Annotated in this window: 43 protein-coding genes, 8 tRNA genes and 1 other RNA gene (1 of these 52 only partly in view); 28 read left to right on the top strand and 24 right to left on the bottom strand. The window is 70.7% G+C overall.

Annotated features, from left to right (window positions below; translation table 11 throughout):
* The 3 genes from ACIQCZ_RS19100 to ACIQCZ_RS19090 all read right to left on the bottom strand — a co-directional run.
* Window positions 1–1,826 (bottom strand): DEAD/DEAH box helicase (locus ACIQCZ_RS19100; RefSeq protein WP_402283578.1); only part of this gene is annotated, 1,826 nt, incomplete at its 3' end.
* A 239-nt stretch (window positions 1,827–2,065) separates the two neighbouring features.
* Window positions 2,066–2,647 carry a hypothetical protein gene (locus tag ACIQCZ_RS19095; protein ID WP_402283511.1) on the bottom strand — a complete coding sequence of 194 codons (582 nt, stop codon included), beginning with the start codon at window positions 2,645–2,647 and terminating at the stop codon, window positions 2,066–2,068.
* Window positions 2,648–2,802: 155 nt separating this feature from the next.
* On the bottom strand, window positions 2,803–3,153 hold the full coding sequence (locus ACIQCZ_RS19090) for a metallopeptidase family protein (protein WP_030929660.1): 351 nt from the start codon (window positions 3,151–3,153) through the stop codon (window positions 2,803–2,805).
* Between the two features lie 211 nt (window positions 3,154–3,364).
* Between ACIQCZ_RS19090 and ACIQCZ_RS19085 the strand changes: the two genes are divergently transcribed.
* From ACIQCZ_RS19085 to ACIQCZ_RS19075, 3 genes are all read left to right on the top strand, one after another.
* Window positions 3,365–3,437 (top strand) — tRNA-Glu (locus ACIQCZ_RS19085).
* Window positions 3,438–3,475: 38 nt separating this feature from the next.
* Window positions 3,476–3,550 (top strand) — tRNA-Asp (locus tag ACIQCZ_RS19080).
* A gap of 22 nt (window positions 3,551–3,572) precedes the next feature.
* Window positions 3,573–3,649, top strand: a tRNA-Phe gene (locus tag ACIQCZ_RS19075).
* A gap of 38 nt (window positions 3,650–3,687) precedes the next feature.
* On the opposite strand, the gene ACIQCZ_RS19070 is transcribed toward ACIQCZ_RS19075, so the two are convergent.
* From ACIQCZ_RS19070 to ACIQCZ_RS19060, 3 genes are read right to left on the bottom strand one after another with little or no spacing between them, the layout of a single operon-like run.
* The gene (locus ACIQCZ_RS19070) at window positions 3,688–4,536 is read right to left on the bottom strand and encodes a cytochrome c biogenesis CcdA family protein (protein WP_402283510.1); all 849 of its coding nucleotides are present in this window, start codon (window positions 4,534–4,536) and stop codon (window positions 3,688–3,690) included.
* Window positions 4,533–5,330, bottom strand: a complete 798-nt coding sequence (locus tag ACIQCZ_RS19065) for a DsbA family protein (protein WP_402283509.1) — start codon at window positions 5,328–5,330, stop codon at window positions 4,533–4,535. The genes ACIQCZ_RS19070 and ACIQCZ_RS19065 overlap by 4 nt, the downstream gene beginning before the upstream one ends.
* A 59-nt stretch (window positions 5,331–5,389) precedes the next feature.
* The gene (locus tag ACIQCZ_RS19060) at window positions 5,390–5,854 is read right to left on the bottom strand and encodes a hypothetical protein (RefSeq protein ID WP_402283508.1); all 465 of its coding nucleotides are present in this window, start codon (window positions 5,852–5,854) and stop codon (window positions 5,390–5,392) included.
* 163 nt (window positions 5,855–6,017) lie between these two features.
* On the opposite strand from ACIQCZ_RS19060, the gene hrpA reads away from it, so the two are divergent.
* Both hrpA and ACIQCZ_RS19050 read left to right on the top strand, forming a co-directional pair.
* A complete protein-coding gene (gene hrpA, locus ACIQCZ_RS19055; protein WP_402283507.1) occupies window positions 6,018–9,950 on the top strand; it encodes an ATP-dependent RNA helicase HrpA in 3,933 nt (1,310 codons plus the stop codon).
* A gap of 115 nt (window positions 9,951–10,065) precedes the next feature.
* Window positions 10,066–10,140: transfer RNA gene (locus ACIQCZ_RS19050), tRNA-Asp, on the top strand.
* 916 nt (window positions 10,141–11,056) lie between these two features.
* On the opposite strand, the gene bldC is transcribed toward ACIQCZ_RS19050, so the two are convergent.
* Both bldC and ACIQCZ_RS19040 read right to left on the bottom strand, forming a co-directional pair.
* The gene (gene bldC / locus ACIQCZ_RS19045; protein ID WP_003949541.1) at window positions 11,057–11,263 is read right to left on the bottom strand and encodes a developmental transcriptional regulator BldC; all 207 of its coding nucleotides are present in this window, start codon (window positions 11,261–11,263) and stop codon (window positions 11,057–11,059) included.
* Window positions 11,264–11,787: 524 nt separating this feature from the next.
* Window positions 11,788–12,633, bottom strand: coding sequence for a hypothetical protein (locus ACIQCZ_RS19040; RefSeq protein ID WP_402283506.1), 846 nt, complete (start codon window positions 12,631–12,633; stop codon window positions 11,788–11,790).
* A 177-nt stretch (window positions 12,634–12,810) separates the two neighbouring features.
* Between ACIQCZ_RS19040 and ACIQCZ_RS19035 the strand changes: the two genes are divergently transcribed.
* Together ACIQCZ_RS19035 and ACIQCZ_RS19030 are read left to right on the top strand one after the other, a co-directional pair.
* On the top strand, window positions 12,811–13,911 hold the full coding sequence (locus ACIQCZ_RS19035; protein WP_402283505.1) for a Leu/Phe/Val dehydrogenase: 1,101 nt from the start codon (window positions 12,811–12,813) through the stop codon (window positions 13,909–13,911).
* A gap of 311 nt (window positions 13,912–14,222) precedes the next feature.
* A complete protein-coding gene (locus ACIQCZ_RS19030; protein ID WP_351076855.1) occupies window positions 14,223–14,480 on the top strand; it encodes a DUF3073 domain-containing protein in 258 nt (85 codons plus the stop codon).
* A 218-nt stretch (window positions 14,481–14,698) separates the two neighbouring features.
* Here the strand turns inward: ACIQCZ_RS19030 and purM are convergent, their stop codons facing one another.
* The 8 genes from purM to purS all read right to left on the bottom strand — a co-directional run bounded on the left by purM (window position 14,699) and on the right by purS (window position 23,726).
* Window positions 14,699–15,772 carry a phosphoribosylformylglycinamidine cyclo-ligase gene (purM, locus tag ACIQCZ_RS19025; RefSeq protein ID WP_402283504.1) on the bottom strand — a complete coding sequence of 358 codons (1,074 nt, stop codon included), beginning with the start codon at window positions 15,770–15,772 and terminating at the stop codon, window positions 14,699–14,701.
* A 60-nt stretch (window positions 15,773–15,832) separates the two neighbouring features.
* A complete protein-coding gene (gene purF / locus ACIQCZ_RS19020; protein WP_114245671.1) occupies window positions 15,833–17,359 on the bottom strand; it encodes an amidophosphoribosyltransferase in 1,527 nt (508 codons plus the stop codon).
* Window positions 17,360–18,109: 750 nt separating this feature from the next.
* Entirely contained in the window at window positions 18,110–18,511 is a 402-nt protein-coding gene (locus tag ACIQCZ_RS19015) for an META domain-containing protein (RefSeq protein ID WP_402283576.1), read from the bottom strand.
* 37 nt (window positions 18,512–18,548) lie between these two features.
* Window positions 18,549–19,349 (bottom strand): sterol carrier family protein, encoded by an 801-nt coding sequence (locus ACIQCZ_RS19010; RefSeq protein ID WP_402283503.1) that lies wholly within the window; start codon window positions 19,347–19,349, stop codon window positions 18,549–18,551.
* A 58-nt stretch (window positions 19,350–19,407) separates the two neighbouring features.
* Window positions 19,408–20,046: a TetR/AcrR family transcriptional regulator gene (locus ACIQCZ_RS19005; protein WP_402283501.1), complete on the bottom strand. Its 639-nt coding sequence runs from the start codon at window positions 20,044–20,046 to the stop codon at window positions 19,408–19,410.
* Window positions 20,047–20,542: 496 nt separating this feature from the next.
* Window positions 20,543–22,792 (bottom strand): phosphoribosylformylglycinamidine synthase subunit PurL, encoded by a 2,250-nt coding sequence (gene purL, locus ACIQCZ_RS19000; protein ID WP_351076845.1) that lies wholly within the window; start codon window positions 22,790–22,792, stop codon window positions 20,543–20,545.
* Window positions 22,789–23,469, bottom strand: a complete 681-nt coding sequence (purQ, locus tag ACIQCZ_RS18995; RefSeq protein ID WP_376218388.1) for a phosphoribosylformylglycinamidine synthase subunit PurQ — start codon at window positions 23,467–23,469, stop codon at window positions 22,789–22,791. The genes purL and purQ overlap by 4 nt, the downstream gene beginning before the upstream one ends.
* The gene (purS, locus tag ACIQCZ_RS18990) at window positions 23,466–23,726 is read right to left on the bottom strand and encodes a phosphoribosylformylglycinamidine synthase subunit PurS (protein WP_351076841.1); all 261 of its coding nucleotides are present in this window, start codon (window positions 23,724–23,726) and stop codon (window positions 23,466–23,468) included. The genes purQ and purS overlap by 4 nt, the downstream gene beginning before the upstream one ends.
* 382 nt (window positions 23,727–24,108) lie before the next feature.
* Here purS and ACIQCZ_RS18985 point away from each other — a divergent pair, with 382 nt between their 5' ends.
* The 8 genes from ACIQCZ_RS18985 to ACIQCZ_RS18950 all read left to right on the top strand — a co-directional run bounded on the left by ACIQCZ_RS18985 (window position 24,109) and on the right by ACIQCZ_RS18950 (window position 28,755).
* Window positions 24,109–24,444: an Lsr2 family protein gene (locus ACIQCZ_RS18985; RefSeq protein WP_402283499.1), complete on the top strand. Its 336-nt coding sequence runs from the start codon at window positions 24,109–24,111 to the stop codon at window positions 24,442–24,444.
* Window positions 24,445–24,606: 162 nt separating this feature from the next.
* Window positions 24,607–24,678, top strand: a tRNA-Gly gene (locus ACIQCZ_RS18980).
* A gap of 98 nt (window positions 24,679–24,776) precedes the next feature.
* Window positions 24,777–24,849 (top strand) — tRNA-Gly (locus tag ACIQCZ_RS18975).
* A 155-nt stretch (window positions 24,850–25,004) separates the two neighbouring features.
* Window positions 25,005–26,015 carry an ABC transporter ATP-binding protein gene (locus ACIQCZ_RS18970; protein ID WP_402283497.1) on the top strand — a complete coding sequence of 337 codons (1,011 nt, stop codon included), beginning with the start codon at window positions 25,005–25,007 and terminating at the stop codon, window positions 26,013–26,015.
* Window positions 26,012–26,782 (top strand): ABC transporter permease, encoded by a 771-nt coding sequence (locus ACIQCZ_RS18965; protein ID WP_402283496.1) that lies wholly within the window; start codon window positions 26,012–26,014, stop codon window positions 26,780–26,782. Before ACIQCZ_RS18970 ends, ACIQCZ_RS18965 begins: the two co-directional genes overlap by 4 nt.
* Before the next feature lie 13 nt (window positions 26,783–26,795).
* Window positions 26,796–28,052, top strand: coding sequence for a sensor histidine kinase (locus tag ACIQCZ_RS18960; RefSeq protein WP_402283495.1), 1,257 nt, complete (start codon window positions 26,796–26,798; stop codon window positions 28,050–28,052).
* Window positions 28,049–28,660 carry a response regulator gene (locus ACIQCZ_RS18955; RefSeq protein ID WP_402283494.1) on the top strand — a complete coding sequence of 204 codons (612 nt, stop codon included), beginning with the start codon at window positions 28,049–28,051 and terminating at the stop codon, window positions 28,658–28,660. The genes ACIQCZ_RS18960 and ACIQCZ_RS18955 overlap by 4 nt, the downstream gene beginning before the upstream one ends.
* 22 nt (window positions 28,661–28,682) lie before the next feature.
* Window positions 28,683–28,755 (top strand) — tRNA-Gly (locus ACIQCZ_RS18950).
* 86 nt (window positions 28,756–28,841) lie between these two features.
* Here the strand turns inward: ACIQCZ_RS18950 and ACIQCZ_RS18945 are convergent.
* The 6 genes from ACIQCZ_RS18945 to ffs all read right to left on the bottom strand — a co-directional run bounded on the left by ACIQCZ_RS18945 (window position 28,842) and on the right by ffs (window position 37,641).
* Entirely contained in the window at window positions 28,842–29,756 is a 915-nt protein-coding gene (locus ACIQCZ_RS18945; RefSeq protein ID WP_376283819.1) for a phosphoribosylaminoimidazolesuccinocarboxamide synthase, read from the bottom strand.
* A gap of 100 nt (window positions 29,757–29,856) precedes the next feature.
* Window positions 29,857–31,317: a N,N-dimethylformamidase beta subunit family domain-containing protein gene (locus ACIQCZ_RS18940; RefSeq protein ID WP_402283492.1), complete on the bottom strand. Its 1,461-nt coding sequence runs from the start codon at window positions 31,315–31,317 to the stop codon at window positions 29,857–29,859.
* Window positions 31,318–31,705: 388 nt separating this feature from the next.
* The gene (locus ACIQCZ_RS18935) at window positions 31,706–33,472 is read right to left on the bottom strand and encodes a hypothetical protein (protein WP_402283490.1); all 1,767 of its coding nucleotides are present in this window, start codon (window positions 33,470–33,472) and stop codon (window positions 31,706–31,708) included.
* A 273-nt stretch (window positions 33,473–33,745) separates the two neighbouring features.
* On the bottom strand, window positions 33,746–34,996 hold the full coding sequence (gene purD / locus ACIQCZ_RS18930) for a phosphoribosylamine--glycine ligase (protein ID WP_402283488.1): 1,251 nt from the start codon (window positions 34,994–34,996) through the stop codon (window positions 33,746–33,748).
* Window positions 34,997–35,254: 258 nt separating this feature from the next.
* On the bottom strand, window positions 35,255–37,468 hold the full coding sequence (locus tag ACIQCZ_RS18925) for a DNA polymerase III subunit gamma and tau (protein ID WP_402283486.1): 2,214 nt from the start codon (window positions 37,466–37,468) through the stop codon (window positions 35,255–35,257).
* A gap of 76 nt (window positions 37,469–37,544) precedes the next feature.
* An RNA gene (gene ffs / locus ACIQCZ_RS18920) (signal recognition particle sRNA small type) lies at window positions 37,545–37,641 on the bottom strand.
* A gap of 131 nt (window positions 37,642–37,772) precedes the next feature.
* Here ffs and ACIQCZ_RS18915 point away from each other — a divergent pair.
* From ACIQCZ_RS18915 to ACIQCZ_RS18900, 4 genes are all read left to right on the top strand, one after another.
* Window positions 37,773–37,860: transfer RNA gene (locus tag ACIQCZ_RS18915), tRNA-Ser, on the top strand.
* A gap of 388 nt (window positions 37,861–38,248) precedes the next feature.
* Window positions 38,249–40,087: a DUF262 domain-containing protein gene (locus ACIQCZ_RS18910; RefSeq protein WP_402283485.1), complete on the top strand. Its 1,839-nt coding sequence runs from the start codon at window positions 38,249–38,251 to the stop codon at window positions 40,085–40,087.
* Between the two features lie 850 nt (window positions 40,088–40,937).
* Window positions 40,938–41,153 carry a type II toxin-antitoxin system VapB family antitoxin gene (locus ACIQCZ_RS18905; protein ID WP_402283484.1) on the top strand — a complete coding sequence of 72 codons (216 nt, stop codon included), beginning with the start codon at window positions 40,938–40,940 and terminating at the stop codon, window positions 41,151–41,153.
* Entirely contained in the window at window positions 41,150–41,572 is a 423-nt protein-coding gene (locus ACIQCZ_RS18900) for a PIN domain nuclease (RefSeq protein ID WP_402283483.1), read from the top strand. Before ACIQCZ_RS18905 ends, ACIQCZ_RS18900 begins: the two co-directional genes overlap by 4 nt.
* A gap of 191 nt (window positions 41,573–41,763) precedes the next feature.
* On the opposite strand, the gene ACIQCZ_RS18895 is transcribed toward ACIQCZ_RS18900, so the two are convergent.
* Together ACIQCZ_RS18895 and uppS are read right to left on the bottom strand one after the other, a co-directional pair.
* Complete coding sequence (locus ACIQCZ_RS18895) at window positions 41,764–43,173, bottom strand: oxygenase MpaB family protein (RefSeq protein ID WP_402283574.1); 1,410 nt, start codon at window positions 43,171–43,173, stop codon at window positions 41,764–41,766.
* A gap of 98 nt (window positions 43,174–43,271) precedes the next feature.
* A complete protein-coding gene (gene uppS / locus ACIQCZ_RS18890; RefSeq protein ID WP_402283482.1) occupies window positions 43,272–44,075 on the bottom strand; it encodes a polyprenyl diphosphate synthase in 804 nt (267 codons plus the stop codon).
* A gap of 384 nt (window positions 44,076–44,459) precedes the next feature.
* Here uppS and ACIQCZ_RS18885 point away from each other — a divergent pair, with 384 nt between their 5' ends.
* The 9 genes from ACIQCZ_RS18885 to ACIQCZ_RS18845 form a co-directional block, all read left to right on the top strand.
* A complete protein-coding gene (locus ACIQCZ_RS18885) occupies window positions 44,460–45,476 on the top strand; it encodes a D-alanyl-D-alanine carboxypeptidase family protein (RefSeq protein WP_402283481.1) in 1,017 nt (338 codons plus the stop codon).
* A complete protein-coding gene (locus ACIQCZ_RS18880) occupies window positions 45,473–46,459 on the top strand; it encodes an endonuclease/exonuclease/phosphatase family protein (protein WP_402283480.1) in 987 nt (328 codons plus the stop codon). The genes ACIQCZ_RS18885 and ACIQCZ_RS18880 overlap by 4 nt, the downstream gene beginning before the upstream one ends.
* Before the next feature lie 80 nt (window positions 46,460–46,539).
* On the top strand, window positions 46,540–47,340 hold the full coding sequence (gene cseB, locus ACIQCZ_RS18875) for a two-component system response regulator CseB (RefSeq protein ID WP_402283573.1): 801 nt from the start codon (window positions 46,540–46,542) through the stop codon (window positions 47,338–47,340).
* A gap of 1 nt (window position 47,341) precedes the next feature.
* Window positions 47,342–48,670: an ATP-binding protein gene (locus ACIQCZ_RS18870; RefSeq protein ID WP_402283479.1), complete on the top strand. Its 1,329-nt coding sequence runs from the start codon at window positions 47,342–47,344 to the stop codon at window positions 48,668–48,670.
* A gap of 236 nt (window positions 48,671–48,906) precedes the next feature.
* A complete protein-coding gene (locus tag ACIQCZ_RS18865; RefSeq protein ID WP_402283478.1) occupies window positions 48,907–50,046 on the top strand; it encodes a hypothetical protein in 1,140 nt (379 codons plus the stop codon).
* A gap of 175 nt (window positions 50,047–50,221) precedes the next feature.
* On the top strand, window positions 50,222–52,159 hold the full coding sequence (locus tag ACIQCZ_RS18860; RefSeq protein ID WP_402283477.1) for a YncE family protein: 1,938 nt from the start codon (window positions 50,222–50,224) through the stop codon (window positions 52,157–52,159).
* A 496-nt stretch (window positions 52,160–52,655) separates the two neighbouring features.
* Complete coding sequence (locus ACIQCZ_RS18855) at window positions 52,656–53,624, top strand: type II CAAX prenyl endopeptidase Rce1 family protein (RefSeq protein ID WP_402283476.1); 969 nt, start codon at window positions 52,656–52,658, stop codon at window positions 53,622–53,624.
* Window positions 53,625–53,836: 212 nt separating this feature from the next.
* Window positions 53,837–55,540 carry a PucR family transcriptional regulator gene (locus tag ACIQCZ_RS18850; RefSeq protein WP_402283475.1) on the top strand — a complete coding sequence of 568 codons (1,704 nt, stop codon included), beginning with the start codon at window positions 53,837–53,839 and terminating at the stop codon, window positions 55,538–55,540.
* A 279-nt stretch (window positions 55,541–55,819) separates the two neighbouring features.
* Window positions 55,820–57,122 carry the 5' portion of a diaminopimelate decarboxylase gene (locus ACIQCZ_RS18845; RefSeq protein ID WP_402283473.1) on the top strand. The gene runs 44 nt beyond the window's last position, so only the first 1,303 of its 1,347 coding nucleotides appear in the window; the start codon lies at window positions 55,820–55,822; its stop codon lies beyond the right edge, outside the window.

Genomic DNA, 57,122 nt, shown 5'->3' with positions numbered 1-57,122 from the left:
CTGAACGACGGACGGTCGTTGTCACGGCGGAAACCACCGGACGAACGGTCGTCACGACGCTGGAAACCACCACGGTCACCACCGCGGTCGTCACGGCGGTCGCGGCTGAACGACGGACGGTCGTTGTCACGGCGGAAACCACCGGACGAACGGTCGTCACGACGCTGGAAACCACCACGGTCACCACCGCGGTCGTCACGACGGTCGTCACGACGGTCGTGACCGCCGCGGTAGCCGCCGCGGTCGCCGCCACGGCTGTCCCGGCGCTCGAAGTTTCCGCGGTCGTCGCGACGGTCGTCACGGGCGGCGGGCTGCTCCGGCACGGAGACAGCGGCCTCGATCGCGGCCTCCGCCTCGGCGGCGGCCTCGGCCACCGCGGCCTCGGGGTCGTCGCCCCGCTCACGCGCGGCACGGGCGACGAGGCGGTCGGCCTCCTCGCGCAGCTCACCGGCGCGGCGCTGGACGCGCTCCAGCTGCTTGGTCAGGTCGGCGACCTCGCGCTCGGCCTGCTTGGCGGCGTTGTTCGCGGAGTCGGCCTGGACCTCGGTCAGTGAACGGGCGCCGGTGATCTCGGCGACCTCCGGGTCGAACGCGCCCGCGCCGCCCACGATGTGCCGCGAGGCGTCGACGCCCGCGTCCTCCATCAGGCGGAAGATCTGACGGCGCTGGTGCGGCAGCGCCAGCGAGACGACGACACCGGACTTTCCGGCACGGGCGGTACGGCCCGAGCGGTGCAGGTAGTCCTTGTGGTCGCCGGCCGGGTCCACGTTCAGCACCAGGTCGATGCCGTCGACGTGGATACCGCGGGCGGCGACGTCGGTCGCGACGAGCGCGTTGACGTAACCGTCCTTGAAGTCCGCGAGCACCCGGGTACGGGCGCCCTGCGTCATGCCGCCGTGCAGCGCGTCCGCCTTGACGCCCGCCTCGACGAGCTGCTCGGCGATGCGGTCGGCGCCCAGCTGGGTGCGGACGAAGATGATGGTGCGGCCCTTGCGGGCGGCGATGGCGGAGGTGACCGGCGCCTTGTCCTTCGGCTTCACGACGAGAACGTGGTGCGTCATGGTCGTGACGTTGCCCTGGGCGCTGTCGACCTCGTGGCTCACCGGGTTGTTCAGGTAGCGCTTGACCAGCGTGCCGATCTCGTTCTCCATCGTGGCGGAGAAGAGCATGCGCTGGCCGCCGACCGGAACCTGGTCGAGCAGCTCGGTGACCTCGGGCAGGAAGCCCAGGTCGGACATCTGGTCGGCCTCGTCGAGGACCGCGACCTGGACGTTCTCCAGGGAGCAGGCGCCCCGGTTGATGATGTCGCGCAGTCGGCCCGGGGTGGCGACGAGGATGTCGACACCGCGCTCCAGCGCGTAGATCTGGTTGCCCATCGACGTACCGCCGCAGACGACCTTCATCTTCAGGCCGAGCACGTCGCCGTACGGCTGCAGCGCGTCCGCGACCTGCATCGCGAGCTCACGGGTCGGGGTGAGGATGACCGCGCGGGGCTTCTTCTTCTCGGTGTGCCCGCCGGCCAGCGAGGCCAGGGTCGGCAGACCGAAGGAGAGGGTCTTGCCGGAGCCGGTACGGCCGCGGCCCAGGATGTCCTTGCCGGCCAGGGCGTCCGGGATGGTCGCCGCCTGGATCGGGAAGGGCTCGGTCACACCGTTCTGCGCGAGCTTGCGGACGATGCCCTCGGGCAGGCCCAGGTCGGCGAAGGTGACGGTCGGCTCGGCGTCCGCGTCGGCCAGGGGGGCGTCGGCCTCGACGGAGTCGGCGGCCTCGGCGACGACGGCCTGCGCGGCCTCGATGAGCTCGTCGTTCTCGACGCTCTCGGGCATGACGGTGTGGTCAGAACTGGAAATTGACATGCGAAATGCGAAACCTTCCGGAGTCTCGGCACGCGCCCGTAACTCCGTGATTCGCAATTTCGACCGCCTCAATGCGGTCCAGCCACGGCAAGGGAGAGTACGCGCCACACGGCGCGCTTCTGTTTCGGCGCCGGGCAATGGGATCAAACGATCTACCACCATACGCACTCCCCCCCACATCGCGCAAACCGCCTTCCCCCGGCCCCCTGCTACACCGGGCTGACCTGCGGCGACACATCGGGCGTCCGCAGCGGCCACGGCTCCTCCGACGCACTCATCGCGTCGGTGCGGAGCTGAGCCGCCGAAGAGGCCGACGGCTGCGGCGACGGCTCCGAGGGCTCCGGTTCGGGCTCCGGGGAGGAGGGCGGCTCGGGCGTGGCCGGCGGCGACGGCGGCGGGGACTCGGGCTGCTGCGACGCTCCCGGTCCCGGCCGGGAGACCGAGGGCGACGGCAGCCCGCCCGCCGGCGGTCCCGGATCACCGCGGTCGTCCGGCTCCGCGCCGGGTCGGACGCCGCCGGGCGAACCCGAGGGGCCGGCGGAGCCGCGCGGTTCCGGCGATTCGGCCGCCTCCCGTTCGGAGTGCGCCTCGGCACGGCCGCCACCGGTACGGGCGCGACCCGTGCCCGCCACGGTGCCGCCGTCCGGCGCGGCCACGCTCCCCTTCGGCTCGGACGTCGGCGACGGCGCCGGTTTCCCGTCGTCGTCGCCGACGCTCATGCAGCCTGTGGACGCGGCGACCGTCACGGCGACGACGGCCGCCCATCGGACGGGAGCGGAGAACTGGCGCACGGGAGGCACCTCCGGGGTACGAAGAGCGAGCGGACGGTACGGGGAGCGGGGGGCGCCCTGCCCAACTCCCGCCGCCCCGCCGGGGACACGCCCCGCGTCCGGCCCGCACACCTCCCGCACGCCTTCCGCACCCCACCCGTACGGCGCTCGCACGCTCATCCGTAGCCGAGCGCGTGCAGCCTCTCGTCATCGATGCCGAAGTGATGGGCGATCTCATGGACGACCGTGATCTCGGTCTCGGCGACGACGTCCTCGCGCGACTCGCACATCCGCAGTGTCGGCCCGCGGTAGATGGTGATCCGGTCCGGCAGCACCCCCGCGTACCACTCGCCGCGGTCGGTCAGCGGTGTGCCCTCGTACAGCCCGAGCAGTTCCGGATCACCCGGATCCGGCTCGTCCTCGACGAATACCGCGACGTTGTCCATCAGCCGTGTCAGCTCCGGCGGAATCCGGTCCAGCGCCTCGGCGACCAGTTCTTCGAACTCTTCGCGCGTCATCTCCAGCACGCCGCCATTGTCCCGTACGGCCGCTCGACACGCCCCGGGCCGGACCACGGCACGGATGTACGGGGCCGCGGGTGGGCCCGGCGGGGGCCCGTCCGGCCGCCTTCCCGCCCCTTCCCGCTGCCTCGCCGTAAACCGTTTTGGCGATAGCTGCCGCCATCCCATATGCTTCTCACGTCCCCGACGCGCTGGAAAGCGCGCAGGTGGGCCCTTAGCCCTCATCGTCTAGTGGCCCAGGACGCCGCCCTTTCAAGGCGGTAGCACGGGTTCGAATCCCGTTGGGGGCACGGTTTAACGTGTGCGAGACTTGTCTCGCACATCGCTTGGTCCTGTGGAGCAGTTTGGAGTGCTCGCCACCCTGTCAAGGTGGAGGCCGCGGGTTCAAATCCCGTCAGGACCGCTGCAGCCTTTATGAGCTGCGTGGCTGGGTAGCTCAGTTGGTACGAGCGATCGCCTGAAAAGCGATAGGTCGCCGGTTCGATCCCGGCCCCAGCCACCACCCGAAGGCCCCGTCCGGTGGACGGGGCCTTCGTCGTGTCAGGCCTCTTCCCGGTCCGCCGAGTTCACACCCCGGCCACGCCACGCCCGTACGGCCAGAATCAGCAGCACCACCGCGACCACGGCCACCAGCGCCATGGCGTCCGGCACGTGCTCACCGATGCGCTGGGCCCACTGCTCGACGGCGAACGAATCGTCGACGTCCAGCAGCCCGGGGAGCGCGGTCGTCCCGTCGTACACGAGGAACAGCACGCCGAGGCCGATGAAGAACAGCCCCGACAGCAGCGTCGTGGTGTGCAGCTCGAAGCGGCCGATCCGGAAGGTGCGACCGCGCAGCCAGACCCGGCGGCCCAGGTCGAAGCGTTCCCAGAGCAGGGCGAGCAGAAAGAGCGGTACCGCCATGCCCAGGGCGTAGACGGCGAGCAGCAGTCCGCCGTAGACCGGGCTGCCGCTGACCGCCGCCACGGTGAGGACGCTGCCCAGGATCGGCCCCGCGCAGAAACCGGCCAGTCCGTATACGGCGCCCAGCGCGTAGACCGACAGGGCGGTGGTCGGACGGATCCGACCGCTGAGGGCGGCGATCCGGCGCGAGGCGAAGCCCAGACCCACGATCTGTGCGATGCCGAGCACGATGATCAGCCACCCGGCGCCGAGCACGAGCGCGTCGCGGTGGCTGTAGAAGAGCCGTCCGGCGTACGAGCCCGCGGCGCCGAGCGGCACCAGGGTGGTGGCGAGACCCGCGTAGAAGATTCCGGTACGGGCCAGCAGCCGCGAGGTGGAGTCGATGGAGTAGGCGAAGAAGGCGGGCAGCAGCAGCGCACTGCACGGGCTGACCAGGGCGAGCAGCCCGCCGAGGAAGGCCGCGAAGTAGCCGATGTCGGCCGTCATTTCGCGCCGCCCTCGGCGCCCCGGCCGTTCTTTCCGCTCTTGGCGTTCTCGGTGTCGTGGGCCTTCTCGGCCGCCGCGTCGATGACCTGGGTGAAGGTCTCCATCGACTGGGCGCCGGCGATCGGGCGGCCGTTGATCAGGAACGACGGGGTGGAGGTCGCGCCGATGCCGTACCCCTGTTCCTGGTCCTTGCCCACCGCTTCGGCGGCGGCGGAGCTGTCCGCGTCGCGCGCGAACCGGTCCAGGTCCGCGACCCCGGCCTGCTGGGCGAGCGCCCTCAGCCGGTCCTTTCCGAACCCCTTCTCCTTGACCCCCTCGGCGTACGCGGCGCGGTGGAACTGCCAGAAGCGGCCCTGCTGCCCGGCGGCCCAGGCGGCGCGGGCGGCTGCCTCGGACTCGGCGCCGAAGATCGGGAAGTTGCGCCACTCGATGCGCAGGGTGCCGTTCTCGACGTACTTCTTCACCAGGGCGGGTTCGGTGTCGCGGGCGAATTTGCCGCAGTAACCGCACTTGAAGTCGGCGTACTCGATGAGGACGACGGGCGCGTCCACCCGTCCCTGCGCGAGCTTGTCACCGGCGTCGCGCCGGGCGAGCTTCGCCAGCTCCGGATAGACGCCGGCGTCCGGTTCCGAGGTGACATCGGCGACCGAGGAGGAAGAGGAGGAACCGGAGTGGTCGGGGGCGGTGGCCCGGTAGGAGACGAAGCCGAGCGCCGCGGCGGCGAGGACGACTCCGGCACCGTAGATCAGCGGCTTCTTGGACGCCGGCGTACGTGAGGACTTGGGCTTGGGCATGCGGGACTCCGTGCTGGTGATACGAGAGGGAAGAGGGACGGCCGGGGGGAAACGGCCTTCTACACCCTCAGCACGGAGAGCTCGACGGGAGTGGGCGCGGCGGGAGCGGGGCCGCGCAGCCTTATCCGAACGGGCGGGCCGACCGGCCCCTCCCCGGTGGCGGCGGGCAGGCCCCACTCGGCGAGTCCGGGCGCCTGGTCGTGCGCCGCACGGGCGCGGCCGGGCAGGGCGGGCTCGCCGTCCTCGCGCTTCCTGCTCTTGCCGCACCCCGGCACCTGGTGCCCGTCCACGGCCGACACGACGGCCGTACCGGCGAACGCGGCGTCCGCGCCGGGGTCCGCCGCAGCGGCGTGCGGGCCGGGACGCGCCGCGGAGGCCGCCTTTGCGGTGTCGGCCCCGGCAGCCGCGACCACCGGGGCGAAGGCGCGTCCGCCGTCGCCCGGCGCGGCCTTCCCCGGCCCGCAGAACAGCCCCAGCGCGACCGCGAGCACCGCCAGCAGGCAGCACCACTGCGTACGGGACACGGCGACCGGCCTTTCCGGACTGGGGCATCGGGCAACGGGTGGTCAGCTGCCCGAAATGGTACGTGCTGTGATCCCGCGCCTCCGCGCAGTGCCGAGGTGGTGACCGGGACCGCACGAAATACGTTCGCCGTTCTTCGGGCCCGGGTGAGATCCTGGGACCCGTATGTCTACTTCCTTCGCTGATCTCCAGAACCGGTTCGAACAGCTCTCGCTCCGCGATGCGCACCGGCTCGGCCGCCGTCTCGAAGGGGCGCGCCGCATCCGCAAGCCCGAGGCCCGGCAGTCCGTGCTGGACGAGATCGCCGCCGAGGCCGGAAAGGCAGCCGAGCGGCTCGCGCTGCGTGCCGGGCGGCTGCCCGCCGTCTCCTACCCGGAACAGCTCCCGGTCAGTCAGAAGAAGGACGAGATCCTGGAGGCGATACGCGACCACCAGGTCGTGATCGTCGCCGGGGAGACCGGCTCCGGCAAGACCACGCAGATCCCGAAGATCTGCATGGAGCTGGGGCGCGGTGTCCGGGGCATGATCGGGCACACCCAGCCGCGCCGGATCGCGGCCCGTACGGTCGCCGAGCGCGTCGCCGACGAGCTGAAGACCCCGCTGGGCGAGGCGGTCGGCTGGAAGGTCCGCTTCACCGACCAGGTGAACCCCGACGCGACGTTCGTCAAGCTGATGACGGACGGCATCCTGCTCGCCGAGATCCAGACGGACCGCGAGCTGCGCGCGTACGACACGATCATCATCGACGAGGCCCACGAGCGGTCGCTGAACATCGACTTCCTGCTCGGCTACCTGGCCAGGCTGCTGCCCAGGCGCCCGGATCTCAAGGTCGTCATCACGTCGGCGACGATCGACCCCGAGCGGTTCGCACGCCACTTCGGCGAGGCGCCGATCGTCGAGGTCAGCGGACGTACGTACCCGGTGGAGGTGCGGTACCGCCCCCTCCTGGAGGAGGAGGGCGACGACGCCGACCGGGACCAGATCACCGCGATCTGCGACGCCGTCGACGAGCTCCAGTCGGAGGGGCCGGGCGATGTCCTGGTCTTCCTCTCCGGCGAGCGCGAGATCCGTGACACCGCGGACGCGCTGAACAAGAAGAACCTCCGCCACACCGAGGTGCTCCCGCTCTACGCCCGTCTCTCGCACGCCGAGCAGCACCGTGTCTTCCAGCGCCATACGGGGCGCAGGATCGTGCTGGCGACCAACGTCGCCGAGACCTCGCTGACCGTCCCCGGCATCAAGTACGTGATCGACCCGGGCAACGCCCGGATCTCCCGCTACAGCCACCGCACCAAGGTCCAGCGGCTGCCGATCGAGCGGATCTCACAGGCCAGCGCCAACCAGCGCAAGGGCCGCTGCGGCCGTACCTCGGACGGCATCTGCATCCGGCTGTACTCCGAGGACGACTTCCTGACCCGTCCGGAGTTCACCGACCCCGAGATCCTGCGCACGAATCTCGCCTCCGTCATCCTGCAGATGACCGCGGCCGGCCTCGGCGACATCGAGAAGTTCCCCTTCATCGACCCGCCGGACCACCGCAACATCCGCGACGGCATCCAGCTCCTCCAGGAGCTCGGCGCGCTGGATCCGGACGAGAAGGATCCGAAGAAGAGGCTCACCCAGCTCGGCCGGAAGCTCTCCCAGCTGCCCGTCGACCCGCGGCTGGCCCGGATGGTCATCGAGGCCGAGCGCAACGGCTGTGTCCGCGAGGTCATGGTGATCGCCGCGGCACTCTCCATCCAGGACCCGCGCGAGCGGCCCTCGGACAAGCAGACCCAGGCCGATCAGCAGCACGCCCGCTTCAAGGACGAGGCCTCCGACTTCCTGGCGTTCCTGAATCTGTGGCGGTACATCCGTGAGCAGCAGAAGGAGCGCGGCTCGTCCAGCTTCCGCCGGATGTGCAAGCAGGAGTACCTGAATTTCCTGCGCATCCGCGAATGGCAGGACATCTACGCGCAGCTGCGCACGGTCGCCAAGCAGATGGGTATGAAGGTCGAGGAGCCCTCGGCGGACACGGCCGCGCCGGAGCAGTCGGTGCACACCTCGTTGCTGTCCGGGCTGCTCTCGCACATCGGTCTGAAGGACACCGAGAAGAACGAGTACCTGGGTGCCCGCAGCGCCAAGTTCGCGATCTTCCCCGGGTCGGCGCTCTTCAAGAAGCAGCCGCGGTTCGTGATGTCGGCGGAGCTGGTCGAGACGTCCCGGCTGTGGGCGCGGGTCAACGCCAAGGTCGAGCCGGAGTGGATCGAGCCGCTGGCCCAGCATCTGCTGAAGCGCACCTACAGCGAGCCGCACTGGGAGAAGGACCAGGCCGCGGTGATGGCCTATGAGCGGGTCACGCTGTACGGGGTACCGATCGTCGCCCAGCGCAAGATCAATTTCGGCCGTATCGACGCGGAGACGTCCCGGGACCTGTTCATCCGCAACGCCCTGGTCGAAGGCGACTGGCGGACGCACCACCAGTTCTTCCACGACAACCGCAAACTCCTCGGCGAAGTCGAGGAACTGGAGCACCGCGCCCGGCGCCGCGACATCCTCGTGGACGACGAGACGCTCTTCGACTTCTACGACCGGCGCATCCCCGAGCACGTGGTCTCCGGCGCCCACTTCGACTCCTGGTGGAAGCACAAGCGCCGGGACGAGCCGGACGCGCTGGACTTCGAGCGCTCGATGCTCATCAACGAGAAGGCCGGGGCCGTCACCAAGGACGACTACCCCGACTCCTGGCGGCAGGGGAAGCTCAAGTTCCGGGTGACGTACCAGTTCGAGCCCGGCGCCGACGCCGACGGTGTGACCGTCCATGTCCCGCTCCAGGTGCTCAACCAGGTCACCCCCGAGGGCTTCGACTGGCAGATCCCGGGGCTGCGCGAGGAAGTGGTCACCGAGCTGATCCGCTCGCTGCCCAAACCGATCCGCCGGCACTACGTGCCCGCGCCGAACTACGCGGACAAGTTCCTCGACCGGGCCGTACCGCTCCAGGAGCCGCTGCCGGTCACGCTGGCGCGGGAGCTCCAGCGGATGGTCGGTGTCCCGGTCACGGCCGACGACTTCGACCTGACCCGGGTCCCCGACCACCTGAAGATCACTTTCCGGATCGTCGACGAGCGGCGCCGCAAGGTGGCCGAGGACAAGGACCTGGAGGCACTGAAGCTCCAGCTGCGTCCCAAGGCCCGTCAGGCCCTCTCCAAGGCCGCCGCGGCCACCGCGGGGCCCTCGGGCGAGTCCATCGAGCGCTCGGGCCTCACGGACTGGACGATCGGGACGCTGAACCGGGTCTTCGAGACCCGCCGGGCCGGCCAGCCGGTCAAGGCGTACCCGGCCCTCGTCGACCAGGGCGCCACGGTCGCCGTCCGGCTCTTCGACACCGAGGCCGAGCAGCAGCAGGCGATGTGGCTCGGCACCCGGAAGCTGATCCTGCTGAACATCCCGGTGAACCCGGCGAAGTTCGCCTCGGACAAGCTGACGAACCAGCAGAAGCTGGCCCTGTCCCGCAATCCGCACGGCTCCATCCAGGCGCTCTTCGAGGACTGCGCGACGGCGGCCGCCGACCGGCTGATCGGCGCGCACGGGGGCCCCGCCTGGGACGAGGAGTCGTTCCGCAAGCTGTTCGACAAGGTGCGCGCCGACCTCGTCGCGCTGACCGAGCACACGGTCAAGCAGGTGCAGCAGGTGCTGGCCGCCTGGCAGGCCTGCGAGCGCCGCCTGAAGGCCACCAACAGCCTCGTCCTGGTCAACAACGTCACCGACGCACGGGACCAGCTCGCGGCCCTGGTGCCGCCGGGCTTCGTCACCTCGACCGGGCTGCGCAGGCTGCCCGACCTGATGCGCTACCTGGTCGCCGTGGACCGCCGGCTCCAGCAGATGCCGACGGCCGTCCAGCGCGACACCACGCGCATGGAGAAGGTCCACGAGATGCAGGACGAGTACGCCTGGCTGCTCGAACAGATGCCACGGGGCAGGCCCGTTCCGCAGGAGGTCCTGGACATCCGCTGGATGATCGAGGAGCTCCGGGTCAGCTATTTCGCGCATGCCCTGGGGACGGCCTATCCCGTCTCCGACAAGCGGATCGTGAAGGCGATCGACGCGGCGGCACCGTGAGACGGACGGGATCGGCACCGTGACGGAACCACCACCTTGGGTGAGGTCGACCGGACCCTCTGACCTGCTGTACAGTCTGTCTTCGCAGCCAGCCGCAAGGCAGCAGCGAAAACCTGGTCCTGTGGAGCAGTTTGGAGTGCTCGCCACCCTGTCAAGGTGGAGGCCGCGGGTTCAAATCCCGTCAGGACCGCAGTAACGAAAGCCCGGATCCCCTGGATCCGGGCTTTCGCGCGTCTTGACTCCGGCAACTGCCGACGAGTAGTCAGACAGCAGGAGCCGCTCCTGTTCCTCGGCGCGGGGCGGCGGTCCGCCGGGAGGTGGCACGCATGACGACGGCCCACCGGGAGGTGGCGCACACGGCGGCGCTCGTCGGACGCGGAACCGACACGCTCCCGCACGCCCGTCCGACCGCCGCATCCGGCTTCCGCCGACCCACTCGCCACCCACCCGCCGGCCACCGGCCCCCAGGGCCCGCCATCGAGCCCGTGACGGCCTCCGGAGCCGCTCCCCCGCCCGAAACCGCCGACCGCGCCCACAGGGCGCCGGAAGGGGCCCGTGAGGCCCGGGACGAAAGTCCCCCGCCCGGGTGACCAATGGCGAGCCGTCCCGCTCCACGAAGGTGGCAGGCTCATACCTGGCAAGACTCATGCGATGTGACGGGAGTCACTGAACGAGTTTTGAGAAGGGGTGACCTTACGCCCTTCCTACAACTGGCGAATTTAATATGTGCAATTGCACCACCTGGACGGGAGTCGCACGGGACCTTCCGAACCGTCACGGCCCGGCTTCCCCGGGACGGTCGGGAACAGTCCCGCACAGACCCGCGCAAGCCCGCACGCCACTGCGTCCGGAGCCAACCGGACGCCCGGTTTCCCGAGGCGTCGAAGTCGTTGCGGGCGGCACGCGCGGGAAGCCTCCCCGGGGGGTGCGAGAGCACAAAAAAAGATCGCGCTGGACCCGGCGGAGTCCAGCGCGATCGAATGACGTGCCCGTATGACACAGGTATGGCGCCCGTTGGGGCGGACGCCCGTCATGTGGAGCTATGGGTGGGCCTGTACGGGTAGGGGGACCCGGAAGCCCTGTTGTGGCGCGGCGACAGGGGTGTGTCAGGCCTCGCTGCGCTGCTGCGGAATACCCGCAAGCAGTGCGCGGACCTCTGCCTCGCGGTACCGGCGGTGTCCACCGAGCGTGCGGATGGACGTGAGCTTGCCGGCCTTGGCCCACCGGGTAACCGTCTTCGGGTCCACGCGGAACATCGTGGCGACCTCAGCCGGGGTCAGCAGCGGCTCGGCATCAGGGGTGCGAGCGGTCATGAGCGGCCTCCTCGGGAGAACCGAACCATCTCGGTTCTTTCCTCTAAATTCTGCACCTTGACCCGCGTTGCCCGAAATGGCGGACGCGGGCCGAGTCGGTTATAGGACGAACGGCTTGTCCTCGGCACTACAACTACACCATCCGTCCAGCCACGTCGGCCAAACCGATGGAATTGCCCTCCCAGGTGTTCATCAGCGACGGAAGCCGATGGACCATGCCATAGCGGACAGTCACACCACCGTGACGATCAGTCACAGAGCGATCAGGAGTCACCAGACCCCCCATAGCGTGCAATGCTGAGCAATCCGCCCCTAGTTGGACGGATGGAGCCCTCCCCGGACTCCTTGTCCTATTTTGGCACGAGGAGTAGGGAAGGACGCAAGGGCCCAGTTAGTGCTATCCATCACGCTTGAGGCAAAGGCCCGGTTCGGGACGTAGGTCCTTAAGGCCACTGCGGTACGCTTCCGCCTCTTCGTCCTCACGCGTCACACAGGACACCGGGGTGGACCCGGACGGGAGCCCCTCAGTTGGCGAACTGACGGTCCCTCACCGCCCGCCAGCGCTCCGCCAGCCGTCCGTACGCCTCACTCGCCCCTTCGGTGTCGCCGGCCCGCAGCGCCGCGACGCCCTCGGCCACATCGGCGGCCGAGCGGTCCGCGGCGAGCTGCTCCGCCGGCAGCGCGTGCACCAGCCCCGCGTAGTCCAGCTCGACCAGTGCCCGCGGGTGGAACTCCTCCAGCCAGCGCCCCACGTCCACGAGCCCCTCGGTCAGCGGGCCCTCGTCCACGGTCTCGCGCAGCGTCTTCAGCGTCCGGGCCAGCCGGCGCCGGGCCTCGACCATCGGCGTCCGGTAGCGCAGCACGGGCGGCTCACCGCCCTCGCCCGCCTTCGTGTACTCCCTCTCCCCGTCCGAGAAGAGCACGAACCAGCGCACCGGGACCTGCCACACCGAGCTGAGGATCCAGGGCCTGGCGTCCGGATTGCGCTCCGCCCACCGCTCGTGGTCCGCGACCGCCTGCCCCCGCACCACCGGCGGCAGCACCGCGTCGAGCACCGGCCCGGGGAACATCTCCGTCAGCTCGCCCAGCGCCAGCCAGCCGCGCAGCCTGGTCCGCCACGGGCAGACGCACACCACGCCGTCCACCTCGGCGACGAACGCGTCCGCGCTCTCGTGCACCGGCACACCGACCGGCGGTGTGGCCACCAAGGCGGCCAGCGAACGACGCAGTTCGTCCTGGGCCGTGGGGATGCGGGAGCGGCCCGCGTAGCGGGCCCAGTGGGAGCGTTCGGGCTCCGGGAAGGCTGCCAGCGGCTCGTACACCCGGAGGTAGGACGCGTAAGGGACGAGCACTGAAGACACCACCGACATGCAGCAAATCGTGTCATGCCCGTACTCCGCCAGGGGGTGATCCTCGGCACTGCAACAGATCTACCTCCGCGTAGGACTTACGCTCTTGCCCTAGTCGGACCGGCCGTGCCGGCCGGTCCACGGCCCTCCCCACCTTCAGGAGGGTCTCCCGCCGCTTCGTACTTGGGAGTCACCACAGTGACCGATGTGACCGGCGCGCCTGGCGATGTACTGCACACCCTGTTCCGCTCGGATCAGGGGGGCCACGAGCAGGTCGTGCTCTGCCAGGACCGTGCCAGCGGCCTCAAGGCCGTCATCGCCATCCACTCCACCGCCCTGGGCCCGGCCCTCGGCGGCACCCGCTTCTATCCGTACGCCTCCGAGGAGGAGGCCGTCGCGGACGCGCTGAACCTGTCGCGCGGTATGTCGTACAAGAACGCCATGGCCGGTCTCGACCACGGCGGCGGCAAGGCCGTGATCATCGGGGACTCCGCGCAGATCCAGGGCCCCCAGCGGACAGCGCTGCTCCTGGCCTACGGCCGGTTCGTGGCCTCGCTCGGCGGCCGCTACGTGACGGCGTGCGACGTCGGCACCTATGTCGCCGACATGGACGTGGTCGCCCGCGAGTGCCGCTGGACCACCGGCCGTTCCCCCGAGAACGGCGGCGCCGGCGACTCCTCGGTCCTCACCGCGTTCGGCGTCTTCCAGGGCATGCGGGCCTCCGCCCAGCACCTCTGGGGCGACCCGACGCTACGTGGCCGAAAAGTGGCGGTCGCCGGCGTCGGCAAGGTGGGTCATCACCTGGTCGAGCACCTGCTCTCGGACGGCGCGGAGGTCGTGATCACGGATGTGCGCGAGGAGTCCGTCCGCCGCATCACCGAGAAGCACCCCCAGATCGCCGTCGCCGCGGACACCGGGTCGCTGATCCGCACCGAGGGCCTCGACATCTACGCCCCGTGCGCGCTCGGCGGCGCGCTGAACGACGACACCGTTCCGGCGCTCACCGCCAAGGTGGTGTGCGGCGCGGCCAACAACCAGCTCGCGCACCCCGGCGTCGAGAAGGACCTCGCGGACCGGGCGATCCTCTACGCACCCGACTACGTGGTGAACGCGGGCGGTGTCATCCAGGTCGCCGACGAGCTGCACGGGTTCGACTTCGACCGGTGCAAGGCGAAGGCCTCGAAGATCTTCGACACCACGCTGGCCATATTCGCACGTGCGAAGGACGACGGCATTCCGCCGGCCGCCGCGGCCGACCGGATCGCCGAGCAGCGGATGGCCGAAGCCCGCCGCGGCTGACGGTCGCGGGGCGTCACCGGACGCCTTCGCCGCGCATGGCCCACCGACCCGCCGACCGGCGAGACAAGACTCACGCCGGTCGGCGGGTCGCATGCCAAGAAGAGGTTAAAATCGCAGTTGACCAGCGAGGACGGGGCGTCTCGCCGGTCCTCTTCCGGGGCGTGTGACGCGGGCGGCGTACCGTATGGCCGCGGAAGCAGGTACCGTTAAAGCCCTACGGGCACGGTCTCTCTGCCGAGAGTCCGTCCTGAAACATGAACGCGTGTCAAGACTCTGGGGCCGTCGAGCCCCGTCACCGAGGGGGTCGAGCCATGGGGCGCGGCCGGGCAAAGGCCAAGCAGACAAAGGTCGCCCGCCAGCTGAAGTACAGCAGCGGCGGGACTGACCTGTCGCGTCTGGCCAATGAGCTGGGCGCATCGCCTTCGAGTCAGCCACCGAACGCAGAGCCGTTCGAGGACGACGACGAGGAAGATGACCCGTACGCACAGTACGCGGATCTGTACAACGACGATGAGGACGAGGACGAGGACGGCAAGTCCGGTCCGTCGTCACAGCGCCGCGGCGCTTGACCTCGCGCTGACACATCAACCCGGTCCGGGCCTGTCCCGGACCGGGTTCTGTGCTACCCCGATACGGTCCGTTCGCCGTGCGGACCCCGTCGTCCCAACGGCGTCCTCGACTGCCGGTCGGGCTGGGTTCCGTCGCGCACCGAGCGACGGGCCCCGGCCCGACCGGCGATCGAGGGCGAAGCGGCCACCGGGCGTCCCCGGCGCACCCGCCTCCGTGCCTATCGCGCGTACTCGCCGACGAGCTCCGCACCCGAGGTGTGCTCGCCGCGTTCCGTGATCTCGCCCGCGACCCAGGACTCGACCCCGCGGTCGGCCAGCGTCGTCAGGGCGGCGTCCACGGACTCGGCCGGGACGATCGCGATCATGCCGACGCCCATGTTCAGCGTCTTCTCCAGCTCCAGCTGCTCGACCCGACCGGCCTTGCCGACCAGGTCGAAGACCGCGCCGGGCGTCCAGGTGGAGCGGTCGACCCTGGCGTGCAGCGCGTCCGGGATGACCCGGGCCAGGTTGTTGGCGAGGCCGCCGCCGGTGACATGGCTGAAGCCGTGCACCTCGGTCGTACGGGTGAGGGCCAGGCAGTCCAGCGAGTAGATCCTGGTGGGCTCCAGGAGCTCCTCGCCGAGGGTCCGGCCGAACTCCTCCACCTGGCGGTCCAGTTCCCAGCCGGCCCGGTCGAAGACCACGTGCCGGACGAGCGAGTACCCGTTGGAGTGAAGACCGGAGGACGCCATGGCGATCACCGCGTCACCCTTACGGATACGCTCCGGGCCGAGCAGGTGGTCGGCCTCGACCACGCCCGTGCCGGCGCCCGCGACATCGAAGTCGTCCGGACCGAGGAGGCCCGGATGCTCGGCGGTCTCGCCGCCGACCAGGGCGCAGCCCGCGAGGACGCAGCCCTCGGCGATGCCCTTGACGATGGCCGCGACACGCTCGGGGTGCACCTTGCCGACGCAGATGTAGTCCGTCATAAAGAGCGGCTCGGCGCCACAGACGACCAGGTCGTCGACGACCATACCGACGAGGTCGCGGCCGATGGTGTCGTAGACGCCCATCTTGCGGGCGAGGTCGACCTTCGTGCCGACACCGTCGGTGGCGGAGGCGAGCAGCGGACGCTCGTAACGCTTGAGGGCCGAGGCGTCGAAGAGGCCGGCGAAACCGCCGAGGCCGCCGAGGCCCGCGACCTCGGGGCGCTGCGTCTTCTTCACCCACTCCTTCATCAGCTCGACGGCGCGGTCGCCGGCCTCGATGTCGACGCCCGCTGCCGCGTAGGAAGCACCTGTTGTCTCAGACATTGCCTGGGATCTTTCGTGTGGAAATACGGGGCTGGTGGCCAGAGGGATGCGGCGGGACCGTCACGGACGACGCAGCGCGTCGGACGCGGCGGTCGCCGCGGGGCCTGCCGCCAGCTCGGTCTCCAGCAGCTGCTTGCCGAGCAGCTCCGGATCCGGCAGCTCCATCGGGTACTCACCGTCGAAGCAGGCACGGCACAGGTTCGGCTTGGCGATCGTCGTCGCCTCGACCATCGCGTCGAGCGAGATGTACGCGAGCGAGTCGGCGCCCATCGATGTGCAGATCTCGTCGACCGTCATGCCGTTGGCGATCAGCTCGGCGCGGGTCGCGAAGTCGATGCCGAAGAAACAGGGCCACTTCACCGGCGGGGACGAGATCCGGATGTGGATCTCGGCGGCGCCTGCCTCACGGAGCATCCGGACCAGTGCGCGCTGGGTGTTGCCGCGGACGATCGAGTCGTCGACGACCACCAGGCGCTTGCCCTTGATGACTTCCTTGAGCGGGTTCAGCTTGAGGCGGATACCCAGCTGGCGAATGGTCTGGGACGGCTGGATGAAGGTCCGGCCGACGTAGGCGTTCTTCACCAGGCCGGCGCCGAACGGAATGCCGCTGGCCTCCGCGTAACCGATGGCGGCGGGGGTGCCGGACTCCGGGGTCGCTATGACCAGATCGGCCTCGACGGGGGCCTCGGCGGCCAGCTTGCGTCCCATCTCCACCCGGGAGAGGTAGACGTTGCGCCCGGCGATGTCGGTGTCGGGCCGGGCCAGGTACACGTACTCGAAGACACAGCCCTTGGGCTTCGCTTCCGCGAAGCGCGAGGTGCGCAGGCCGTTCTCGTCGATGGCGACGAGCTCGCCCGGCTCGATCTCGCGGACGAAGCTGGCACCGCAGATGTCCAGGGCGGCGGACTCGGAGGCCACCACCCACCCGCGCTCCAGACGGCCGAGAACCAGCGGGCGGATGCCCTGCGGGTCGCGGGCGGCGTAGAGGGTGTGCTCGTCCATGAAGACGAGGGAGAAGGCGCCCTTCACGTCGGGGAGCACCTTCGCGGCGGCCTCCTCGATGGTGAGCGGCTTGCCGTCCTCATCGGTCTGGCCGGCGAGCAGCGCGGTCACCAGATCGGTGTCGTTCGTCGCGGCGACCTGGGTGGCGCGGCCGTCCTTGCGGGGAAGGTCGGCGACCATCTCGGCGAGCTGGGCCGTATTGACCAGGTTGCCGTTGTGACCCAGGGCGATCGAGCCGTGCGCGGTCGCACGGAACGTCGGCTGCGCGTTCTCCCACACCGAGGCACCGGTGGTCGAGTAGCGGGCATGACCGACCGCGATATGGCCCTGGAGGGATCCCAGAGACGTTTCGTCGAAGACCTGCGAGACCAGTCCCATGTCCTTGAAGACCAGGATCTGGGACCCGTTGCTCACTGCGATGCCCGCGGACTCCTGTCCACGGTGCTGCAGGGCATACAGTCCGAAATAGGTGAGCTTGGCGACCTCTTCACCCGGAGCCCAGACACCGAAGACGCCACAAGCGTCCTGGGGGCCTTTCTCTCCGGGGAGCAGGTCGTGGTTGAGTCGTCCATCACCACGGGGCACGCCACCGAGTGTAGGCGAGATCGACCACTGGTCCGAATTCGGGATACCGGGCCGGAGCACCGGGGAAGCGCTCCCAGAGGCTGTTCCGAGGCCGGTCCGTGCGGTCACGCGGAGTGATCATTTCCGGCATGCGGCGAGGTTCGGGACGGGGTACGGGACGCCCTCGGGGCGGCGGTCGCCCGGACCAGCGGCCGGTCGAGGGCTGAATCCAGCCACTCGGGGCGCGTAGGCCCGCATGGCCGGATGGTGGCACTCGGTGAACCGGCCGACGTTCCGGCGCGGAGTCCGGCCGAACGCCCGTTTCGTGGTGAGCCTCACATCGACGAGCCCGGTATGCGGCTTCTCGGAAGCGTGGACGATGCGGTGCCGGGCCGTGGACGCGGCGCGGAAGCCCGGCGAGTCGCAGGGCGCCGGCCGCTGCCGCGCCCGATTCAGCCGCCAGGCTCTCGGCCGCCGTGGCTTCCCGGCTTCTTGCCCGACCTGCGCCGGTTCGGGCGGCAGGGTCTCCCGGGAGCGGGCGGACGCCGAGTTGCTGCCGTGTCCGACGCGTTCCCGAGTAACCGACCGGCACATGGGGACGGCGTCGCGGGGCTGGACGCACATCTGCGGCCTTGCCGTCGGTCGACAACTCCCCCATAGCCCGAAAGGCATGGGAGGGGCCCCCTCCGCGTTGCCTCCCTCCTCCGCCTTGCAGACGCACGCACCCGGCCCCGCTCCTTCTTCCACCCGCCATCTGCAGGTTGGTCCAAGTCAGCCCGCCGTCCCCGCCGTCCCCCCGGTCGGCGTCTTCTCCCTGGCCGACGCGCCGATTCCCTCGCCGTTCTCCGCGGTGACGGACAGGCTGCGGTGGTCGATCCGGTACGTCGTCTTCCCGTCCAGGACCGCGAGCACGGCCCGCTCCAGTTTCATCCGGGGGTCCGGGCACATCATCGTGGTGCTGTCGACGCCGTCGAACGTGATGGTGGAGCCGGAGACCGCCGCCCGGCCGCGGAAGCCGTTGCAACCGAAACTGCCGTGCACGGAGCCGTCCTTGCCGAAGACGATCCGCGCCGCGCCCTCCATGCCCTCGGGCAGGGAGGAGGCGACGGAGCCGGAGACCAGCGAGGTGACCGTCCAGGTGGTGCCGGTGAGCGGCGCGGGAGGTTGCGAAATGGCCCTGGGGCGGCCCCGGACCCCGTCCGGTTCCCCCTCACCCCATCAGCGGGAGCAGGGCGGCGAGATCGGCCCGCTCCCCGCTGGCGCTGACCTTCGCCGCGTCGAGCGCCTGCGCCCACTCCGTACGCCCGGTGGCGAGCCGGATCCAGGTGAGCGGATCGGTCTCGACGACATTGGGCGGTGTGCCGCGGGTGTGCTTGGGGCCCTGGACGCACTGGACGACGGCGAACGGCGGAACCCGCACCTCGACCGAACCGCCCGGCGCCCTCTCCGCGAGGGCGTCGGCGAGCAGCCGGGTGCAGGCGGCGAGGGCCTGCCGGTCGTACGGGACGGCCAGGCCGGCCGCCTCGTTCAGGTCGTCGGTGTGCACGACGAGTTCGACGGTACGGGTGACCAGGAAGTCGGCCAGCCGCATCGCACCGGCCCGGGTCGGCAGCAGCCGCTCCCCGGGATCGCCGGGCACCAGCGCCTCGAACCGCCCGGCGACCTCCCCGTACAGCGCGTCCAGGTCCGGATGGTCCGCGGTCGCGGCCGTGGTGTCCTCGGCGATGCGGGCAGCGCGGTCAGCGGTCGAGAACGGCCATTCGAGGAGCGTCAGATCGGGCTTGGGCGAGGCCGGTTCGGGCAGCTCGAGGCCATGGGTGACGCGCGAGAGCGCCATGGTCAGGTGGACGGCCAGTTCGCGCACGGTCCAGTCCCCGAGCCGGGTCGGCAGCGCGAGCTGTTCCGGCGTCAGGGCGCTGACTGCTTCCCGGACATGGGTGAACTGGGCCAGGACGGCGGCGCGGGTCCTGACCGGGTCGTAGCGGCGGGCTCGTTTCTGGGACGGCGGCATGGTCCAGGAGCCTAACGACCTCGCCCGCGACGGGCAGTGGGCCGTCGGAGCGTCGGCCTCAGGGCCGGGTCGCGAAGTCGCCCAGTCCCTTGTCGAGCAGGTCGAAGCCGCGCTCGGCGAGCGCGACGGCGTCCGGCGCGACCGCGTCCGCCGGCTCCCCCGCCAGCAGCCGCAACTGGTTCGCGGTGATGAGGGCGTTGCGGGTGCCGATCAGCTGTGCGGCCGCGATCCGGGCGAGGGAGGGCTCCTCCCCCTCCTCGGCCAGGGCTTCGGCGAGCAGGGCGTAGGACCGCATGGAGAACGCGTGCGCCCGGATCAGCAGCGCCGGTGTCTCCTGGATCAGCCGGCGCACCCCGAGCACCACGGGTGAGTCGCTCATGCCGACCGAGGGGTCACGGGCCTCGACGGCGGCCAGGAACTGACGCCGGACGGCGACCAGCGCGGACTCTCCGGGGCCCCGCTCCCGTACCACCCGCGCGACGTCGCCGATGTGCTCCTCCATGGGAGCGAGGACCAAGTCCTCCTTGCCGGCGAAGTAGTTGAAGACGGTCATCTTCGAGACGTCGGCCGCCTCGGCGATCTCGGCGACCGAGACCTTGTCGAAGCCGCGTGCGGCAAAGAGCTCGGTGGCTACCGCCAGCAGACGGCGCCGCGTCTGGAGCTTCTTGCGCTCGCGCAGGCTCATCCCCTCAGTCATGGCATCACTGTACCAGGATAAATATTAATCCTGGATTAAATGTTGACCGAGTATATTTTCATGGTGCGGTGAAATGCCGCAGCGACACCGTGCCCGGCGGCTCGGGAAAGGCCGCCCGCACCTCCGACGGCCCCGGCCTGCGTTCTGCTCGCACCGCCGGAAGCGAATGCGCGCCGTCCGCCGGAACACCGCCGCCCGCTGGACCGGGCGCAATTCCACGGCCGCTCGCGTCCGCGTCTCGATCGGAAGCCGGCCGGAATTGCGCATACCGCCCGCCGGAATTCCCGAAACGCCGGCTCGCGAGCCGACGCGAACCGGATTCACGGCCGGAACGAACCGTATCCACCGCTAAGGGCTGTCCCGTAACCCCTCAGGACGAACCGAGTTCGCGGCCCGGACGAACCGTATCCACTCCCCGGACGATACGACGACACAGGAACGGCCCCGCCCGAAATCCGAGACCCGGGCGGGGCCGTCCTCCACATCGACGGTCGCGTCAGGCGAGCAGACCCGGGATGGTCTCCTCGTGCGCCGTGCGCAGCTCGCTCAGCGGGATGCCGAACTCGCCCTGCACCTCGATCTCCTCGCCGTCCACGACACCGATCCGGGTCGCGGGCAGACCCCGCGCCCCGCACATGTCGTTGAAGCGGAGCTCCTCGCTGCGCGGAACGGAGACGACCGCGCGCCCCGCCGACTCGGAGAAGAGGAAGGTGAACGCGTCCAGCCCGTCCGGAACGACCAGCCGGGCACCCTTCCCGCCGCGCAGGCAGGACTCGGTGACCGCCTGGATCAGACCGCCGTCGGAGAGGTCGTGCGCCGCGTCGATCATGCCGTCGCGGGAGGCCGAGATCAGGATCTCGCCCAGCAGCTTCTCCCGGCCCAGGTCCACCTTGGGCGGCATGCCGCCGAGGTGGTTGTGGACGACCTCGGACCAGGCCGAACCGCCGAACTCCTCGTGCGTGTCGCCCAGCAGGTAGAGGAGCTGGCCCTCTTCCGCGAAGGCGACCGGCGTACGCCGGGTGACATCGTCGATCACGCCGAGCACGGCCACGACCGGCGTCGGGTGGATCGCCGTCTCGCCGGTCTGGTTGTACAGCGACACGTTGCCGCCGGTGACCGGGGTGCCCAGTTCCAGGCAGCCGTCCGCGAGACCACGGGTGGCCTCGGCGAACTGCCACATGACGTCCGGGTCCTCGGGCGAACCGAAGTTCAGGCAGTCCGAGATGGCCAGCGGCTTGGCGCCGGAGGCGGCGACATTGCGGTACGACTCCGCCAGCGCGAGCTGCGCACCGGTGTACGGATCGAGCTTCGCGTACCGGCCGTTGCCGTCGGTCGCCATGGCCACACCCAGGTTCGACTTCTCGTCGATCCGGACCATGCCGGCGTCCTCGGGCATCGCGAGCACGGTGTTGCCCTGCACGAACCGGTCGTACTGGTCCGTGATCCAGGACTTCGACGCCTGGTTGGGCGAGGCGACCAGCTTCAGGACCTGCTCGCGCAGCTCGGCGCCGTTCGCCGGGCGTGCCAGCTTGCCCGCGTCGTCGGCCTGCAGCGCGTCCTGCCAGGACGGGCGGGCGAACGGGCGGTGGTAGGTCGGGCCCTCGTGGGCGACGGACCGCGGCGGCACGTCGACGATCTGCTCGCCGTGCCAGAAGATCTCCAGCTGGGAGCCCTCGGTCACCTCACCGATGACGGTGGCGATGACGTCCCACTTCTCGCAGATCTCCAGGAAGCGCCCGACGTGCTGCGGCTCGACGATCGCGCACATGCGCTCCTGCGACTCGCTCATGAGGATTTCCTCGGGCGAGAGGGAGGAGTCGCGCAGCGGCACGGTGTCCAGCTCGACGCGCATGCCGCCGGATCCGGCGGAGGCCAGCTCGCTCGTGGCGCAGGACAGACCCGCACCGCCGAGGTCCTGGATGCCCGCGACCAGCTTCTCCTTGAAGATCTCCAGGGTGCACTCGATGAGGAGCTTCTCCTGGAACGGGTCGCCGACCTGGACGGCCGGGCGCTTCGCCGGGCCGGTCGACTCGAAGGTCTCCGAGGCCAGCACCGAGACGCCGCCGATGCCGTCGCCGCCGGTGCGGGCGCCGTAGAGGATCACCTTGTTGCCGGGGCCGGAGGCCTTGGCGAGGTGGATGTCCTCGTGCTTCATCACACCGATGCAGCCGGCGTTGACCAGCGGGTTGCCCTGGTAGCAGGCGTCGAAGACGACCTCGCCGCCGATGTTCGGCAGCCCGAGGCAGTTGCCGTAGCCGCCGATGCCCGCGACGACGCCCGGCAGGACGCGCTTGGTGTCGGGGTGGTCGGCCGCGCCGAAGCGCAGCGGGTCCACGACCGCGACCGGACGGGCACCCATGGCGAGGATGTCGCGGACGATACCGCCGACGCCGGTCGCCGCGCCCTGGTAGGGCTCGATGTACGAGGGGTGGTTGTGCGACTCGACCTTGAAGGTGACCGCGTACCCCTGACCGACGTCGACCACACCGGCGTTCTCGCCGATGCCGACGAGCATCGCGTCGTTGGCGGGGACCTTCTCGCCGAACTGCTTGAGGTGGACCTTGCTGCTCTTGTACGAGCAGTGCTCCGACCACATCACGGAGTACATGGCGAGCTCGGCGCCGGTGGGACGGCGGCCCAGGATCTCGCGGATCCGGGCGTACTCGTCCTCCTTGAGGCCGAGCTCCTTCCAGGGCTGCTCGACGTCCGGGGTCTCGGCCGCGTGCTTGACCGTATCCAGGCTCATGCGTTGACCAGCTTCTTGATGATCGAGGTGAAGAAACCGAGGCCGTCGGTGCGACCGGTGCCGATCAGCGGCTCGACGGCGTGCTCCGGGTGCGGCATCAGGCCGACGACATTGCCCGCGGCGTTGGTGATGCCGGCGATGTCGCGCAGCGAGCCGTTGGGGTTCCTGTCCAGGTAACGGAAGGCGACCCGGCCCTCCGCCTCCAGCTCGTCGAGCACGCGCTCGTCGGCGACGTAACGCCCGTCCATGTTCTTGAGCGGCACGGAGATCTCCTGGCCCGCGGAGTAGTCCGAGGTCCAGGCGGTGTCCGCGTTCTCGACGCGCAGCTTCTGATCGCGGCAGATGAAGTGCAGGTGGTTGTTGCGCAGCATCGCGCCGGGCAGCAGATGCGCCTCGGTCAGGATCTGGAAGCCGTTGCAGATGCCGAGGACCGGCATCCCCGCCCGCGCGTTCTCGATGATCGTCTCCATGACCGGCGAGAAGCGGGAGATGGCTCCGGCCCGCAGATAGTCGCCGTAGGAGAAGCCGCCCGCCAGGATGACCGCGTCGACCTGGTGCAGGTCCTTGTCGCGGTGCCACAGCGATACGGGTTCGGCACCCGCGACCCGTACGGCCCGCAGGCTGTCCTTGTCGTCGAGCGTGCCGGGAAAGGTGACGACTCCGATACGGGAAGTCACTTCGACTCCTCGGCCTTCTCCACCCTCACGGTGAAGTCCTCGATGACGGTGTTGGCGAGGAAAGTCTCGGCCATCTCGTGAATGCGGCCGAGGGCGGCGTCGTCGACCGGCCCCTCGACCTCCAGCTCGAAACGCTTTCCCTGACGTACGTCCGCGATTCCCTCGAAGCCGAGACGGGGCAGTGCGCGCTGCACCGCCTGTCCCTGCGGGTCGAGGATCTCGGGCTTGAGCATGACGTCGACTACGACGCGTGCCACTGGCACTCCCGGTGGTGGTGTGGTGCGGCTGTTTCTCCGGGGGGCTCCCCAGACCCCCGCAGGTTCCCTCAGCCTACCTGGCCAGAAATTCTACGCGGGTAGATATCGAACCCCCTTGATCACGCCCGGATATCGGCCGCGACAACGCATGGGGAAAGTCCTGCGAAAAAAATCCTCACCGGCAACACACAAGAAGGCTGACACGCGGAGGTAATTGGGCGGTCTTCACAATGCGGCACCCATCGCTGTACAAATGATTACCGGGGAATGCAGCATTGCCCCTAAACGGTCGACAACGGTCGGCCCGCATCTGCCTAACAGCCGGAAGGCCGGCGTCAGCGCATGTCAGACGCGCCGACGCCGTAGGAAAGGACCGATATCCGTGGCTCAGCGCGTAGTGGTCACGCTCTTCGACGACATCGACGGGGGAGCAGCGGCGGAAACGGTCACCTTCGCCCTGGACGGGAAGTCGTACGAGATCGACCTCAATCCGTCCAATGCAAAGAAACTGCGCAAGGCCCTGGCGCCGTACATGGCGGCCGGCCGAAAGCAGACAAATACCGGCAAGCGCGGCAAGGCCCCGGCGTCCTACCGGCACACCTCGCTGGCACCCGACCCGGCGGCCGTGCGCGCCTGGGCCCGCTCCCACCGGATGGAGGTGCCGGCCCGCGGCCGGATCCCCAAGAAGGTCTACGAGGCGTTCCGCGAAGCCAGTTGAGATTCCGGTCCGCCCCGGGACCCCCGGAGGCCCTCGCCGGGACGCGCCGCGAACGCTCCGGCGACACCCCGCGGCCACCGACTTGCGCTACACCCCCGGCGGTCGGCTAAAGTCTGGAGCACGCCGAGGGGCAAGGCCGCAAAGCCGAACCTCACGCAGCGTGCGGGTGTAGTTCAGTAGCAGAACATCCCCCTTCCAGGGGGAAGGCACAGTGTGCAATTCCTGTCACCCGCTCTGCATCGCTCTTACCGTCCACTCCATTGGATCGGGTAGAGTGGTGCTCGCACCGCCCGATGGAACTCCTCACAAGGAGTACAATGAGCGGCAGCAATGCGGACGTGGCTCAGTTGGTAGAGCATCACCTTGCCAAGGTGAGGGTCGCGAGTTCGAATCTCGTCGTCCGCTCTTGATCGAACGTAAGGCCCTGGTCGATATCGACCAGGGCCTTCGTCGTATTCCCCTCCGTTTCCGCCCGGGGCTCCCTGGTCCATGACGTTTGTCATGAGCAGTGATGACGGCTCGCACTGCTCGCGGCGCCGATCCGGCGGAAATCTGTAGGCATGACCAGCGACGACATTCCCAAGGACCACGTGAACAGCGCTGTGGCATGCGCCACAGCCGCCTCCGCGTCCGGCTCCGTCGCCGACCCGGTGATCGAGGCGAGCGATGTGCGGCGCCGCTACGACGGCGGCTTCGAGGCGGTGACCGGCGTCTCCTTCACGGTGGCGCGCGGTGAGCTCTTCGCCCTGCTCGGAACGAACGGCGCCGGCAAGACCTCCACCGTCGAGCTGCTGGAGGGCCTGGCCCGGCCCGACGGTGGGTCCGTGCGGGTGCTCGGCCACGACCCGTATCGCGAACGCGCCGCCGTCCGGCCGCGGATCGGGGTGATGCTCCAGGAAGGCGGCTTCCCGTCCGAGCTGACGGTCACCGAGACCGTACGGATGTGGTCGGGCTGCACCAGCGGCGCCCGCCCGACGGGGGAGGTGCTGGACCTGGTCGGGCTCGCCCATCGTTCGCGCGTGCGCGTCAAGCAGCTCTCCGGCGGTGAGCGGCGCCGGCTCGACCTGGCACTGGCCCTGCTCGGCCGGCCCGAGGTGCTGTTCCTGGACGAGCCGACCACCGGGCTCGACGCCGAGGGACGGCGCGACACCTGGGAGTTGGTCCGGATACTGCGCGACGACGGCACCACCGTCCTGCTCACCACGCACTACCTGGAGGAGGCCGAGATGCTCGCCGACCGGCTGGCGATCATGCACCGGGGGCGGATCGTGACGGCGGGCACCCCCGCCGAGGTGACGGCGGCCCGCCCCGCCCGTATCCGGTTCGAGCTGCCCGAAGGGGTGCCGGCGGCATGGCTTCCGCTGCCGCTGAGGGCGGCGGCCGAAGGGCGCAAGGTCGAGATCCGCACCCACCGGCTGCAGGAGTCCCTGGGTGAACTGCTGCTCTGGGCGGAGCAGTCGGACGTACGGCTGCTCGGGCTCGATGCCCGCTCGGCCTCGCTCGAAGAGGCATTTCTCGATATCGCGCAGCGCGCGTCGGATTCGCAGGCCCGGAAGGCGGCCGCCGCATGACCGGTACAACGATGTCCGGGCGGCTGAACGCGCTGGGGCGCGCCGAGCTGACGCTGCTCGCCCGCAACAGGACGGCGGTCTTCGTCGCGCTGCTGGTGCCCGTGGCGATGGTCGTGGCGATGAAGTCGACACTGGATCAGATCGATCTGGACGGAACCGGGCTGACCGTGGCCGGGGCGGCGCTCAGCGGTGGCATCGGCATGGTGCTGATGCAGGTCGTGTACATGAACCTGGTCGCCGCGTACGTGGCGCGGCGCGAGGAACTGGTCCTGAAACGGCTGCGCACCGGCGAGGTCACCGACCGGGAGATCCTCGTCGGAACGGCGCTGCCGTCCATCGCGCTGGCCCTGGGGCAGGCGGTGCTGGTGGTCCTGGCCGGTGCGGCCTTCTTCGGCGTCGGTGCGCCGAAGCGGCCCGAACTGCTCGTCGCGGGACTGCTGTCGGGTGTGGTGCTGCTGGCGGCACTGGCCGCCGCCACCTCCGCATCGACCAGGTCCGTACAGACGGCGCAGATCACCACGCTGCCGCTGTTCCTCGTCTCGATGACGGGCTCCGGGCTCTTCGTGCCGCTGGAGGTCCTGCCGGACCGGGTGGCATCCGTGTGCGAGCTGTTGCCGGTGACCGGGGTGATGACGCTCGTACGCGCGGGCTGGCTCGGCGGGGCCGACGGGCACGACCTGCTCGGGGCCGGGCTGACCGCGCTGGCCTGGACGGTGCTCGCCGTGTTTGCTGTACAGCGGTGGTTCCGGTGGGAACCCCGACGCTGAGGAGGGGTGCGCCGTGCGGTGGCGAACGTGGGGCTGGCGCGGCCGCACCGGATTCGACAAGGTCGACCTGTCCACGCGCGGCATGCTGTACGGCCTGGTGTGGATCGCGGTGCTGGTCCAGGTCCTGATGTCCGTTACAAGGCCCGTGCGCGGCGCGGCGCCCACCGCGTTGATCGCCCTGGCGATCGTGCTCGCGGTCGCCCACGGGGTCTGCGGGACGGCGCTGACCGCCAGGGGGCTGGCGACGTATCTGGGCCGGGGGGCCACGGACCGGCGGCTGGTCGCCGTTACAGCCGTGTCGCTGGTGGCGAACACGGCGGCGGTGCTGGCCCTCGCCGACTGCACGGGCATGCGCGAGTTCCCCGAACCGGGATATGCGTTCAGCGCTTGTGTGGTGCCGTTCTCCTGCGCGTTCGTGCTCATCGTGCCGGGCTGGGTGTCGGTGTTGCAGCAGGCCGCCGTCTCGGCCGCGATGTCCACCGCGGTGGGACTGCTCGACGGCGGCAGTGCGCTGGTGGCCGCCACATTTCTCGCGACGGCGTTCGGCGGCGGGATGATGGCGGTCGCCACGCGCACGTCGGCCTGGACACTGAGCGTGATGTGGAAGCTCCGTGAAGCGAAGGACATGGAGGCGCGGCTGGCCGTCGCCGAGGAGCGGCTGCGGTTCGGCCGGGACATGCATGACGTCCTGGGCCGGAATCTGGCCGTGATCGCGCTGAAGGGCGAGCTGGCGGTGGAACTGGCCCAGCGCGGGAATCCGGCGGCCGTGGACCAGATGGTCGAGGTGATGCGCATCGCCCGCGCCTCGCAGCAGGAGGTGCGCGACGTCGTACGCGGATACCGGGAGGCCGATCTGAGCACGGAACTGGCCGGCGCGCAGGGAGTGTTGCGGGCGGCCGGGATCGCGTGCGCGGTGGAGGGCGGCGAGGGTCGTCCGCTGCCCGCGCCGGTGCAGTCGGCGCTCGGCTGGGTGGTGCGGGAGGCGGCGACCAATGTGCTGCGGCACGGCGATCCGCGGCGCTGCACGATCCGGCTCCGCGCCTCGGCGGGCGCGGTGGTGCTGGAGGTGGAGAACGACGGGGCGCTGCGGGCCGGCTCGGAACCGGGCGGCACCGGAGCGGGCGGCTCCGGGCTGGCCGGACTGCGCGAGCGGCTCCGGGCGCTGGACGGTTCGCTGGACGCGGGCCCGGCGGGGAACGGGCTGTTCCGCCTGACGGCCGAGATTCCGCTGCCGCGCACGGCTGCCGCACTTGTGGAGGAACGACGATGACGGCTGTACGGGTGCTGCTCGCCGACGACGAGCACCTGATCCGGGGCGCGCTGGCCGCGCTGCTGGCCCTGGAGGACGACCTCGTGGTGGTCGCGGAGGCGGCGACCGGCCCGGAGGCACTGGCCATGGCGCGGGCCCACCGCCCCGATGTGGCGGTCCTCGATCTGGAGATGCCGGGTGCCGACGGTGTGAGTGTGGCCACATCCCTGCGGGCCGAACTTCCCGGCTGCCGGACGATGATCGTGACGAGCCACGGCCGGCCGGGACATCTGAAGCGGGCACTGGCGGCGGGTGTGCGGGCCTTCGTGCCGAAGACGGTCAGCGCCCGCCAGCTGGCCGGGATCATCCGTACCGTGCACGCCGGAAACCGTTATGTGGACCCGGAGTTGGCGGCCGACGCGATCTCCGCCGGGGACTCGCCGCTGACCGCGCGCGAGGCCGAAGTACTGGAACTGGCGGCGGACGGGGCGCCAATCGCGGAGATCGCGGAGCGCGCGTCGCTGTCGCAGGGAACCGTACGGAACTACCTCTCCGCGGCCGTGTCGAAGCTCGGAGCGGAGAACCGTCACGCGGCGGCGCGTCTCGCACGGGAGCGCGGATGGGTATAGTGGTCCTCGCGCTTCGGCGCTTGCGGACGTAGCTCAGTTGGTAGAGCGCAACCTTGCCAAGGTTGAGGTCGCCAGTTCGAACCTGGTCGTCCGCTCGGTTCAGCAAGAAGCCCCCGGTCTTTCGGCCGGGGGCTTCTTCGTGTTCCGGGAACCGCGTGCTGCTTCGCGTCCGGAAAACCGCCTACTGCCAGGGCGTGCCGGTGAGGAGTTCGTACGCCTCCAGGTACTTCGCCCGGGTCGCGTCCACGATCTCCTGGGGCAGCGCCGGGGGCGGCTGCTCGCTCCTGCGGTCCCAGCCCGAGGCCGGCGAGGTCAGCCAGTCGCGCACGAACTGCTTGTCGTACGAGGGCTGGGCCCTGCCCGGCTCCCACTCGGCCGCGGGCCAGAAGCGCGAGGAGTCCGGGGTCAGCACCTCGTCGGCGATGATCAGTTCCTCGCCGCCGCCGTCCGTGGGAGCGAAACCGAACTCGAACTTCGTGTCGGCGAGGATGATCCCGCGCTCACGCGCGATGTCACGCGCCCTGCCGTACACGTCGAGCGTGGTGCGGCGCAGCTGGGCGGCGGTCTCCGCGCCGACCTGGCGGGCCACCTCCTCGTAGCTCACGTTCTCGTCGTGGTCCCCGACGGCCGCCTTGGTGGCGGGGGTGAAGATCGGTGCCGGCAGTTCGGAGCCGTCGACGAGGCCCTCGGGCAGCGCGAGGCCGCAGACCGTGCGGGACTCGTCGTACTCGACGAGCCCGGAGCCGGTGAGGTAGCCGCGGGCGACGCACTCGACCGGGACCATCCGCAGCGACCTGCAGATCAGCGTGCGGCCCTCCCAGTCCGCCGGGGCTCCGGCGGGGAGCTCGGTGGACAGCACGTGGTTCGGCACGAGATCGCTGAGCCGGTCGAACCACCACAGCGAGAGCCGGGTGAGCACCCGGCCCTTGTCCGGGATCTCGGTCGGCAGCACCCAGTCGTACGCGGACATCCGGTCGCTGGCGACCATGACTAGGTCGCCCGCCTCGTTCCGGTACAGGTCGCGCACCTTGCCGGTGTGAAGGTGGGTGAGCCCCGGGACCTGCACTGGCTCGGGCTTTTCTACAAATCCGGACACGCTGCCTCCGCGTAGGTTGATCCAGGAGTCGTTCCGATTCTCCCGTATCGGGGTGCGGTGGGGCGGAGCGGGGGCGTCCGTGGCGCCGGGCGCGGTGTCCTCAGTCCCGTTTGCAGATGCGGTCGAGGAGATTGGCGGTGGCGCGCTGGATGCGTGGGTCCACATGGCCGGGGCGGTCCAGGGCCGGGGACCAGGCGAAGGTGCCGGAGGCGAAGACGAGCGCGCCGGACGGGGCCCGGTACAGGGAGGTCTCCTGGTGGCGCTTGGCCCCGTCGTTGTCCCGGTACGGGGAGTGGGCGAGCAGGATGCGGTTCTCGTGCTCGGGAAGCGCGGTGCGCGGGAAGTAGCGGTCGGCCTCGCCCGCGACCAGGCCGTTGATCTCGTCGCCCTCGCCGGCGCCCGTCGCGTCCCACAGCCAGTGCTCGGCGTTCCGTACGACCAGGGGGTGCGGATCGGGGACCCGGCCCGCGTACTGGATGCCGAGGAGCTGCTGCTCCGGGCGGTCGATCTCGCGCCAGAGCGCGGGCTTTCCCGGGCCGCGGCGTTTGCGGCAGGTGAGCAGGCGGTCCGGGACACCGGAGGGCGACGGGGAGAGGCTGACCTGCCAGTACATGGTGTTGGCGGAGAGGAAGACGAGCGAGGTTCCGCCGTCGCGGGCGCGTTCGGCGGTACGGCGCATGGGCACCGACCAGTACTCGTCGTGGCCGGGGAAGACCAGGCCCCGGTAGCGGCCCGGGTCGATCCGGCCCGCGTGCAGATCACGGGTGTCGGCGTACGCGATGTCGTAGCCGTACCGCTCGGCCCAGCGGATGAAGTCGTAGGCATGGCCGACGTGGAGCGGCAGCCCGGCGCCCGCGTACGGACGGTCGAAGGAGACGGTGACCGCGGCGTCCTCCTCGCCCAGGAGGCGGCCCCGCTCGTCCCACGCGTGGTAGAGGCTGGCACCTGTGTGGCCGTCCTCCGGGTAGAGGTTGTACGCCTGCCAGGTGACATCCGGCAGGACCAGCAGCAGATCGGCCGGGTGCTCGTCGCGGACCGTGAAGGGGATGTGGGAGCGGTACCCGTCGACCGTGGTCAGCACGGCCACGTACGCGCCGATCGACCAGTAGGAGGGGATCTGCAGCCGCCAGGACTGCCACCAGTGGTGGCAGGAGACCGTGCGGTCGGCGGTGAGCGGGGCGGGCTGGACGATGCCGGAGAGCCGGGGGCTCGTGGTGATCTTGGCGGCCCCGTCGCCCCCATAGTGACCGATGCGGTAGATGTCCACGGAGAACTGCTGGGGCGGGTCCACGGTGATGTGGAAGTCGATCGCCTCGCCCGGGGCGGCGGCACCCGTGGAGATGAAGCCCTTGATCTGGCGGTGCACGTCGTCGGCCGTACGGGTGCCGCCGTCGGCGCCACGGGCCAGAGTGGGGTCGGCGTACCAGGGGACGACGTGCCCGGTGTCGTCGAAGTAGTTCTCACTGCCGCGCAGCCAGGGCAGGGGACCCTGGCCGAAGGGGTCGGAGACGGCGTGCGCGAGGGCACCCGACTCCCATCGACGAATGTGCTCCGCCCCCATACCGCTTCCCTCCCACAGGCCCCGAGAACAGCTGATCAACGTCACGTACGCCGGTCACGGGACGCCGGACGCGGGTGCCGGGCACCGGCACCGAACGCCGACGCCGGTCACGGACGCCGATCGCCAACAGCGGTCCTGACCGTCGGCCGTTGCCGCTGACCGCATCCGGCCGTGCGTCATCGGTGCGCCAACAGTGATGCTCCGACTGTCAGCGTTGATCCCCAGCACATCACATAACGCATGCGGCCCGTCACCCTTCGTCGCTAATTGACGTGAACGGAACGTTCTCTTCCGGGTATTGGGGGCCGACAGCCCCGGCAACGGTGCCGGTGAGGAGCTTGAGACGGGTGGGTCCGCCGTGGTGCGCGCCGTCGCCGGGGCCGCTGGTTCAGACGAGACGGACGGGCTTGTCGGCGCGCACGCCGACCGAGGCGAGCCACGACCGCAGCGGTGCCGCGTCCCCGTCCTCGACGAGACTGAGGACCGGACTGCCCAGATCCGCCCGGCGCTCGCCGTCGACCAGCAGCGCGGGGCCGTCGAGCCAATCGAGGCCGGGGGCCGCGCCCGCCGTGTCGACGGCGGCACAGCAGACCATCGCCGCGACGTGGTCGGCGAGCAGCTCCGTACCCGTACGGGGCGGCTGGAGCGAGAGGATCGGAAGGGAGTCGGAACCCCAGAGGTCCAGGACGTTCCCGCCCGCGCCGACGGCACCCGGGGTGCCCGCCGGGCCCGACGCGCCGGCGGCCGGTGGCCGCCGCCGGGCCGCCGCCTCCTCGCGGGCCACCGCGGCGCTGATCCCGGCCGCGAGCTCCTCGCCGCTTCCGCACCCGCCGGCCAGATGGTCGACGACACGGGCCAGCGTGGGCACCCCGGCATCGACGGAAAATGCGGAACGGCCCGGCCCGGAGGCGTCGGCGGCCGGTCCGGGCGCCACCCCCATCGAGTCCAGGACACGATGCAGCCGGGCGGCCTCGGTACGCCACTTCCGGTCGACGACCTCATCCGGGTACTGCTGCCAGTCGACCGGCGACCAGTCGGGACCGGACTGCGCCGGACCGCCGTGGAAGAGCCGGGCCGCCAGCAGCGATGCCGCCTCGTCGGCCGCGCCCGGTTCCTCCAGGAGGTCGCAGGCGGGGCGCTCGCCGAGCCGGGAGGTGAACCCGTCGGCGAGCCGGTCGCGCCGGGAGAGCTCGGTGAGCGCGGACACGACACCCGCGTCCAGCCGGGACGGCCAGCGGCCCATCTGCCAGGCGGGCAGCGCGACCCGGGTGAGCAGCCGGTCCCAGCCCGCGTAGGCGAGACCGACCTGCTCCTGCGCGACGATCCGAAGACCGTAGTCCACACCCTGTGCACGAACCGACGCGGCGGCGGCGACGCCCCGCTCCATCTCCGCGGCATGGCTGCGACAACTGCGCAGCAGCAACCGGGCGATCCAGCCGACGAAGAGGCGTGGCACTCTGCGCACGCCGGACAGCGGCCCCGGAACGGGCACGGCCGCGTCGGCGACCGCTCCGTCCAGCCCTCGTACGAAACGACGCGCCGCCGCTATGTCGGGATGCGCGGAGGGCCCCGTGCCCGCCACGACCGGGGCGAGCACCGCCCGTAGCTCCGCGACCCGCATCCACCACAGGAACGGCGAACCGATGACCAGCACGGGAGCCGCCTTCACCCGGCGGCGGACCCGGCCCGCCCAACGCGCTGCCCGATCGGCTCCGAGGCCCGTCGTGAGCTGCTGCGCGGCGGGGTGGGTGCGGTCCTCCAGCCAGCTGTCGCAGTCGGGCGTGAGCGCCATGGCCGAGGGCGCGGGAACCCCGAGCCGTTCGGCGAGGTCCCTGACCAGACGGTAGAGATCCGGGGCGGCTTCCTCCGCGAGCGGGACGGTCGGACTGATCGCCGGCCTCGCTCGTACGATCGCGACAGCGACCGCCGTGGCGAGCAGGAGCACGACGACCGCGCAGACCGTCACGGCCCAGCGCGCCGCGTCCCAGCCGGTGCCGACGGCATGGCCCCGGGCGCCCGCGACGAGCAGCACGACGGCGACCGCCGCCGGCACGATGGCCGCGGCGGTCGCCCTGCTGCGGATGCGCAGCAGGGCGAGAGCTCGGGCACGCGCACTCTGCGCACCGAGCTCCTCAGTTGTACCGGTACCGGACACGGCCGGACGTCACCCCCTCTGCCCCCGCGGCGGTGTTGTTCACTCCCCCACTGTGGCACCCGTCACCGACATCGCAATGCCAGTGAGCCATGTGCCGGAATGCTTGCGCCGCACCCTAGTTGGGGCCTCGACGGACGTCATCCGGATGGCTCAGTCGTCACTCGATGGAATGGCTTTGGGCAAAGGTGCTGACGCGCCGCCGCCCTTGGGGCAGCGGCGCGTCGGTGGGTGTCCGCGGGGTCCGGCGAGTGGCCGTCGGGCCCCGTCCCGGCCTCAGGCTTCCGCGGCCTTCTTGGCAATGTCCGTGCGGAACTGCGAGCCGTCGAGCCGGATCCGGGCAACCGCCGTGTAAGCACGCTCACGGGCGGCCGCGAGGTCCTTTCCGGTCGCGGTCACGGACAGCACGCGGCCGCCCGCGCTGACGATCGTGTCGCCGTCCCGCCTGGTCCCGGCGTGCAGGACGTACGCGTCCGGGGCATCCTGCGCCGCCACGTCGTCGAGCCCTTCGATCGGGTCACCCGTCCGCGGCGTAGCCGGGTAGTTGTGCGAGGCGACGACCACGGTGACAGCGGCGTCGTCACGCCACTTGAGCGGGGGCAGCTCGTCGAGGGTGCCGTTGGCGGAGCCCAGCAGGACACCTGCCAGCGGCGTCTTCAGACGGGCCAGGACCACCTGGGTCTCGGGGTCACCGAAACGGGCGTTGAACTCGATCACCCGCACGCCGCGCGAGGTGATCGCGAGGCCCGCGTACAGCAGCCCGGAGAACGGGGTGCCGCGGCGACGGAGCTCGTCGACGGTCGGCTGGAGCACCGACTGCGTCACCTCGTCGACCAGCTTCGGGTCGGCCCACGGGAGCGGGGAGTACGCGCCCATGCCGCCGGTGTTCGGTCCCTCGTCGCCGTCCAGGGCGCGCTTGAAGTCCTGCGCGGGCTGGAGAGGCAGCACGGTGGTGCCGTCCGTGATCGCGAAGAGGCTGACCTCGGGGCCGTCGAGGAACTCCTCGATGACCACCCGGTCGCAGCCCAGGGCGTGGGCGCGGGCCGTCTCGACGTCGTCGGTGACGACGACGCCCTTTCCGGCGGCGAGCCCGTCGTCCTTGACGACGTACGGGGCGCCGAAGGCATCGAGGGCGGCGTCGATCTCGGCGGGAGTGGTGCAGACGTAGCTGCGGGCGGTCGGGACGCCCGCCCCGGCCATCACGTCCTTGGCGAACGCCTTGGAGCCCTCCAGCTGAGCCGCCTCGCCCGAGGGGCCGAAGCAGGGAATGCCCACGGCACGCACGGCGTCGGCGACCCCGGCGACGAGCGGCGCCTCCGGGCCGACGACCACCAGTTCGGCGCCCAGGTCGGCGGCGAGACGCGCGACGGCCTCACCGTCGAGAGCGTCGACCGGATGCAGTTCGGCCACCTCCGCGATGCCGGCGTTGCCGGGAGCGCAGTACAGAGCGGTGACGTCGGGGTCGAGGGAGAGAGAGCGGCACAGGGCGTGTTCGCGGGCGCCGCCGCCGATGACGAGGACCTTCACGGGGTGCAGCCTAACCGCCGGGGCACGACGGCCTTGACGGACGCCGCTTTGTGGACACCCGGGGTGCGCGACCGCGGCCTCGCGACCACGCGCCCCGCGCGACCGGGAAGCGCGTCCGGGTGGGGTGTCCGGGTGGGGTGTCCGGGAACCGCGACCGGGTGGGACGTCCGGGAGCGGTGCCCGGGTGGGGCGTCCAGGAACCGCGTCCGGGAGCGGTGCCCGGGAACCGCGTCCGGGATGGGTGCCCGGCTGCCCCGGCTATTCGTTGGTGAACTCCTCCACGACCGTGGCGCCCAGTTCCCGGACGATCAGGTCGTGCCCGGAGAGGGCCGAGTCGACGAGGTCCGGGTCGTCCGCCTCGGGGATGTCGTCCTCGGGAGCGACCGGGCGCGGGGGCTCGGGCGCGGAGTACGACGGCGGGGCGGGCTCCGTGGCGGGAGCGGAGCTCGGCTGCTGGGCCGGGGCGGGGGCGGTCCGGGGTTCGTACTGCTGCTGAGGCGCGGGGGCCGGGCGCTGCGCGACGGGCGGCGCGGCAGCGGGGCGACCGCCACCGGTCTGCGGGGGTGCTCCGGCGCCGCCCGACGGGTCGACGATCGCCTCGATCTTCCACTGCGCGTTGAACCGCTCGGCGAGGGCCTGCTTCAGCACGTCCTCGCTGCCACTGCTCGCGAAGTTGTCGCGGGCGCCCGCGTTCAGGAAGCCGATCTGCAGGGTGGTGCCGTCGAAACCGGTGACCTGGGCGTTCTGGCTGAGCAGGATCCAGGTGAACCGGCGGCGGTTCTTCACGGCCTCCAGGATGTCCGGCCACATGTTGCGTACCTGGCCGGCGCCCTGCGTCATTCCCGGGTTCGGCTCGGCGGCGGGCGCCGGAGCGGCGCTCGGCTGCTGGGCCTGAGCGGGGGCGGCCTGCGGGGCCGGCGAGCGGCCGGGGGCGGAAGCGGTCGGCCAGCCACCGGGACGGCGGCCGGACTCCGGCGCGGCGGCGGTGGGCCAGGCACCGGGACGCTGACCGCCCGCGGGAGCCGGGGCCCCGGCCGGCGCCTGAGGCGCGGCGGCAGCGGCTGCGGCGGGGGCCGTGGGCTGCGCGGCTGCCGGGGGCTGCACGGGGGCCGGGGGCTGCACGGGGGCCGGGGGCGCTGCGGCAGGTGCGGGCGGCGCCGCGGGGGCGGGGGTCTCGCCCCGTACCGCCGCACGCGCGGCAGCGGGTCCGGCGCCGGGCTGCACGGCCGGCGCGACGGGGGCGGGGGCGTGGGCCAGTGCCTCCGGCCCCGGCGCATACCCCATGGCGGGGCCCGTACCGGCGGTCGCGAAGGACGCGCCGCGCTCCAGCCGGTCCAGCCGCGCCTGCAGCGAACGCTCGTCGTCGAAGGCCGCGGGCAGCAGCACCCGGGCGCAGATCAGCTCGACCTGGAGACGCGGCGAGGTCGCCCCGCGCATCTCCGTCAGTCCCTCGTTGACCAGGTCGGCGGCGCGGCTCAGCTCGGCTGCGCCGAAGACGGACGCCTGAGCCTGCATCCGCTCGACCACGTCGGCGGGTGCGTCGATCAGCCCCTTCTCCCCGGCGTCCGGCACGGCGGCCAGGATCACCAGGTCACGCAGGCGCTCCAGGAGGTCGGCGACGAAGCGGCGCGGGTCGTTGCCGCCCTCGATCACCCGGTCCACGACCTCGAACGCCGCGGCCCCGTCGCCCGCCGCGAAGGCGTCCACGATCGAGTCCAGCAGCGAGCCGTCCGTATAACCGAGCAGCGCGGTCGCCATGGCATATGTCACACCGTCGTCACCCGCGCCGGCCAGCAGCTGGTCCATCACCGACATCGAGTCACGCACGGAACCGGCCCCGGCGCGCACGACGAGCGGCAGCACACCGTCCTCGACCGGGCTGTTCTCCTTGCCGCAGACCTCCGCGAGGTACTCGCGCAGCGTGCCCGGCGGAACGAGACGGAACGGGTAGTGGTGCGTACGCGACCGGATGGTGCCGATGACCTTCTCGGGCTCGGTGGTCGCGAAGATGAACTTGAGATGCTCGGGCGGCTCCTCGACCACCTTCAGCAGGGCGTTGAACCCCGCTGACGTGACCATGTGCGCCTCGTCGATGATGTAGATCTTGTAACGACTCGACGCGGGACCGAAGAACGCCTTCTCCCGCAGATCACGGGCGTCGTCCACGCCACCGTGCGATGCGGCGTCGATCTCGATCACATCGATCGATCCCGGCCCGTTGCGCGCGAGGTCCCGGCAGGACTGGCACTCCCCGCACGGCGTGGGCGTCGGGCCCTGCTCGCAGTTCAGGCAACGGGCGAGGATGCGCGCGCTGGTCGTCTTGCCGCAGCCGCGCGGACCGCTGAACAGGTACGCGTGATTGACCCGGTTGTTCCGCAGGGCCTGCTGCAGCGGGTCAGTGACATGCTCCTGCCCGATGACCTCGGCGAACGACTCGGGGCGATAGCGGCGGTACAGCGCAAGGGACGACACACATACGAGGTTATCCGGGCCGACCGACAAGCGGCCCCGGACGGGACGAAGCCCCGCCCCGTACCCTCCCCGGAAACACAAGGGCCCCCCACGCACCCGCCAGAGCCGACCTACCCTTGCTGCCTTCCGGCCCTGGGGGAGTTCAGTCAGATAGCGCCACGTGAGGGGCTGAAGCCCACCTTAGCCGATCCCCACCCCCGTCGGTCCACTCCCCCACCCTCCCGAACCGCCCCGGACGAGCCCGAGCGGATCCTGAGGGGAACGGGTTCGCGAGCACTCCTCAACGTCTTGTATTGTTTGCCGCGGAGGATTCGCCTAGTGGCCTAGGGCGCACGCTTGGAAAGCGTGTTGGGGGCAACCCCTCACGAGTTCGAATCTCGTATCCTCCGCCAGTGCCTCACCGGGCACGTTGTCGAAGGGCCCCACCGTTCGCGGTGGGGCCCTTCGACGTTGTCCGTCCCAGCCGTCTTTCCGTCGGCTCCGGACAGCTTCCGACCCGTGATCGCGTCGCCTACGTCCGGTACACCGCTGACACTGGCTCGGCGCTCAACGAGGCGCCGGCGCCAGCACCGCTCCAGCGCACCTCAGCCGAGCTGCCCAAGGTCAGAACTCGTCGGCGAATCCGCAGGCATGCACTGGTCCCGGCCGGACCCGGACGGAGATTCAGGCTGTTTTGCATTTCTGGCACCCGATGTCATGACACCCAGTAGTTTTTGCGTGACACGAGACAGCCGACCTCAGGCGCCCACCTCTGGTGACTGGCAGCCTCAAGGAGCCGATGTGGCCGACGAAGCGTTCAGCATCGACAAGCGACCGTTGCGGGATCTACTGCAGCAGGTCGAAGTCGGCAAGGCCCAACTACCTGAGTTCCAGAGGGGCTGGGTGTGGCCCTACCCGAACATCGCCAGCCTCCTCGCGTCGATCTCTCTGAGCTATCCCGTCGGCACCGTCATGTTGCTCAAGGCGGGCGGCGACGTCCGGTTCAAGTACCGGCCGATCGAAGGAGCCACCCCGGCCGGGGAGCCCGAGCCCGACGCGCTCGTGCTCGACGGGCAGCAGCGGCTGACGTCGCTGTTCCAGTCCCTGAAGCTGAAGGGCCCGGTGGTCACCCAGGACTCGCGCAAGCAACAGGTGTCGGGCTGGTTCTACGTCGACATGGTCCAGGCTCTCGATGAGAACAGCGACCGCGAGGACGCCATCCGGTTTCTGCCCGAGGCGCGCAAGGTTCTCAACTTCCGGGGTCAGGTCGTCGAGGACTACTCGACTCCCGAGCGCGAATACGAGGCACATCTCTTCCCGCTCCACGCGGTCTTCGACGGCGGCGACTGGGGTTACGAGTTCACCGACTACTGGGACGGTGACAAGGACAAGCGCAAACTGTGGCGCGACTTCAACGAGGCATTCGTCCGCCCCTTCGACCGCTACCACGTGCCGGTCATCGAGCTCGGGCAGGCGACCCCACGCCCAGCCGTGTGTCAGGTGTTCGAGAAGGTCAATACCGGCGGTGTCACCCTGACCGTCTTCGAGCTTCTGACCGCCACTTACGCGGCGGACGAGTTCGATCTGCGCAACCACTGGGAGCGAGAATGCCGGACTGCCTGGAAGGCGCCTGAGTACCGCATCCTTCGCGAGGTCTCCAACACCGACTTCCTCCAGGCAGTCACCCTGCTGGCTACGGCCGAGCGGCGCGGGTGCGAGGCCGAACGCGGGACGGAAGAGGAGCGGCTGCCGCGCATCGGCTGCAAGCGCAAGGACATGCTTGCTCTCTCCCTGGAGGACTACGTACGTTTCGCCCCGTCCGTCATCGCCGGGTTCAAGGCGGCAGCAAAGTTCCTGCACCAGCAGTTCCTCTTCGATACGAAGTTCCTGCCTTACGGAACTCAGCTGATACCGCTCGCCGCGATCCTGGCCCTGGCCGGGGATGGCGCGCAGAGCGCCGGAGCCCAACACAAGCTCGCCCGCTGGTACTGGTGCGGTGTGTTCGGGGAGCTCTACGGCGGCTCGACCGAAACCCGCTTCAGCCAGGATCTTCCGGACGTCGTCGACTGGATCCGCGACGATGCAGCGGAACCCCGGACCGTCACCGCCGCCCAGTTCGCCCCCGGACGCCTGCTGACCCTCCGCACCCGCAACAGCGCTGCCTACAAGGGGATTTACGCACTCCTGCTCAAGGCGGGGGCCATGGACTGGCGCACCGGGGAAAAAGCGGAGGTCACCGGGTACTTCGACGAGTCCATCGACATCCACCACATCTTCCCCAAGACTTGGTGCGAAAAGGCCGGACGCGCCCCCGCCGACTACAACTCGATCATCAACAAGACGCCGTTGACCGCCCGTACCAACCGAATCATCGGAGGGGCAGCTCCCTCCGAATACCTGGGCCGTCTGGTCAAGACCGCGGAGACCCCTCACGAAGGCGTCGCCGAACGCATCCGCTCCCACCTGGCCCAGCCGGAACTCATGGCCACCGACGACTTCGACGGTTTCTTCACCGCTCGCAGAGCGGCACTGCTCCGCAGCATTTCGGCCGCGATGGGCAAGCCCATCCTGGACGACGAGTCGGGCGTCGAGAATCCGGGGATCAGCCTCGACACAGCGGATAACACCGACGATCTGTGACCACTGAGGCATGGAACACCCCCCAGGCCCACGAGAGGCGATCAACGACGCTGCGATCACCCCTTCGGCAGCCGACCAGCCAGCCGCATACACAGTGATCAACTTGGATCTGAAAATATCATCATTCAGACATGAAAGTGATCAAATCGGCCAAATGTGGCCGCAAGTAGAGCGATGGACACCTCTGGCCGGTGAGGATGGGTTCGGCATGGGACACCTTCGACCGGACGAGGGAGGACGAATGGGTACGCAGGTCAAGTGCGGGTCGACCAAAACCAAGACCGGCAAGCGGTGCCAGAATCCGGCGATGATCGGCTACTCCCGCTGCCAGCTGCACCGAGGCGAGTGGACCCCGCCACAAAGAAAGAAGACCAAGAAGCGCTGACCCTGCGGGCTGCTTGCCGGGAAGACCGCCTTGCCGTCCGATCCGCCTTGCGCAGCCGCCGAGCGGGGAAGACGTGGCGGGCCTTGGTTGTGGTTCCAGTTTCGTTCGCCCCCGTTCAGGAGGCGTCTCGAAGCTTTCGATGGACTGCTTCACCCCAGGCCAGGACGCCCTGGACCGTCTCCCCGGACACGAGGACGAACATTTGGAAAGCGTGTTGGGGACAACCCCTCACGAGTTCGAATCCCATATCCCCCGCCAGTGCCTCACCGGGCACGTTGTCGAAGGGACTGCGCGGCGACTCCACGGCCCGATGACCATGACGATCCACGGCGAAGCGCCGAATCCACTGCCCTTCCGCGCCGGATGATCGCGGGCACCGATGCACCCCGAGGCCGCGGCATCAGGATCTGTGACATCCGTTGCGATATATTTGCTGTCACAGCTGATATCTCAGGAGGTGCCCGGATGAGCCGAACAGTGATCGACCTCGACGACGAACTACTGGCCGCCGTGGCTCAGGCGCTGGGGACCGGTACCAAGAAAGAGACGGTCAATACCGCTCTGCGCGAGGTGCTCGAGAACCGCCGACGGGCCCTCGCTCTCGCTCGACTGCGTGCGGCAGCGAACGACGGGGGCTTCGATCTGGACCTCTTCACGGACAAGAGGAACTACCGGCGATGAGTGCGGCCCAGTTCCTGATCGACACCAGTGCGCTCGCCCGATTCCTTCATGGCGACGCCGAACAGTACGGATGGGACCAGGCCGCAACAGCAGGGCTCATCGCAACCTGCCCGATCACAGAGCTGGAGTTCTTCTACAGCGCCCGCTCCGCCGCAGACCGTACACGCGGCATCGACGACATGCGGCTGTTGTTCGGCTGGGCGCCCGTCGATGACCGCGCTTACGACCGCGCCTGGCAGGTTCAGGAGTTGCTCACCCAGCGCGGTCAGCACCGCAGTGCGGGAGCTGTGGACCTCGTCGTTGCCGCCACCGCAGAACTCCAGGGTCTGACCCTCCTGCACCGCGACCACGACTTCGAATGCATCGCCGCCGTCACCGGTCAAGCCATGCAGTGGTACGGCCCGGAGGCCGGTAAGTGAGCGAGCGCCCGGTCTCGGTTCCGGTCTCATCCGCAGGCGTGCGACACAGTTCACCGTGCCTGTAGCCGCCGGCTCCGCCACCGCCGTGGTCGGGTCGCCCGGGTTGGGATTCCCCGGGCGACCCGACCATTGAGCTCGAATTTTCGTGACGGTCTGCCGATGCGGCGTCGGTGGACCGTTTCCCGGGCGTGCTACGCGTCGGAGAGCAGCGGGTCGTAAGGGGTCGAGCGCCGGCGGCCCGACATGAAGGACAGGAAGTCGTTCACGAAGGCGCTGCGGGAGTACCTCGCATCGGCGTCGGCCACCGTGCGTCCGAATCCGGTCCGGAACAGGGCCCGGTACTCGTCCGCGTCGATGTACTGGTTGCCGTCCGCGTCGGTGACTTCGAAGAGCACTTCGGCGACCCTGATCAGCGCGGGCCCGGCGAGTGAGGGGACGGCGGCGGTGTACTCCTCCTTGCTGATGCGGCCGTCGCCGTCGATGTCGAGGGCCGCCTGGAGTTCCCTCCACCACTCGGCGTACGCGTTGTAGAGCTTGGTCTCTTCCGGTTCGTCCAGATCGAGACGGGAGGACAACTCCCGTGCCATGGCGGCGAGATCGGGCCAGTCCAGGTAACCGTCGCCGGTCTGGTCCAGCACCGCGGTGAAGAATTCGCCGGCGCTCCGCCGTCCCCCGGTTCCCTCGTCGGGACCGTGCTGCGCGGGAAGGGGTGTGACCAGCCGGAACAGGGCGCCGGCCTGCTTCATCCGGCCACGCAGCGCGGCGAGCGTCGCGGCCTGGGGGGTGTCGCTGTCGGGGGACGAGTAAAGGAGGCTTGTGAGGGTCTCGGTCCGGCGCCAGTCGGCCGGCAGCAGGCGTGCCAGTCCGGCGGCCAGGTAGACGCTTTGCATCAGCGTCCGGGCGCCGGGAACCTCCGGCAGTCCCGCCCGTCGGCGGAAGGGCTCGGGGAGGGACGCCACGGTGATCGTTCCCAGGACCGGGCCCGCGATCGCGCGGCCCGCCGCCCAGACGGTGGGCAGGCCGTCCAGCAGGGGCGGCGCGGGAAGATGGTCGAAGAGCTTGTAGAGGATGATGCGCAGCGCCTCCGTGTTCTCCAGTTCCTCCTCGACCATGTGGTCGTAGTACGGCCAGAACTCCTGCAACGTGGGCGGCAGATGGCCGGCCACGTCCCCCAGGGCCGCGAGGAATGCCTGGTACTCGGCGTAGAGCTGCTCCATGGTGATCCGGTCGAGCGGTTGCCCGCTCAGCCGGCACATGGTGACGGAGCTCTCGAAGAGCGTCGCGACCACCCAGGCGCGGACCTGCGGGTCCATCGCGTCGTAGGGCCGGTCCTGTGCGTCGGTGCCGCTCAGCCGCGCGTGCATGCGGTTGAGCCTCGCCGCCTCCCTCTGCCGCTGCTGATCATCGGCGCCGAACATGCGCTGCAGGCTGACGAGGGTGTTGCGCAGCCGTCGCCAGGGGTGCGCCACGAACGTCGAGTTGTCGATCAGGGCCGCGCCGATCTGCGGGTGGGCGGCCTCCAGCACCGTGGCTCTGACCACGGCCAGTGCCCAGCGCGGGTCGTCGAAGAACCGGTGGAACTGCGAGTGGGGACCGAACACGGATCCGAGCCCTGCGTCGGGGGGCGGTGGTGCGGGATCGCCGTGGTGGTCGGTGGCGCCTGGACGGGGGTGGCCGGGGTGGCTGCTGCCGGTGTCCTTCACGGGTGAGGTTCTCCGTTCGCGTGCGGCGTCACGCCGCCGAAGCGGCGATCGCGTTGCTGGTAGGCGTGCAGACACTCCAAGAAGTGCGGTGCGCGGAAGTCGGGCCAGAGCACAGGTGGGAAGGTCCACTCGGCGTAGGCGACCTGCCAGAGCATGAAGTTGGAGATCCGCTGTTCACCGGACGTCCGGATGACGAGGTCCACATCGGGTGTGTCGGAAAAGGGCAGGTGAGCAGCGAAGTGCCGCTCGTCGACGGCATCGGCCGGCACTCCGCTGCGGATGAGGGAACGTGCCGCTTCGACGATGTCCCGGCGTCCGCCGTGATCGAACGCCACGGTCAGCGTCATGCCCCGGTTCGGGGCGGTCAGCGTCATGAGGTCGTCGAAGTCCCGGGCGAGCGGGGCGGGGATCCTCGGGTCCGCCACCCCGAGGAACCGGCAGCGGATGCCGCGCGCGTGCAGCAGTGGGGCGTGTTTGCGCACCACGCGGCGCACCAGTCGCATGAGGAAGTCGACCTCGCTGCTCGGGCGCCGCCAGTTCTCGGTGGAGAACGCGTACAGGCTCAGCCACTCCACCCCCGCCGCCCGCGCCGTCTCGATGATGTCGATCACCGTTGTCTCCGCTGCCCGGTGACCCGATGTACGCGGCAGGGACCGCCGTGCCGCCCACCGGCCGTTCCCGTCCATCACGCACGCGACGTGGCGCGGAACGCCCCTGTGCCGGTCCGCACCGGCCGGGCGGCGCGGACCGGCACCGGCCGACGACGAGGGTGAAGTGCCGCCGAATCCTTCAACTGTCATACGTGGCCCCCGGCTGCCGCACCGCAGTCCCCCTCCGCCTCGCACCCGTCCGCGGGTGCCGCGCCCCCCGGCCCCGCGTGACCGCCGCGGCGCCACTCAGCAGAGTGCCGGTACCCGGCCCCGCGCACCTCACAATCTCCGCATATTCACCTGTAGTACGTCAGTCCGCTTTAACGACCTCATGGCCGGGACCCCGACCGGGTCGGCAGGGCGGCCCGCCCCGCGGCCGTCGGCCCGGCCGCCCGGGCGTCGGGCCTGATACCCGGCCGACACAATTCCGCGCGGTGCCGGATGCACGGCCCTGATCGGCCGGATGCGGTCCTCTCGCAGGCTGGGCCATGTACACGGTTCCTCGTGTGTCCCGGTTGTGAGAGGTGGTTGTCGGTGGAGGTTCGTCGGACACGTGCTGCCGCGCCGGAGGAGAAGGAGCACGCAGGTCGGGGCCGTCGTGGTGCGGTGTGGGCCTCGGCCGCGGTGCTCGGGGCGGTCGGCGCCGGCGGCTGGCTGGGGTTCACCGGCGGCGACCGGGACGACGGCTCCGCGCCGGCCCCGCAGGCGGCGGCCGTGGCGGCACGGATGGATCTGCCGTGGCCGCGGGAGGGGCAGACGAGCATCGAGGTGGAGGGCGTCGGCAGCCTGGGCAGCAGGGGCGGGCGGGAACCGGTGCCGATCGCGAGCGTCACCAAGGTGATGACCGCGTACGTGATCCTCAAGGAGCATCCGCTCAGGGGCGGGGCGAAGGGGCCGGGGATCACGGTCGACGCGGCCGCCGCGCAGGAGGCCCACTCGCTCAGCGAGTCCAGCGCCCCGGTCCGCGAGGGGCAGCGGCTCACCCAGCGCGAACTCCTGGAGCTGTTGCTGCTTCCGTCCGGCAACAACGTGGCACGGCTGCTGGCCCGTTGGGACGCGGGCAGTCAGGACGCCTTCGTCGTGAAGATGAACCGCGCCGCCGCCGGACTGGGGATGACCCGGACCACGTACACCGGGGCCAGCGGTCTTGAGACCACCACCAGGAGCACCGCCGACGACCAGCTCAAGCTCGCCCGCCGGGCCATGCGGGAGCCGGTGCTGCGGGCGATCGTCGCGATGCGGGAGACGACCGTTCCCGGGGTGCCGGGCACGATCACGAACTCCAACCGGCTGCTCGACAGACCCGGGGTGATCGGGCTCAAGACCGGGTCGGGCACCGCCGCGGGCGGCAATCTCATGTGGGCCGCCGAGGTGGGGTCCGGCACGGCACGGCGTCTCGTGCTCGGTGTCGTGCTGGGGCAGCGCGCCGACACCACGCCCGCCGAGGGCCTCCGGGCCGCGCTGGAGAACAGCGGCCGGCTGATCGACGCCCTGCAGAAGGACCTCCTGGCCGCCCTCGCCGGTCGCGACGGCAAGCCGGTGCGGGCATGACCGCGCTGGTCGAGCGCCCGGCTCGCAGGACCGGCACCGTACCGGGAACCGCTCCGGGCGGCAGGGGCCCCTGGCGACGCGGCCGGCTGCTCGCCGCAGCCGCCGTACCGCCCACGCTGGTCATGGCCGGGCACACCTGGTTGCCGAACGGGTTCGGCAACCTCGGCAGCCTCCTGGAGACGTTCCTGCCCTGGATCGGGGTGAGTGTGCCCGTGCTGCTGGCATCGGCGGCGGTACGGCGGTCGGTGACCGCCGGTGTCGCGGCGCTGCTTCCGGCCGTCGTCTGGTGTTCCCTGTTCGGCGGCCTGCTCATCGACAAGCGGTCCGCCGGCCAGGATCTGACCGTGGTCAGCCACAACGTCAACGACGAGAACCCCGACCCGGTCCGGACCGCGCGCGAACTGGCCTCCTCCGGTGCCGGGCTGCTCGCCCTGGAGGAGCTGAGCCCGCGCACGGCACCTGTGTACGAGCGCGCCCTGGCCGACGCGTATCCGTACCACTCGGTGCAGGGCACGGTCGGACTGTGGAGCACGTATCCGCTGCGCGATGTGGAACCGGTCGCGATCATGCCGTGGACGCGTGCCCTGCGGGCGACGGCCGAGACCCCCAAGGGGCCCGTCGCCGTCTATGCCGCCCACCTCGCTTCGGTACGGGTGCTCCCGGGCGCGGGCTTCACCACGGCGAGGCGCGACGAGGCGGCCGCGCGGCTCGCCGACGCCGTACGTGCCGAACCGCTGCCCCGGGTGGTGGTCGTGGGCGACTTCAACGGCACGACCGACGACCGCGCGCTGCGGACGGTGACCTCCCGGCTACGGTCGGCCCAGGAGGAGGCCGGTGACGGCTTCGGCTTCAGCTGGCCCGCTTCGTTCCCGGTCACCCGGATCGACCAGATCCTGGTGAAGGGCGTCACCCCGGTCTCGTCCGGGACCCTGCCGTCCACCGGCAGCGACCACCTGCCGGTCACGGCCGGTCTGCGCCTGTGAGAAGCGCGGGCGACGGCGGCCTCCTCGCCCGGCAGGACGCTCTCCGGGTGTCCGGCACCGGTCTACCCTCGGGTGACGTGATGCAACAGCACGACCATGACGCGGCAGGACAGCACGACGGCGGCCCCACCGGGCCCGCCCCGGCCTCCGCGCCCTCCTCCGCGCCCGGGTCCACCCCGGCCCCCGCACCCGACTCCGTCCACGTACTGCTGGTCGAGGACGACGAAGCGATCCGCAGGTCCGTCGGGATGGTGCTGGAGCGCTACGGCTATCGGGTCTCGGTGGCGTCCGACGGCCTGACGGGCCTTGAGATGTTCCGGGAGGGACGGCACGACCTGCTGCTCCTCGACATCATGCTGCCGCACCTCGACGGCATCGGACTGTGCCGCCGGATCCGTGAGACGAGTCAGGCACCGATCCTGATGATGTCCGCCCGCGGCGCCTCGCTCGACGTGGTGGCGGGCCTGGAGGCGGGCGCCGACGACTACATCGTCAAACCGGTCGACACCACCGTCCTGCTGGCGCGGATCCGCACCCTGCTGCGCCGGGCCACCTTCACCCGGCCCCCCACGGCGGGCGGCCGCCCGGCCGACGACGGCCTGCTCGCCTTCCGCGACCTCAGCGTCGACACCCGGGGCCTGGAGGTGCGCGTCGACGGCCGTCCGCTCGCACTCACCCCGACCGAGCTGCGCCTGCTCCTGGAATTCGTGGCCGCGCCGGGCATCGCCCTGCAACGGCAGACGCTCCTGCGCAAGGTGTGGGACTACGGCTGGGACGGAGACAGCCGGGTGGTGGACCTGGCCGTGCAGCGGCTGCGCAAGAAGATCGGCGCCGGTCACATCGAGACCGTCCGCGGTTTCGGCTACAAGTTCCGGCGCTGAGATGCGACAGACGACCGGCCCCGGCGCCCGGACCGACCGCACAGCCCCCGAGGACGGTGCCGGCCACGGGCTGCGGCGCCTCATCGACCCGAGATCCCTCCGCTGGAAGATCGCCTTCGGGGTCGCGGCAGCGGCCTGTGCCATGGCGCTGGGCATCGGGATCCTCGTTCACCGGACCACCGAAGCCCGCGACATGCACGTCGGCCGCGGCGAGGCGATGGGCGCGCTGGAGTCGGCCGAAGCCGAGTTCCGGGGCACGCAGCCCGCGCGGCCGTCCCCGCCGGGGATCTATCTGGTCGGCGACGACGTACCGGATGAATTGCGGGACCGGCTCGGCTCCGAGCCCGCGCCCGTGACCTGGTACGACAACCGGAAACCGGCTCAGGGGCCGCGGATGTGGGCGGCGGGCCACGTCGACGGCACCGTGCTGGCCGTCCGGGTGGACATGGGCAGCGAGCTGCGCAGTCTCCAGGCCCTGGACCGGCACATGAGATACGCGGCCCTCGCCACGCTCGCCGTCGTCGTCCCCCTCACCCTCCTCGCCGTCGAACTGGTGCTCCGCCGTCTGCGGCGCGTCGCCCGGACCGCCCGCCGCATCAGACGCGGTGATCTGGACGCCAGGACCCAAAGCCGCGGCCATGACGAGATCAGCGAGATCTCCTCCGCCGTCGACCTCATGGCGGACGCCCTGCAGGACCGGCTGCGCGACGAGCAGCGCTTCACCGCCGATGTCGCCCACGAACTGCGCACACCGCTGACCGGCCTCGTCACCTCCGCCTCCCTCCTCCCGGAGAGCGAGGCCACCGAGCTGGTCCGCGACCGTGTCCAGGTGCTGCGCGCCCTCGTGGACGACCTCCTGGAGATCTCCCGCCTGGACGCGGGCGCGGAGGAGGCCGATGCCCAGCCGGTGCCGCTCGGTGAGCTGGTGGCGGAATCCGTACGGCGCACGGGACTGGAGACCCGGGTCACGGTGAGCGGCAGCCCGGTCGCCGAGACCGATCCGCGCCGCCTCGACCGCATCGTCACCAACCTGGTCCTCAACGCCCACCGCCACGGCGCGGCACCGGTCGAGGTGATGGTCGGCGAAACGACCGTCGTCGTACGCGACCACGGCCCCGGCTTCCCCCCGGACGTCCTCGCCCGCGGGCCCCAGCGCTTTCGCACCGGAGCCGCCGAGCGGGGCCACGGTCACGGCCTCGGCCTCACCATCGCCCTCGGCCAGGCCCACGTCATCGGCGCCCGCCTCACTCTGGCCAACGCCGCGGCCGGCGGAGCCGTGGCCACGCTGGAACTGCCCGGCCGCGGCCCGCGTTCCGGCACCCGCGTCTGATCAGGGGCGACCGTGCGGGGCCGGGGGCCGCGGGGGTCCTCAGGGGGCCGCGAGGGTCCGCAAGGGGTCCCTCCCCGCCCTTCCGCTACAACCTTCCGGCGCCGTCAGAAGTCTGTTCGGTCGTTCAGTTCTGCCCTCTGGCCTGCACGAAAGGCTCGCACGCACGGCTTGCACCAATGGCCTGTGCGGGGGCTGGCCGGGCAGAGCTCCCTCCGACCGCAAAGGAACGCACACCCATGCATGCACGGCACCTCCTGCGCACCGCGGCCGCCTCATTGACCCTCGCCGTCACCATGCTCGCCGCCGGTGGCGCCGAAGCGGTCGGCACGGACGGCACCCCGTCCGGCTGGGAGGTCTCCCTCTCCGGGGACAGCCCCGCCGGATCGCTGATGTCGGTCTCCTCCGTCGACGACGATCTGGCCTGGGCCGTCGGCAGGAAGGAACAGCACGGCGTCATCATGCGCTGGGACGGGCAGAAGTGGAGCGAGGACACCGCCCCCGGGCTTCCCGACGTCTGGCAGTGGTCGGCGGTCAGCGCCGTGTCCGCCGACGACGTCTGGGCCTACGGCACGATCAACAGGGATCAGGCACTGGTGCACTACGACGGCGAACGCTGGACCAGCGTTCCCACCGCCGGTCCCGCCGACGACTCCTGGCCCGAGGTCCCGATCGAGGCCGTTCCCGGACGGCTCTTCAAGGGCGGCAACGCCCTGTACACGTACGCCGACGGCGCATGGCAGACCTTCACGCTGCCGCGCCTCGTCGACATCCGGGACATCGACGCCCTGTCGGCGGACGACGCCTACGCGACCGGGATGCGGTACCCCGTCGACGGCGGCCACCCGGTGACCTATCACTGGGACGGGACGACCTGGACCCTGATGGACGAGCCTCCCGTGCGTACCGGCACGGACACCGCCGAGATCACCGCCGACGCCCCTGACAGCGTCTACGTGGCCGGCTGGGCCGACGGCATCCACGGCGGCCCGCCCGTCCCGAGCGTCGCGCACTGGGACGGCACCACCTGGCAGGACGTCACCGGATCGCTCGCCGACCTCTACGTCCACGCGATCGCCTCCGACGGCCGCGGCGGCCTGTGGGTCACCGGGAACGACCAGAGCGAACCGGCCTCCGGCGAGCCGGTCTTCTGGCACTACGACGGCACCGCCTGGACCAAGGAATCCGGAGCCGACGCGCCCGACGGCGACACCCGGTGGCCGTCCTACACCTTCTACGACCTGGCACCGGTCGGCAGCGCCGGCGCTTTCTGGGCCGTCGGCGACTACTCCACGCCCATGGACAAGAACGGCGACCAGACGGTCAACGGCCTGATCGAGAAGTCCAGGACGCTCCCCCTGCCGACGGCCCGGGGCTGAAGCGCCACCGGAGGGTCCGAGAAACACACTCCTCGTATGTCACTGCCATGCCATACGCTGCCAGACAGCAGCCGCGCCCCGCACGTCACCGCACATCCGCGGTCACGTCCGGATGCTGCGCGGCGCTCTCAACTCCCGGTCATCCACCGGGTTTCCTCGTGGGGGTAAGAACACTGTGCGTACGCGCAGCATCTCGACCGCGACAGCGCTCGCGGTCCTCTTCAGCTCGGCGGTACTGAGCGTCACCGCGGCCGGATCCGCCTCGGCCGCCTCCGCCGCCGTCGTCTCGCCCGGCGGCATCGTCGTGGACGGGGCCCTCAAGCGGGTCTTCGTCGGCGACCGGTCGGCCGGAAAGATCCTGGCCGCCGACTACAGCGGCGCCCTCGTCGGCTCGGTGAGCGGCGTCGGCGCGGTCTCCGACCTGGCGGTGTCCGACGACGGCGCCACCCTGTACGCGGCCGCGGAGAACAGCCACGAGATCGTGGCCCTCGACGCGGCCACCCTCGGCGTCAGGACCCGCTACGCCGTCGCCACCGACACGGGCCCGCGTCACATCGCCTTCGCGGGCGGCAAGGTCTGGTTCACGTACGGCGACCAGTGGGACGGCGACCTGGGCTCGGTCGACCCCGCGGTCGATCCGGCGAGCGGAGCCGACGCGGTGGCGCTCGGGCAGTTCTCGTCCAAGGTCTGGGGGCCGGCGCTCCTCGACACCGACCCGTCCTCGCCCGGTCTGCTGGCCGTCGGCGAGACCGGCCTGTCCACGGACTCGATGGCCGTCCTCGACGTCTCCGGTGACACACCGCAGCAACTCGCCTGGTACCACGGCGACTACACGCTGAACAGCGGCATCGGGGACATCGACCTCGTGCCCGGCACCTCGCGGGTGCTGGTCAACGGCGCTCAGCGGAACGCTTACGCGGACGGGAAGTTCACCGCCGCCGGCGCCTACCCCTCCGGTCAGCGCGCCGACATCGCGGCCGACGGGCTGGTCGCCCAGATCGACGGCACCAAGGTGGCCGTCTACCGGCCCGACGCCACCAAGCCGCTCCGTACGTACACCGTCGGCACGTTCGGCACGGCCGACCTGGCCTGGGCCCCGGACTCCTCGCGGGTCTTCGCCCTCGTGGGAACGAGCAGCGGCTACACCCTCAAGACGCTCACCGACCCGACGCTGAACGTCCCGAGCCTGACGGTGAACGCCCCGTCGACCGCCACCCGCGGCAAGAAGCTCACCGTGACGGGGAAGCTGTCGGCGACGGTGCCGCTGCCGAGCGGTGTCTCGCTCCAGGTCACCCGTACCGATGTGGAGAGCCCCAAGGGCAAGGCGCTGCCCGCCGTCACGGTGAAGGCGGACGGCTCGTACTCCTTCACCGACACCCCGCCGGCCGGCGGCACGGTCACGTACAAGGTCGCCTACGCGGGCGACGCCCAGCACACGGCGGTCAGCGCGTCCGACAAGGTGTCGGTCCCCCGCACGAAGCCGACGCTGACCCTGAACAAGAACGGCAACGTCTACAACTACGGCACGGACGTCTCCTTCACGGCGCACCTCGGCTCGACCTACAAGAACCGCACGGTCGAGATATGGGCGAACCCCTTCGGCAGCGACAAGCCCAACAAGCTGCTGAAGTCCGGGAAGGTCAACTCCAGCGGCAACATCTCCGCGACCGTGCGCATGACGCGCGACACGGACGTCACCGCGGTCTTCAAGGGGGACGCCCGCACCGCTCCGAAGACGGTGAAGTCCACGGCGTACGCCAGGGTCAAGATCTCCACCGCCGTCTCCAAGCACTACAAGACGGGCAAGATCGGTTCGACGTCGTACTACTGGTTCCACAAGAGCACCGACCCGGTGCTCACGACGACCATGACCTACTACAAGGGCCGTAAGCAGCGCTTCGACCTGCAGGTCTACTCGGGCGGAAAGTGGTACTCGGCCGACTCCGAGTACTTCCCCCTGGGCACGGACGGGAAGTGCGCGGTACGCCTGGAGGCGCCGGGACAGTCCGGCATCAAGGCACGCATGCGGTCGACGTACGTGAACGGGTCGTCCGGCGACACCGTCAACTCGACGACGTACGGGCCCTGGAAGTACCTGTACTTCTCCAAGTAGGCCGCGGGAGGGGTGGCGGTCCGGTCGCAGAGGCGGCCGGGCCGCGCCGCCGGGCGGTTCTGTCGAGCGTCGAGCCGGCCCGGCAGACATACAGGAGCCCCCGGGGGGAAGCACCGGGGGCCGCACATGCAGTCCCCGGTAGTCCTTCTCGGTTTCACGAGTTCCAACCGTCGCTGAACACTCGGAGATCGAGCGGATCCGCCGGGGGCCTGGCCAGAGCCGACGAGTTCGTCACGTCATCGGTGAACGTCTTCTCCGATGGTGCGGCTCGCTCTGGTTTTCTGGTGTAATAGTGATTTTCCTCCCTGTTTGTCGTGAGTCAAGGGGTTCCCGGAGTTCTTTCTGACAAATTCGGCGACCGAACGCGATGCGCGTACGCGTGACCACACAGGGCGTCCGACGACCCGCCCGTACCGGGGGGGTGCAGACGAATACACCACGGAGAGGGGAGCGGGCTTCCTTCCCGCCCTCTCCGGGCGCTTCTAGCGTCGTTGCAATGACGACTTCAGCACTGCGGGCCTCACCGCAAGAGGCTCGATTCCGTGGACTGTTCACTTATTTGGCGATCGCCTGCCTGGGCATGTGGGTGGCGATGTCCCCCTTGCTGCTCGGGGGGTTCCGACGTACCGACGGCCGGGCCGAGCCCGGCATTCAGGAACAGCTGTGCATAGCGGGGGCCATGATGGCTCCGGCCCTCGCCGCGATCGTGGTGGTGCGCTGGGTGGAGCGCCGTGACGGCCGGTTGCGCGACGCGCTCGCCCTGCGCATGCCGGGGCCGTGGTCCCACTCGGTGCGCTGGATACTGGCGGCTGTGGCGGTCCCCGCGGGCCTCACCGCCGTCACGCTGGCCATCGGCACGGCAGCGGGCGTCTATCCCTTCGGTGGCGTGAACTGGGGCGACACGATCGTCTGGGCGGGGGCGGCGCTGGTGCAGATGCTGGTGTCCCTCCCGCTGTTCTTCGGTGAGGAACTGGGCTGGCAGGGCTATCTGCTTCCCCGGCTCGCGTACGGAAAGGGCCGCGTGCGTCCGGTGCGGGCCTATCTGGGCACGGGGGCCGCCTTCGCGCTGTGGCACCTGCCGACCCTGCTGATGGGCGGGCAGTATCCGGGGCGGCCCTGGTACGTCTCCGTGCCCGCCATGGTGATCAGCTGCAGCCTCGCTCTCCCGGTCTTCAGCTGGCTGCGGCTGGCCTCGGGGTCGGTGATCCCGGCGGTCGTCGGGCACGCCTTCGTCAGCTCGGCCAGTGTGAGCATGGTCAAGCACTTCGCGGAGCCGGACGCCCCGTTGAACCCGCTGCAGATGAGTCTCGCGGGGTGGCCGGGCTGGATCGCCATGGGCGCCCTGGTGGCCTTCCTCGCCCTTACGGGAAGGCTCGCCCTTCCCGCGCCCCGATCCGCGGAGGGCGAGAAGGCCGGGACGACGGAGCCGGGGAGTCCGGACCGGACTCCTGACCGCATGCCCTGACCGGAGGCCCGGCTCGCCCTCACCACGCAAGGCTGGACGACCCCCGGCCGGTGGAGGAGCCGCCCCCGTACCGCCGCAACGCCGTACTGCGCGGCCCCCGCCACCCGGACATCACCTTCGACGGACTCCGTGCCCGGCCGGTTCGGTGCGCTTCCCGCCGGACGAGGTGCCGGCTGTGGCCCGCTCCGGGGGCGGCCGACCATCATGGGCTGATGCCGACGCATGAACCGGACCGGCACGACACCGGGCCCTCGCTGGAGCAGATCCTCGGGCTGACGGCCCCCGGGATGCTCGATGTCGTCGTGGCACCGCTCGGCACCGGTGTTCCGGTGGCCGATGTGGTGCTGCACGACCCCGGCGAGGAGCGGGACGGGACCTGGGCGGCGTCCGGGCTGATCCTGCTCGCGGTCGGTGTGGAGGTCGCCTCGCCCGAGGCGGTCGACGTGCTGCGCGAAGCCGACCGGGCCGGGGCCGCGGCCGTGGTGATGCGGAGCGGCTCCCGCGGGCCGCGGGCAGTACTGCTGGAGGCGGCCGGCCGGGGACGCACGGCGTTGCTGACCCGGCGGCCGGGGCAGGGGTGGACCGAGGTGCTCGGCCGGTTGCGGACCGCTCTGGTGCACAGCGCCCCGGCCCGGTACGCCGCCCTGTCGGGCGGCGCGGACGGGGTGGAGGGGCTGCGGCTCGGCGATCTGCCGGGGCTGGCCAACACGGTGGCCGACCTGGTCGGCGGTGCCATCACGATCGAGGATCCGCAGTCGCGGGTACTCGCGTACTCGCGGATGGACCACGAACCCGATCCGATGCGTCGGCTGACGATCCTCGGGCAGGAGGTCCCCCGCTGGCGGGTCGTCGAACTCCGTGAGAGCGGCTTCTTCCAGGCGCTGTGGAGCACCGACGACGTGGTGCGCCGGCCCGCCGACGACCGGTTCGCCGAGCGGCTGGCCATCGCGGTGCGCCACGGGTCCGAGGTTCTCGGGTCGATCTGGGCCGCCGCCGACGGCCGGCCGCTCGCCGAAGGCGCGGCGGCGGCGCTGCGCACGGCGGCGCGGGCCGCCGTACCGCATCTGTCCCACCATCGGACGTGGGGCCGGGCCGCGGCGATGGCGCGGGAGGAGGCGGTCCACGCGCTGCTGGACGGCGCCGCGCAACCGGTGCGGACCGCGCACGACGCCGGGATCGCGCCGCACCGGCCGTACACGGTGCTGGTCGCGGAGGCGTACGACAGCCGGGCCCTCGGCACCGCTGCCGGGCCGGGCGCCGGGGGCGACGCCGAGCAGCGGGTGCTGGATGTGCTCGCACTGCAGGCCTCCGCGTACCGGCCGGGGTGCGTGACAGCGCGGTCCGGACGACGGCTGTACGTCCTGGTCCCGGCACGCGACGGTGAGCCCCATCCGGGCCGCACCCTGCTGGCGACGGCACGCTCGGTGCCGCACACCGCGGTGTTCGCGGGCGTCGGGCCGGTGGCGGCGGACCTGTCGGGGCTGCCCGCCTCGCGGGAGGCCGCCGAGCTGGTGGTGCGGGTGCTGCGGGAGCGGGCCGCGGCGCAGCCGCTCGCGGAGGCGGTGTCGGCGGTGGCGGTGTTCGGCGAGGTGGAGACCGACGCGTCGGTGCTCCGGGTGCTCGACCGGGTCGAGCCGATGTGGGACTCCCTGTCGGGGCCCGTGCACGCGATGGCGGAGCACGACCGCGCACACGGTTCGGAGTACGGCGCGTCGGTCGCCGCGTATCTCGACGCGTTCGGCGACACGGGCACGGCCGCGCGGCGCCTGAACGTGCACCCCAACACCCTGCGCTACCGGCTGCGCCGGGCCCGGGAGCTGTTCGGCGTCGATCTGGCCGACCCCTCCGTGCGGCTCCTGGCGGACCTCGGGCTACGGCTCGCGGCGCGCGGCACCGGTGGCCCGAACAGCCGTTGACCGGGCGTCCGTCGGCGTCCGTCGACCGTCGGGCCGATCAGACAGCCGGCCGTGGGCCGATCATTCGGCCGATCAGGCGGCCGGCCGTAAACCGATCATTCGGCTGATCGTTCGGCTGTCCGGTGTCACAAAGAAGTCGGGCAGGTGTCGTCGTGTCGGTCGAAGACGCGCGTCCCCCTGCGCGCCGAAGCTGTCCGTACGGCCCGAAAGCCGCACACCCGCACAGGCCGACGGCCGCCCGGCCGACGTGACAGACGGAGGGTTGTTGTTGTGGTTCCCATGACTTCCGGCTCGGCAGCCCAACGGCGCAGCACCAGACGGACGGCGGCGCTGGCGCGCGCCGTCGAGGAGGGACTGATCGGTCCGTCCTCGCCCGTGGTCGGGCTCCTCGACGTGGACGGTGTGCTCGCCGCCGTCGACGCGCTCGACGAGGCGTTCCGGGGGCCCGCCCCGGTACAGCACACGTTCGCGGCCAAGGCGTGCGGGCTGGTGCCCGTGCTGCGGCTGCTCGCCGAGGCGGGCATGGGCTGCGAGGTGGCCTCGCCCGGTGAACTGGAACAGGCGCTGGCGGCCGGGTTCACCTACGACCGGCTGGTCTTCGACAGCCCCGCGAAGACGGTCGGGGAGCTGGAGTTCGCCCTCGCGCACGGCATCGCGTTCAACCTGGACAACTTCCAGGAGATGGCCCGCGTCGACCGTCTGCTGGCCGGGCGGTCCGCCGCCGGGCCGATCGGGCTGCGGGTCAACCCCCAGGTGGGGGCGGGCGCCATCGGGGCGATGAGCACCGCGACCGCGACCTCGAAGTTCGGTGTCGCGCTGCGCGATCCGGGAGCCGTCGACGCGGTGATCGACGCCTTCGCGCGCCGGCCGTGGCTCAACCGGCTGCACGCGCACGTCGGTTCCCAGGGCTGCCCGCTGCCGCTCATCGCCCAGGGCATCCGCGCCGCGTACGAACTGGCCGAGCGCATCAACGAGCGGCTGGGCCACCCCCGGATCACCGGGATCGACATCGGCGGCGGGCTGCCCGTCAACTTCGACGACGAGGACGACCGGCCGACGTATGCCGACCACGTCGCCGGACTCCGTGACGCCGTGCCCGGTCTCTTCGACGGGCGCTACACCCTGATCACGGAGTTCGGCCGCTCCCTGCTGGCCAAGAGCGGAACGATCGCGACGGTCGTCGAGTACACCAAGTCGGCCGGCGGGCGGCGTATCGCGGTCACGCACGCGGGTGCCCAGGTGGCCACCCGTACGGTCTTCATGCCCGATGCCTGGCCGCTGCGCGTCGGGGTGTTCGATGCCTCGGGCCGCCCCAAGGAGGGCCCGACCGAGACCGTCGACATCGCGGGCCCGTGCTGTTTCGCCGGGGACCTGACCGCGACCGGGCGCGAGCTCCCGGCCGTCGAGCCCGGCGATGTGGTGGCGCTCCACGACACCGGCGCGTACTACTTCTCGTCGCACTTCGCGTACAACTCACTGCCCCGGCCCGCCGTGTACGGCTACCGGACGGGAGCGGACGGGCGGGTGAGCTTCGCGCTCGTGCGCGAGGCGCAGAGCGTGCGTGAGGTCGTCGAGGAGAGCG

This window comes from Streptomyces sp. NPDC093149 (assembly GCF_044754145.1).
Taxonomy (GTDB): Bacteria; Actinomycetota; Actinomycetes; order Streptomycetales; family Streptomycetaceae; genus Streptomyces.
Note: the sequence above shows the minus strand (reverse complement) of the source record. Positions and strands in the feature narration are given on the sequence as shown.

Bases quoted from the DNA above. Each gene is read 5' to 3' on its own strand.
- ACIQCZ_RS18905 (WP_402283484.1), top strand. From the start codon at position 40,938: ATGAGCCGAACAGTGATCGACCTCGACGACGAACTACTGGCCGCCGTG.
- cseB (WP_402283573.1), top strand. From the start codon at position 46,540: ATGCAACAGCACGACCATGACGCGGCAGGACAGCACGACGGCGGCCCC.
- ACIQCZ_RS18850 (WP_402283475.1), top strand. From the start codon at position 53,837: ATGCCGACGCATGAACCGGACCGGCACGACACCGGGCCCTCGCTGGAG.
- ACIQCZ_RS18865 (WP_402283478.1), top strand. From the start codon at position 48,907: ATGCATGCACGGCACCTCCTGCGCACCGCGGCCGCCTCATTGACCCTC.
- ACIQCZ_RS19005 (WP_402283501.1), bottom strand. From the start codon at position 20,046: ATGACTGAGGGGATGAGCCTGCGCGAGCGCAAGAAGCTCCAGACGCGG.
- ACIQCZ_RS18900 (WP_402283483.1), top strand. From the start codon at position 41,150: ATGAGTGCGGCCCAGTTCCTGATCGACACCAGTGCGCTCGCCCGATTC.
- purM (WP_402283504.1), bottom strand. From the start codon at position 15,772: ATGTCTGAGACAACAGGTGCTTCCTACGCGGCAGCGGGCGTCGACATC.
- ACIQCZ_RS18880 (WP_402283480.1), top strand. From the start codon at position 45,473: ATGACCGCGCTGGTCGAGCGCCCGGCTCGCAGGACCGGCACCGTACCG.
- ACIQCZ_RS18955 (WP_402283494.1), top strand. From the start codon at position 28,049: ATGACGGCTGTACGGGTGCTGCTCGCCGACGACGAGCACCTGATCCGG.
- ACIQCZ_RS19040 (WP_402283506.1), bottom strand. From the start codon at position 12,633: ATGTCGGTGGTGTCTTCAGTGCTCGTCCCTTACGCGTCCTACCTCCGG.
- ACIQCZ_RS18940 (WP_402283492.1), bottom strand. From the start codon at position 31,317: ATGGGGGCGGAGCACATTCGTCGATGGGAGTCGGGTGCCCTCGCGCAC.
- hrpA (WP_402283507.1), top strand. From the start codon at position 6,018: ATGTCTACTTCCTTCGCTGATCTCCAGAACCGGTTCGAACAGCTCTCG.
- uppS (WP_402283482.1), bottom strand. From the start codon at position 44,075: ATGACAGTTGAAGGATTCGGCGGCACTTCACCCTCGTCGTCGGCCGGT.
- ACIQCZ_RS18870 (WP_402283479.1), top strand. From the start codon at position 47,342: ATGCGACAGACGACCGGCCCCGGCGCCCGGACCGACCGCACAGCCCCC.
- ACIQCZ_RS19030 (WP_351076855.1), top strand. From the start codon at position 14,223: ATGGGGCGCGGCCGGGCAAAGGCCAAGCAGACAAAGGTCGCCCGCCAG.
- ACIQCZ_RS18855 (WP_402283476.1), top strand. From the start codon at position 52,656: ATGACGACTTCAGCACTGCGGGCCTCACCGCAAGAGGCTCGATTCCGT.
- purL (WP_351076845.1), bottom strand. From the start codon at position 22,792: ATGAGCCTGGATACGGTCAAGCACGCGGCCGAGACCCCGGACGTCGAG.
- ACIQCZ_RS19065 (WP_402283509.1), bottom strand. From the start codon at position 5,330: ATGCCCAAGCCCAAGTCCTCACGTACGCCGGCGTCCAAGAAGCCGCTG.
- bldC (WP_003949541.1), bottom strand. From the start codon at position 11,263: ATGACCGCTCGCACCCCTGATGCCGAGCCGCTGCTGACCCCGGCTGAG.
- ACIQCZ_RS18970 (WP_402283497.1), top strand. From the start codon at position 25,005: ATGACCAGCGACGACATTCCCAAGGACCACGTGAACAGCGCTGTGGCA.
- ACIQCZ_RS19070 (WP_402283510.1), bottom strand. From the start codon at position 4,536: ATGACGGCCGACATCGGCTACTTCGCGGCCTTCCTCGGCGGGCTGCTC.
- ACIQCZ_RS19010 (WP_402283503.1), bottom strand. From the start codon at position 19,349: ATGCCGCCGTCCCAGAAACGAGCCCGCCGCTACGACCCGGTCAGGACC.
- ACIQCZ_RS18965 (WP_402283496.1), top strand. From the start codon at position 26,012: ATGACCGGTACAACGATGTCCGGGCGGCTGAACGCGCTGGGGCGCGCC.